The organism is Bacteroides sp., assembly GCA_036351255.1.
In the GTDB taxonomy this organism is placed as follows: Bacteria; Bacteroidota; Bacteroidia; order Bacteroidales; family UBA7960; genus UBA7960.
Genome location: JAZBOS010000094.1, coordinates 57,672 through 115,342, shown reverse-complemented (window position 1 = coordinate 115,342; position 57,671 = coordinate 57,672). Strand labels below are relative to the sequence as shown.

The 57,671-nt window shown below is 48.1% G+C and carries 36 protein-coding genes (2 of these 36 cut by a window edge); 13 read left to right on the top strand and 23 right to left on the bottom strand.

Features of this window, described 5'->3' with window-relative positions:
- Both V2I46_09565 and polA read left to right on the top strand, forming a co-directional pair.
- Positions 1–632: the end of a TonB-dependent receptor gene (locus tag V2I46_09565; protein ID MEE4177745.1), read on the top strand. 1,609 nt of this gene lie to the left of the window's left edge; the window shows 632 of its 2,241 coding nt (coding positions 1,610–2,241); its start codon lies beyond the left edge, outside the window; the stop codon is at positions 630–632.
- 165 nt (positions 633–797) lie between these two features.
- Positions 798–3,602 (top strand): DNA polymerase I, encoded by a 2,805-nt coding sequence (polA, locus tag V2I46_09560; GenBank protein MEE4177744.1) that lies wholly within the window; start codon positions 798–800, stop codon positions 3,600–3,602.
- Positions 3,603–4,085: 483 nt separating this feature from the next.
- Here polA and V2I46_09555 read toward each other — a convergent pair whose 3' ends face one another.
- On the bottom strand, positions 4,086–5,534 hold the full coding sequence (locus tag V2I46_09555) for a transporter substrate-binding domain-containing protein (protein MEE4177743.1): 1,449 nt from the start codon (positions 5,532–5,534) through the stop codon (positions 4,086–4,088).
- Between the two features lie 336 nt (positions 5,535–5,870).
- On the opposite strand from V2I46_09555, the gene V2I46_09550 reads away from it, so the two are divergent.
- Genes V2I46_09550 through V2I46_09535 form a run of 4 tightly spaced genes read left to right on the top strand, consistent with a single transcriptional unit; the run spans position 5,871 to position 11,064 of the window.
- Positions 5,871–7,037, top strand: coding sequence for a DNA polymerase III subunit delta (locus V2I46_09550; protein ID MEE4177742.1), 1,167 nt, complete (start codon positions 5,871–5,873; stop codon positions 7,035–7,037).
- Between the two features lie 41 nt (positions 7,038–7,078).
- Entirely contained in the window at positions 7,079–8,257 is a 1,179-nt protein-coding gene (gene ricT / locus V2I46_09545; GenBank protein ID MEE4177741.1) for a regulatory iron-sulfur-containing complex subunit RicT, read from the top strand.
- A 35-nt stretch (positions 8,258–8,292) separates the two neighbouring features.
- Complete coding sequence (locus V2I46_09540; GenBank protein ID MEE4177740.1) at positions 8,293–8,766, top strand: gliding motility lipoprotein GldH; 474 nt, start codon at positions 8,293–8,295, stop codon at positions 8,764–8,766.
- A 42-nt stretch (positions 8,767–8,808) separates the two neighbouring features.
- Entirely contained in the window at positions 8,809–11,064 is a 2,256-nt protein-coding gene (locus tag V2I46_09535) for a transglycosylase domain-containing protein (protein ID MEE4177739.1), read from the top strand.
- Between the two features lie 22 nt (positions 11,065–11,086).
- Here V2I46_09535 and cysN read toward each other — a convergent pair whose 3' ends face one another.
- From cysN to cysC, 3 genes are read right to left on the bottom strand one after another with little or no spacing between them, the layout of a single operon-like run.
- Entirely contained in the window at positions 11,087–12,361 is a 1,275-nt protein-coding gene (cysN, locus tag V2I46_09530; protein ID MEE4177738.1) for a sulfate adenylyltransferase subunit CysN, read from the bottom strand.
- Positions 12,362–12,372: 11 nt separating this feature from the next.
- Positions 12,373–13,278, bottom strand: coding sequence for a sulfate adenylyltransferase subunit CysD (gene cysD / locus V2I46_09525; protein ID MEE4177737.1), 906 nt, complete (start codon positions 13,276–13,278; stop codon positions 12,373–12,375).
- A 4-nt stretch (positions 13,279–13,282) separates the two neighbouring features.
- On the bottom strand, positions 13,283–13,885 hold the full coding sequence (gene cysC, locus V2I46_09520) for an adenylyl-sulfate kinase (GenBank protein MEE4177736.1): 603 nt from the start codon (positions 13,883–13,885) through the stop codon (positions 13,283–13,285).
- A gap of 281 nt (positions 13,886–14,166) precedes the next feature.
- Between cysC and V2I46_09515 the strand changes: the two genes are divergently transcribed.
- The 3 genes from V2I46_09515 to V2I46_09505 are packed head-to-tail and all read left to right on the top strand — an operon-like array spanning position 14,167 to position 19,101.
- A complete protein-coding gene (locus V2I46_09515) occupies positions 14,167–16,509 on the top strand; it encodes a two-component regulator propeller domain-containing protein (GenBank protein ID MEE4177735.1) in 2,343 nt (780 codons plus the stop codon).
- A gap of 37 nt (positions 16,510–16,546) precedes the next feature.
- On the top strand, positions 16,547–17,272 hold the full coding sequence (gene recO, locus V2I46_09510) for a DNA repair protein RecO (protein ID MEE4177734.1): 726 nt from the start codon (positions 16,547–16,549) through the stop codon (positions 17,270–17,272).
- 20 nt (positions 17,273–17,292) lie between these two features.
- Complete coding sequence (locus tag V2I46_09505; protein ID MEE4177733.1) at positions 17,293–19,101, top strand: hypothetical protein; 1,809 nt, start codon at positions 17,293–17,295, stop codon at positions 19,099–19,101.
- Here the strand turns inward: V2I46_09505 and V2I46_09500 are convergent.
- From V2I46_09500 to V2I46_09490, 3 genes are read right to left on the bottom strand one after another with little or no spacing between them, the layout of a single operon-like run.
- Positions 19,098–20,984 (bottom strand): hypothetical protein, encoded by a 1,887-nt coding sequence (locus V2I46_09500; protein ID MEE4177732.1) that lies wholly within the window; start codon positions 20,982–20,984, stop codon positions 19,098–19,100. The two genes, V2I46_09505 and V2I46_09500, sit on opposite strands and share 4 nt — an antisense overlap.
- 48 nt (positions 20,985–21,032) lie before the next feature.
- Complete coding sequence (locus V2I46_09495) at positions 21,033–22,490, bottom strand: glycosyltransferase family 87 protein (protein ID MEE4177731.1); 1,458 nt, start codon at positions 22,488–22,490, stop codon at positions 21,033–21,035.
- Between the two features lie 28 nt (positions 22,491–22,518).
- Positions 22,519–23,235, bottom strand: coding sequence for a glycosyltransferase family 2 protein (locus V2I46_09490; GenBank protein ID MEE4177730.1), 717 nt, complete (start codon positions 23,233–23,235; stop codon positions 22,519–22,521).
- Between the two features lie 122 nt (positions 23,236–23,357).
- On the opposite strand from V2I46_09490, the gene V2I46_09485 reads away from it, so the two are divergent.
- The 3 genes from V2I46_09485 to V2I46_09475 all read left to right on the top strand — a co-directional run bounded on the left by V2I46_09485 (position 23,358) and on the right by V2I46_09475 (position 32,037).
- The gene (locus V2I46_09485; protein MEE4177729.1) at positions 23,358–26,069 is read left to right on the top strand and encodes a CotH kinase family protein; all 2,712 of its coding nucleotides are present in this window, start codon (positions 23,358–23,360) and stop codon (positions 26,067–26,069) included.
- Between the two features lie 602 nt (positions 26,070–26,671).
- Complete coding sequence (locus V2I46_09480) at positions 26,672–30,964, top strand: two-component regulator propeller domain-containing protein (GenBank protein ID MEE4177728.1); 4,293 nt, start codon at positions 26,672–26,674, stop codon at positions 30,962–30,964.
- A 305-nt stretch (positions 30,965–31,269) separates the two neighbouring features.
- Entirely contained in the window at positions 31,270–32,037 is a 768-nt protein-coding gene (locus V2I46_09475; GenBank protein ID MEE4177727.1) for a redoxin domain-containing protein, read from the top strand.
- 2 nt (positions 32,038–32,039) lie between these two features.
- On the opposite strand, the gene V2I46_09470 is transcribed toward V2I46_09475, so the two are convergent.
- From V2I46_09470 to V2I46_09395, 16 genes are all read right to left on the bottom strand, one after another.
- Positions 32,040–33,902, bottom strand: a complete 1,863-nt coding sequence (locus V2I46_09470) for a glycoside hydrolase family 13 protein (GenBank protein ID MEE4177726.1) — start codon at positions 33,900–33,902, stop codon at positions 32,040–32,042.
- A 61-nt stretch (positions 33,903–33,963) separates the two neighbouring features.
- A complete protein-coding gene (locus V2I46_09465; protein ID MEE4177725.1) occupies positions 33,964–34,809 on the bottom strand; it encodes an ATP cone domain-containing protein in 846 nt (281 codons plus the stop codon).
- A 17-nt stretch (positions 34,810–34,826) separates the two neighbouring features.
- Positions 34,827–38,969, bottom strand: a complete 4,143-nt coding sequence (locus tag V2I46_09460) for a CotH kinase family protein (protein MEE4177724.1) — start codon at positions 38,967–38,969, stop codon at positions 34,827–34,829.
- Positions 38,970–39,042: 73 nt separating this feature from the next.
- The gene (gene corA / locus V2I46_09455) at positions 39,043–40,110 is read right to left on the bottom strand and encodes a magnesium/cobalt transporter CorA (protein MEE4177723.1); all 1,068 of its coding nucleotides are present in this window, start codon (positions 40,108–40,110) and stop codon (positions 39,043–39,045) included.
- 45 nt (positions 40,111–40,155) lie between these two features.
- Entirely contained in the window at positions 40,156–41,460 is a 1,305-nt protein-coding gene (locus V2I46_09450; GenBank protein ID MEE4177722.1) for an outer membrane beta-barrel protein, read from the bottom strand.
- Positions 41,447–42,013, bottom strand: a complete 567-nt coding sequence (locus V2I46_09445) for an RNA polymerase sigma factor (GenBank protein ID MEE4177721.1) — start codon at positions 42,011–42,013, stop codon at positions 41,447–41,449. The genes V2I46_09450 and V2I46_09445 overlap by 14 nt, the downstream gene beginning before the upstream one ends.
- A gap of 307 nt (positions 42,014–42,320) precedes the next feature.
- Positions 42,321–42,743: a hypothetical protein gene (locus V2I46_09440; GenBank protein MEE4177720.1), complete on the bottom strand. Its 423-nt coding sequence runs from the start codon at positions 42,741–42,743 to the stop codon at positions 42,321–42,323.
- A gap of 12 nt (positions 42,744–42,755) precedes the next feature.
- A complete protein-coding gene (locus tag V2I46_09435; protein ID MEE4177719.1) occupies positions 42,756–44,021 on the bottom strand; it encodes a hypothetical protein in 1,266 nt (421 codons plus the stop codon).
- Positions 44,022–44,690: 669 nt separating this feature from the next.
- Positions 44,691–46,160, bottom strand: a complete 1,470-nt coding sequence (locus V2I46_09430) for a hypothetical protein (GenBank protein MEE4177718.1) — start codon at positions 46,158–46,160, stop codon at positions 44,691–44,693.
- Between the two features lie 19 nt (positions 46,161–46,179).
- A complete protein-coding gene (locus V2I46_09425; GenBank protein ID MEE4177717.1) occupies positions 46,180–47,814 on the bottom strand; it encodes a DASS family sodium-coupled anion symporter in 1,635 nt (544 codons plus the stop codon).
- A 53-nt stretch (positions 47,815–47,867) separates the two neighbouring features.
- A complete protein-coding gene (locus V2I46_09420) occupies positions 47,868–48,335 on the bottom strand; it encodes a CYTH domain-containing protein (GenBank protein ID MEE4177716.1) in 468 nt (155 codons plus the stop codon).
- 177 nt (positions 48,336–48,512) lie between these two features.
- Positions 48,513–49,157, bottom strand: coding sequence for a hypothetical protein (locus V2I46_09415; GenBank protein MEE4177715.1), 645 nt, complete (start codon positions 49,155–49,157; stop codon positions 48,513–48,515).
- A 150-nt stretch (positions 49,158–49,307) separates the two neighbouring features.
- The gene (locus V2I46_09410; protein ID MEE4177714.1) at positions 49,308–51,053 is read right to left on the bottom strand and encodes a lamin tail domain-containing protein; all 1,746 of its coding nucleotides are present in this window, start codon (positions 51,051–51,053) and stop codon (positions 49,308–49,310) included.
- Between the two features lie 25 nt (positions 51,054–51,078).
- A complete protein-coding gene (locus V2I46_09405) occupies positions 51,079–52,668 on the bottom strand; it encodes a porin (GenBank protein MEE4177713.1) in 1,590 nt (529 codons plus the stop codon).
- 96 nt (positions 52,669–52,764) lie between these two features.
- Positions 52,765–54,510: an inorganic phosphate transporter gene (locus V2I46_09400; protein MEE4177712.1), complete on the bottom strand. Its 1,746-nt coding sequence runs from the start codon at positions 54,508–54,510 to the stop codon at positions 52,765–52,767.
- 13 nt (positions 54,511–54,523) lie between these two features.
- Positions 54,524–55,171 (bottom strand): DUF47 family protein, encoded by a 648-nt coding sequence (locus tag V2I46_09395; GenBank protein ID MEE4177711.1) that lies wholly within the window; start codon positions 55,169–55,171, stop codon positions 54,524–54,526.
- A 304-nt stretch (positions 55,172–55,475) separates the two neighbouring features.
- Here V2I46_09395 and V2I46_09390 point away from each other — a divergent pair, with 304 nt between their 5' ends.
- Positions 55,476–57,671, top strand: the 5' portion of a protein-coding gene (locus V2I46_09390) for a UvrD-helicase domain-containing protein (GenBank protein ID MEE4177710.1). It continues 1,026 nt past the right edge of the window; the window shows 2,196 of its 3,222 coding nt (coding positions 1–2,196); its start codon is at positions 55,476–55,478; the stop codon falls past the right edge of the window.

Here is a 57,671-nt window from a genome sequence, read left to right as displayed (position 1 = left end):
GTGCAGGCGTCTTCGAGATCGGAAACACCGCCCTGAAGGATGAGATCGGAAACGGAGGCGATTTCTTCATTCGCTATGCCGGAAACAAGCTGGAAATGGAGCTGGCCACCTTCGTCAACCATTTCTATAACTTCATTATTTTTCAGCCCACTGGTGAAACTGATCCCACGAGCAGCTTTCCGATCTTTGTTTACGAAGGGGATGAAGCCCGCCTGATGGGTGGCGAGCTCTCCCTGGGGTGGAATCCCCTGGAAACCCTGAGGATTGGTCTGGGCCTCGATTATGTGTCGGGGCGCCGCATTGGCAATGGAAAGGAGAACTTGCCTTTCATGCCTCCCCTGCGCTTCAGGGCCGACCTGGAGTATGACCTGGGCTGGGGATGGCTTGGCGGCAAGTTTCTGGCTACTTCGGCCCAAAACAAAATCGCAGCAGAAGAGTTGCCCACCGATGGCTATAGCTTTATTGGACTTTCTGCTGGTATTAGACTCTCGCAGGCTGGCCACCACGTCATCATCCTGCGTGCCGACAACCTCCTGAACACCAGCTATCGCGATCACCTTTCGCGCATGGAAGACCGCAATTATCTTATGCCGGGCAGAAATTTAAATCTGGCCTACCGCTGGTTTTTTTAAACTTTGGCACGGCATTTGATAAAATAAGAAGAGAAACCTTAATATCCCCCTATATATTTCTCTTCATGTTGTTTTGGTTTGTTTGCAAAGCCCGGTTCTACCGGGCTTTTGTATTTTTTGCCATGCCCTGATGATTGTTAATTATCTTTGTAAAAAACACAGCCGATGTCAACCCCCCAAAAGAAGCTTTTCCTGCTCGATGCCATGGCCCTTATCTATCGGGCATATTATGCTTTCAGCAAAAACCCCAGGATTAACTCCAAAGGATTGAACACCTCAGCCATCCTTGGTTTTGCCAACACCCTTACCGAGGTGCTAAAAAAGGAAAACCCTACCCATATCGCCGTGGCTTTTGACTCGAAAGCCCCTACGGTCAGACATACCGACTTTGCCGAATATAAGGCCCAACGTCTGGAGGTACCAGAAGACATCATTGCCTCCCTGCCATATATCCGACAATTGGTGGAAGGCTTCAATATCCCGGTGATTGCCATGGACGGCTATGAAGCTGACGACATCATCGGCACTTTGGCCAAGAAGGCCGAGCGAGAAGGCTTCCAGGTATTTATGATGACGCCTGACAAGGACTTCGGGCAATTGGTTTCAGAAAACATTTTCATGTATAAACCTGCCCGCATGGGCAATGGCGCCGAGATCTGGGGCGTAAAGCAAGTGTGTGAAAGATATGGCATTGAACGGCCTGAACAGGTCATTGACCTGCTGGGGCTCTGGGGCGATGCCTCTGATAACATCCCTGGCGTGCCCGGTATCGGCGAAAAGAAAGCCAAAAACCTGATCCAGGAATTTGATTCCATCGAAAACCTCCTGGAAAACGTCGACCAGGTAAAAGAAAAAAGAAGCCAGGAAAACCTGCGCGCCTATTCCGAACAAGCCATTCTCTCTAAAAAACTCGCCACCATTATTCTGGATGTGCCTGTGGCATTCGACGTGGAAGCCCTGCGCCTGAAAGACCCCAATCCCAAGGCCCTACTCCCCCTCTTCGAAGAACTTGAGTTCCGAACCTTTGCCAAAAGGCTTTTTACGGATACCGAAATGATTCCCGAGGAAAAAGCCCGCCAGGCCGTTGCCCAGACCGGGCAAATGGATCTCTTTGGCGGCACAGGGCTCTTTGATGACGAAGCTTCCGCCGAAGAAAAGCTGGAAAAACTACTTAAAGAAAAGGATTACAAGACCCTGGAGACGGGAAAGCCCCTTGAAGAACTGCTGGCACGAATCCGCAAGGAAAAACATTTCTGCTTTGACACCGAGACTACCGGCCTCGATGTTATCGAAGCCCAGTTAACGGGAATCGCCTTCTGTCTGAAGCCCGGGCAGGCATGGTATTTGCCTTTCCCTGAAGACCAAAAAGAATCGTTGTCACTGGCCAAAACCCTTCGCCCCGTTTTCGAAGACCCAGCCATCGAAAAAACCGGACAAAACCTCAAGTTCGACATTGCCGTACTGCGCAATTACAGCATCCTGACCGAAGGAAAGCTGTTCGACACCATGCTGGCGCATTACCTCCTACAACCCGACATGCGGCACAACATGGACGCGCTGGCGCAGAGTTACCTGGACTATTCCCCGGTAAGCATCGAAGCGCTTATCGGCCGTAAGGGCAAGGGGCAGCTAAGTATGCGTGAGGTCCCCATCGAAAAGGTTACAGCCTATGCCTGCGAAGACGCTGACATTACCCTGCAGCTGCGTGAGGTCTTTGAGCCCATGCTGAAAGAACAAAACCTCCTTGATCTTTTCCATACGGTTGAGACGCCGCTTATTCCCGTCCTGGCCGAGATGGAACGCCACGGAGTAAGCATCAACGAAAAAGCCCTCGACGATTATTCAAAATTGCTGGAAAAACAAATTTCAGACATTGAACAGGAGATATACGAGCTGGCAGGCGTCCGCTTCAATATCGGGTCCCCAAAACAATTGGGCGAGATTCTTTTTGTGAGGCTGAAAGTGTCGGAAAAGGCGAAAAAAACCAAGACCAAACAATACAGCACCTCTGAAGATGTGTTGTCGAAACTGGCCGACAAACACCCCATCATCAACAAGATACTCGATTACCGTTCGCTAACCAAGTTGAAATCGACTTACGTGGATTCCCTGCCCAAACTGGTCAATCCCAAAACCGGTCGCATCCACACCTCTTACAACCAGGCAGTAGCTGCCACGGGCAGGTTGTCATCGAACAACCCCAACCTGCAAAACATTCCCATTCGCACCGAGGAAGGCCGGCTAATCAGGAAAGCCTTTGTGCCGGTCAATAAGGAATTTACTTTACTGGCTGCGGACTACAGCCAAATCGAGCTGCGCATCATCGCTTCCCTCAGCAAGGATGAAGCCATGATGGAGGCGTTTCGACAAAACCTCGACATCCACACCGCCACTGCCGCCAAGGTTTACGAGCTAAGCCTTGATGAGGTGACCCGCGAGATGCGGCGCAATGCCAAGACCGTCAACTTCGGCATCGTATACGGGATTTCAGCTTTCGGGCTGGCCGACAGGCTCAACATCCCCAAGCAGGAAGCTGCCCAGATCATCGACCAGTATTTTGAGAAGTACCCGGGCATCAAACGTTATATGAACGAAACCATTGAATTTGCGCGTACCCACGAATATGTTTCAACCATCATGGGGCGCCGCCGTTACATCAAGGACATCAACAGCGGCAATGCCATGCAGCGGGGTTTTGCCGAACGCAACGCCATCAACGCCCCGGTGCAGGGCTCAGCAGCCGATATGATCAAACTAGCCATGATCGCCATCCACCGCGAAATGAAGGAGAAACAAATGAAGTCGCGCATGCTGATGCAGGTCCATGACGAACTGGTTTTTGAAGTGCAGCTCGACGAGGTGGATGAAATGAAAGCCCTGGTGGAAGACAAGATGAAAAATGCCATGCAACTAGATGTGCCCGTGCTGGTTGAAATGAGCACCGGCAATAATTGGCTCGAAGCCCATTGATCAGGCAGTTTCCTGAGAAGAAAGAATCGGTTCAGAATACACAATCGCCCCTTTAAATATCCAGGGGCGATTTTTTTTCATCTTCACCGGGCTTGGAAGGAAACCCGCATCAGCATTAAAAAAAACACCTCATGAAGGAGCCTTCCCCCTACCAAGGTCGTCCTTTGGTCGTGTCCAGACGAACTAGGCACGACCGTCACACGACCATGGTACGACCATGGTATCGCCATAGTGTATTTTTTAAAAACGAAATGAACTTTTTTTAAAACGAAATTTTTGTGTTTTATGCAGATCAGGTCGCAAAAACAACCTTGGATTCGAGGGACAAAGCTATAAATGTGACAGGTAAGTCGAAAAGCAACAGGTCGAGGAATCCCGCAAAAAAGCCTGAGGGGCACACCAGCATTGCAGAGCGCCCCTCAGGCTTTAAATATTTTTCAGATTCCGGGTTCTTCGTGGAACAGGATTAGCGGGTGGCCCGGTTTAACTTCCTACTGCATTTTTATAATGCTCGAAACGCTCCATGACCTCATAGACGTAATGATAGGTTTCATCGCCACGGGCAAAGCCGAAGCGAACCACATCGTCCTGGTAGTATTTGGGTTTGGATTTGTTGAGGATAAAATAATCCACATTGTCTTTCCAGATGTTGGGATCCTTACCATATTTTTCGGCCAGACGCCTGGCATCGAGCACATGGCCAATGCCTGCATTGTAGGAAGCCAGTACAAACTTCATGCGTTCGTCCTTGTCTTTCACGTGCTCCTTGAGAATGTTGTCGAGCCAGCGCAGATAACGGACTCCGGCCAGAATATGTTCGGGAACGCTGGAGGTGGAATCGACCTCCATGGTTGCGGCCGTGGTGGGCATCAGTTGCATGATGCCCATGGCCCCTGCCCATGAAACGGCATCGTGGTTAAAGCGCGACTCCTGATAAGCCAGGGAGGCGATCAGGCGCCAGTCCCAACCCACTATATCGGCATATTGCTTGAAATAAGGATCGAACACCGAGATGTTGCCCCCGCCCAGGGAGTTATAGTTACTTTTGGCGATGTAGACGCTGCGCGGGTTGTTGTAGTATTTGTTGTACATGCTGGCAAACTGTCCTGTGCCTTTAAAATTACGCATCCATTCATTGATGGCCTCACGAAGCTGGGGCATATCCTTGCGCACAGCCCAGGAGAGATTTTGGGGGAAACTCAGGGGGGTACGTGCATCGATGCCGGCATAATAATTCTGGTTGATGCGTCCAATTTGTTCGTCGCTGACGGTATAATCGATCTCACCAGTGGCAACCATCTCGATGAGGACCTCCTCTTCCTTGTCCACTTCAACAATATAAATGCTGTCGCCGATCTCCTCCATGAGGTTTCGCAGACGGTCGACAAAAGCGGAGTTGCGCTGCACGTGAATGGTTTTCCCGGCAAGGTCAAGCTGGTTGCGTATCATGCGATCTTCGATGGCTGAAGAAGACAGACCCAGCCAATTGGCTGGCTTACGCTGAATAAGCACCTGACGCGACTGACCGTGGGGTTCAGTAAAACTGACCAGCTCGCTTCGGGATTTGGTCACGGTCAGGTCGAGGGCTATCACATCGCATTCGCCTTCCGTAAGAAGGCAATTAAGATTTTCTTCGAGGTGGTTGGTGGCATAAACCTCGAGTTCGACACCTATATGGGCTGCAAAAAGTTGTAATAATTCAAGGTGAAAGCCCATAGGTTCGCCACGGTATACAAAGTAGTTGGTCGAGTTATAATTCGTGGTGGCCCGCAACACACCCCGTTCAAGGATTTGAGGCAGGTCTATGGTGTCCTCGGTTTCGATTGCCGACAACTGATCATTGGAACGTAGTCCCCGGATAACAAAGAATACCGAAATGATCAGGAGGGAAAGGGCAACGAATAAGAGGATCTGTTTTCGTTGTTTAAGCATTTAAAAAAATTTCGTTGCTACTAAAAAGCCGACAAAGGTACAAAAAAAACCAATACCAACAAGTTTAAATCTGTTATGCACAGATACAATAGATAAAGTTAGATTTAAATCCGTTTAAAAGTGTTTTTTTCATAACTGTTTTATTAACAACTTTGATTGATTTATTGTTCAATATCATCGAATGTCCATAAAAAACGGTCATTTTAGGACCTGGGACCTGTTAAAAAGTTTTTTCTTTCTTAAGTTGCAATGGATGTTAACAAATACCGGGCCATAATTTTTTGGGGCCGGGTTGGGGGTTTGAAAAAAATCGCGTAGGTTTGGGTTTGCTAAATTTTGAAAGGAAAAGGAATGTTTTTTAAGGATGTGGTTGGGCAGGAATCGATGAAGAAGCAGCTGATTGCCAATGTGAACAAAAACCGGATCAGCCATGCACAGTTATTTCTGGGTCCGGAAGGTTCGGGCAAGATGGCGCTTGCACTGGCCTATGCGCGTTATATCCAATGCCGGAACCGTGGCCCTGAGGACGCTTGTGGCACCTGCCCCTCGTGTCTGAAATTCAGCAAGCTGGAGCATCCTGATATTCATTTTTATTTTCCGACTGCCAAGGTCAAAGGCATGGAATCGGACGACAGCCCTGAAAAGAAACCCAGGAGCAAGTTGTTTTACAAACTGTGGCGCGAGATGCTGGTTGAAACGCCTTATGTGCGTTACTTCGACTGGCTGGAGAAACTGGGCATACAGAACCAGCAGGCAGTCATTTATGCCGATGACTGCAATGACATCATCAAGGACCTGTCCCTTAAGGCATACGAAAGCCCCTATAAGATCGTGCTTATCTGGATGATCGAGAAGTTGCAATACCAGGCGGCACCCAAGCTGCTCAAAACCCTGGAAGAGCCCCCGGATGGCACCTTGTTTTTGCTGATCGCGGAGGATAAGGATGACATTCTGAAGACGATCCTTTCACGGGCCCAGATGGTAAAGATTCCTCTGATACCCGATCCGTCCATCGAACAATATTTGGTAAAGCATTACGAATGCACGGTTGAGCGGGCAAGGCACATTGCCTTCCTGGCGGGGGGAAGCTTTGCCAGGGCCTTGCGGGTGCTGGAAAGTAACAATGAGCCCCAGGCCGATTTTGTGGTCTTTCGCGACTGGATGCGACTTTGTTTCAGGAGAGACGTCAACGGGATCCTGAAATGGGTGGACAAATTTTCGGGGGCAGGGCGCGAACGGCAAAAAGCTACCCTGCAATATGGGCTGACGGTATTCAGGCAGTGTTTGCTGGAGAATTATCATGCCGGAGACACCTTGCGTCTCGAGGGAGAGGAGCGTGAATTCATCAGTAAGTTCGCTCCCTTTGTGAATCACCGGAACGCCCTGGAGATCATAGAGGCCTTCAATGAGGCTATTTTTCACGTAGAACGCAACGCAAACCCCAAGATTCTGCTGACCGACCTTTCATTCAAACTGGCGCGCCTGTTCAAAATGGCCAAATAAGATTATTTGCTAACTTTGTGAGGTTCTAACCATAAATTGTTTTGGATACTTTTGACCAACAGGACTTTTTGTCACGTGGTTGCCGGTGCGCTCCGCAGCCGCACACCCGGCAGACACAAGTGGCCTCGCATGCCTGCACAAAACTGGATTCGCAGGATTGGCTGAAGGACATCAAGCCTCCCGATATTTTCCCCCGATTTGACATCGTGGAAGTCCGCTTCAAAAATGGGCGTAAGGACTTTTTCCGCTGTACGGCCGATATGGAGCTGGAGACCGGTGACATTGTTGCCGTAGAGGCCTCTCCGGGTCATGACATAGGCATTGTTTCGCTGAGCGGACAGGTAGTGAAGCTTCAGATGAGAAGTAAAAAGGTGAAGCCCGACAACCCTGACCTGCGCAAGGTATACAGGAAAGCCAAGGTGTCGGATGTAGAGAAATGGGTGGCTGCGGTTAAGCTTGAGGATGAGACCATGTTTCGTTCGCGTGAGATGGCTTCGCACCTGAAGCTTGAGATGAAGATCAGCGATGTGGAATACCAGGGCGACCGCACCAAGGCCATTTTTTATTATACTGCCGACGAGCGCGTGGATTTCCGCGAGCTCATAAAAGTGCTGGCAGAGGCTTTCGGGGTTCGCATCGAAATGCGTCAGATCGGGATGCGTCAGGAAGCCAGCCGTCTGGGCGGTATTGGTTCGTGCGGGCGCGAGTTGTGCTGCGCCACATGGCTAACGGGTTTTCAATCGGTTTCGACCAATGCTGCACGCACGCAACAGCTTTCGCTTAACCCGCAAAAATTGGCCGGGCAGTGCGGCAAGCTTAAATGCTGCATCAATTACGAAAACGACTGTTACCTGGACTACCAAAAAGCCCTTCCTGAAAATGCCCAGGAGCTGATGACCAAAAAAGGCAAGGCCTACCTGCAGAAAACTGACATCCTTCGGGGGCTTATGGGTTATGCTTATGCCGACTGTCCGGGCAATATCATCATGCTTACCGCCGACCGGGTTCGCGAGATCCGCGATGCCAACATCCGCAATATCCGGCCCGAAGATCTGTTGGATGATAACCAAGGAGGTGGAAAATTGAACGGGAGCCAGGAAAAGCCCCCCTATGAAATGAAAAACAATCTGGAAGACAGTCTGACGCGCTTCGACCAGCCCACGAAGAGCCGGAAGAAAAAGAAAAGAAAACGTCCGGGAAAAAACAACCCCCAGCCCTGAAAGTTACTGGAGGACAAGTGATATAACCCAAAGACATGCCAAGAACTGACAAATATCTGATTTTCTTGCTGCTGGCCATCGCCGGGCTGCTGACCTCGTGCGACCGATCGGTGGTTTTTGAAGGGCACAAGGCCCTGCCAGCTTCGGGATGGCCCTACACTGAAAAGGTACATTTTGAAGCCCTTATTGAAGACACGACCAGTCTCCACAACATGTATGTCGATGTAAGGAACACAACGGATTATGGTTACAGCAACCTTTACCTGTTTCTCGATATTGAATTTCCTGACGGCACGCTGCTACGCGACACCCTGGAGTGCACCCTTGCGGAGAAGAGTGGGGAGTGGACCGGCAAGGGCTTTGGCAAAATCCGCTCTAATCGTTTCCTGTTTCGTACGGATGTTTGGTTTCCCGGGGCCGGCAAGTATTTCTTCGGCGTGGAACAAGCTATGCGCACCGATAAACTGGAGGGCATTGCAGATATTGGCCTGCGCATTGAAAGAAAATAAGCATCCTTTTTGGCCGTTCAATCAATAAATATCTATGCGGAAATGAATAAAAAGCGCCTTTCGGGAAAGCAAAAATACCTGCGGAATTTCTGGCTGATTGTCCTTTCGCCATTTGCCTTGCTTTTGCTGCTCATCCTGACCATTTCGATCGGCTTGTGGGGTTTCATGCCCACCTTTGAAGAGCTGGAGAATCCGCGCAGCAACCTGGCCAGTGAGATCTATTCAGCAGACGGGGAACTGCTGGGGACTTTTTATATTCACAACCGTCAGAATGTAAAGTATGAGGAGATCACCCCCAACATGGTGCACGCCTTGCTGGCCACAGAAGACATACGGTTTCATCACCACTCAGGCGTGGATGTCAGGAGTATTTTTCGGGTCATTATCCGCAACATCCTGGGGGGGCAACGCAGTGCCGGGGGAGGCAGCACCCTGAGCCAGCAACTTGCCAAAAACCTTTTCCCCCGCGGAGAAAACCCCTCGATCTTTTCCTTGGGAATCACCAAATTAAAGGAATGGGTAACGGCCGCCAAGCTCGAGCGCAACTACACCAAGGAAGAGATCATTGCCATGTATCTCAACACGGTGGATTTTGGCAGTCACGCCTTTGGGATCAAGTCGGCAGCAAAGACTTATTTTAACACATCGCCCGATTCGCTGAAGGTGGAGGAGGCAGCCATGCTGGTGGGGATGCTGAAGGCGCCCTCGTGGTTTCATCCGGTGCGTAACCCCGACCGGGCAATTCAGCGGCGTCAGGTGGTGTTGAGTCAAATGGCACGTTACAGCTACCTTAGTCCTGCTGCCTATGACTCGATCCGCCAGATCCCGCTCGACATGTCGCAATACCAGGTTCAGGACCAGAACACTGGCCTGGCCACCTATTTCAGGGAATATTTACGCATGGAACTGAATGAATGGAGCACAACCCGCCTGAAGCCTGACGGGAGCCACTATAACATATACAAGGATGGCCTGAAGATTTACACAACCCTGGACTCGCGTATGCAACGCTATGCTGAGGAAGCAGTAGCCGAGCATATGGGCAAGGATATTCAGCCTGCATTTTTTAAACATTGGGAAGGATATAACAACGCGCCCTTTGGACGTGACCTGACCCAGTCGCAGATCAATACGAATATTGAAAACAGCATCCGGCGGAGCGACCGCTTCATCAACATGCGACGACAGGGCATCCCAGAAGATTCCATCCGGGCTTCATTCAATATACCCGTGCCCATGACGGTCTTTTCGTGGGACGGGGAGATCGACACGCTGATGACACCCCTGGATTCAATTTGGTATTACAAGCATTTCCTCAACACCGGCCTGATGGCCGTTGAACCTCAGACCGGTTATGTAAAGGCTTATGTAGGGGGTATCAATTTCCTGCATTTCAAGTACGACCATGTCACGGCCAGCCGCCGGCAGGTGGGATCAACCTTCAAGCCCTTCCTATATACCCTGGCCATGCAGGAGGGAGAATTCAGCCCCTGCACCAAGGTTCCTAACACCCCTGTTACCTTCGATACGCCTCAGGGTCCCTGGACCCCAAAGAACAGTTCTGATGACCGGGAAGGGGAAATGGTTACCCTGAAGTGGGCACTGGCTAATTCAGTAAACTATGTTTCGGCTTTCCTGATGAAGAAATATTCGCCGCTAGCGGTAATCAACCTGGTCAGACGGATGGGTATCACCGGCCCCATCGACCCGGTACCGGCTTTGGCCCTGGGTACGCCTGATATTTCTGTCAGTGAAATGGTTGGAGCTTTCAGCACTTTTGCCAACAAAGGTGTATTTATTGAGCCGACTTTCATTACTCATATTGAAGACAAGAATGGTAACTTGATTGAGGCTTTCATGCCCCGACAGGAAGAGGCCATGAGCGAAGAAACAGCCTACCTGATGCTGGAGTTGATGAAAGGGGTGGTAGAAAGCGGAACAGGGATGCGGTTACGATTCCGGTATGGCTTTGATAATCCCATTGCAGGGAAAACAGGGACTACGCAAAATCAGTCGGATGGCTGGTTTATGGGTGTTACGCCACAGTTAGCAACAGGGGTTTGGGTAGGTGCCGAAGATCGTGGCATTCGGTTCCGCAGCATTACGCTGGGGCAGGGTGCCAATACGTCGTTGCCCATTTGGGCTTTGTTTATGCAGCGTGTGTATGCCGACGAAACCATCGGATTAAGCAAGGAGGATTTCGAAAAGCCGAGCAGACCCCTTTCGGTAGAAACCGATTGCAACAAATACGAACAATCGGAGAATCCTCGCGATGTATTCCAGCGTGATATTTTCTGAGGGGAGAAACCCTGAAAACCTTCTAAATGATCATTCCGGCGCCAATGGTTTCATTGGTGCCCTCATCGATCAGGATCACGCTTCCAGTGAAGCGGTTAATCTGGTATTTATCAAAGAATAGGGGGACGGTAGTCCGCACGGAGATACGGGCAATGTCATTCATGCCCACCTCTTTATCATCCTGGATGCGGTGAAGTGTGTTCACGTCCACCTTATAAAGAATGTTTTTAATAATGCACCGGGCTTCGCGGGTGGTGTGCCTGATGGCGTATTTCCCAGTAGGGTTAAGCTTCACCGGGTTCATCCAGCAGATCATCATATCGATATCCTGGGAGACCTCCGGGACATTGTTAACCCTGACGAGCATATCGCCCCGGCTGATATCGAGCTCATCTTCGAGGCGGATGGTTACCGACATGGGGGTAAAAGCCTCCTGAACAGGACCTTCCGGTCCATCGATGGCTTTAATGCGGGAGGTAAATCCAGAAGGCAGCACCATGACCTGATCACCAGGCTTGAAGATTCCACCGGCGACCCGGCCGGCATAACCGCGATAATCATGGTATTCATCGCTTTGAGGGCGAATGACGTATTGAACGGGGAAGCGGCAATCGACCAGGTTAAGGTCGCTACCGATATGGATGGATTCGAGGAGATACATCAGGGTGGGGCCACCATACCAGGACATATTTTGTGATTTATCGACCACGTTGTCGCCTTTGAGCGCACTGATGGGAATGAACTGGATGTCCTGCACCTTCAGTTTGGAAGCAAAGGCCTGAAACTCCTTCTTAATGCTTTCAAACACTTGCCTGTCGTAATCCATAAGGTCCATTTTGTTGACACAGATCACCAGGTGGGGAATGCCCAGCAGGGAGGCAATAAAAGCATGGCGTTTGGTTTGCTCGACGACGCCTTTGCGAGCATCCACGAGAATGACAGCCAGGTTGGCTGTGGAGGCGCCCGTGACCATATTGCGGGTATACTGAATATGTCCAGGGGTATCGGCAATAATGAACTTTCGTTTTGGAGTGGCAAAATAGCGGTATGCCACGTCGATAGTGATGCCTTGTTCGCGTTCAGCTCGCAGGCCGTCGGTTAGCAACGCCAAGTTCACCCCTTCTTCGCCACGTCGCTCACTGCTAAGCTTAATGGCCTCATACTGGTCTTCGAAGATAGACTTACTGTCGTAAAGCAAACGCCCGATCAGGGTGCTCTTCCCGTCATCCACACTTCCTGCGGTGGTAAACCGCAGCAATTCCATATCAAGATATCCTTTACCTGAAACGTTTTCCATCACAGCAATTTTTAAAAATAACCTTCCTTCTTACGATCTTCCATGGCTGTTTCGCTGCGTTTATCATCAGCGCGTGAACCCCTTTCGGTTTGCCTGGCGGCTGCTACTTCCTGAATGATCTCTTCAAGGGTACTGGCAGGCGACACCGTTGCACCGGTGCAACTCATATCGCCGATGGTGCGGAAGCGAATACGCATCTTTTCCCATTTTTCGCCCTCCATCAATTGCACATATTCGCTGCGGGCCAACAGGGTGCCTTTGCGGTCGACACATTCTCTGTCGTGGGAGAAATAAAGGGATGGCATTTCAATATCCTCGAGCAGCACGTATTGCCATACGTCCATTTCGGTCCAGTTGCTCAGGGGAAAGACTCTGAAATGTTCACCCATTTTCTTACGGCTATTGAAGAGATTCCAAAGTTCAGGACGCTGGTTTTTGGGGTCCCATTGTCCAAAATCATCGCGATGGGAAAAGAAGCGTTCTTTGGCTCGGGCTTTTTCCTCATCGCGCCGTCCACCTCCCATCAGGGCGTCGAAGCCATGCTCTTCAATGGTGTCAAGCAAAGTGACAGTCTGCAAAATATTGCGGCTGGCCTGAGGCCCGGTTTCCTCCACTGCACGACCCTGGTCGATGGAATCCTGGACATAGCCCACCACGAGGCGGACGCCCAGTTTCTCGACCAGCTTATCCCGGTATTCGAGGGTTTCGGGGAAATTGTGCCCGGTATCGATGTGAAACAGGGGGAATGGTATCCTAGCAGGATGAAAGGCCTTAACGGCAATATGCAACATTACGATGGAATCCTTGCCACCAGAGAAAAGCAGGGCGGGTTTCTCAAACTGTGCGGCCACCTCGCGGATAATAAACATTGATTCGGCTTCCAGCTCGCGAAGGTGATTCAGGTTGTATGACTGCATTGCGCTATTCTTTTAAAACGATTTTGGGTAAAACGAAATCCAGCACCTGGTCGACCGCTTCAGCAACGCTGCAAAGGTCGGTACGAATCTCCAGGTCGGGATGGTCGGGGGGCTCATAAGGTGAATCAATTCCTGTGAAATCGCTGATCTCACCCCGGCGTGCCTTTTGATAAAGACCCTTGGGGTCGCGGTCTTCACAGACTTCGAAGGGGGCATTGACAAAGACTTCGCAATAGTCATTGGCGCCAATGATGGTTCGTGCCATCTGGCGGATGCGGCGAGTGGGGCTGATGAAACAGCTGATCACAACCAGGCCGGCTTCGACAAAGAGCCTGGAGATGGCCGCTATTCGGCGGATGTTTTCAATACGCCCATCCATGGTGAAATCGAGGTCGCGGTTGATGGTGGTACGTATGAAATCGGCATCGAACACCTGGGTCTTAAACCCCATCTCATGCAACCTGCGCTCCAGGTCGATGGCGATGGTGGTCTTGCCAGAGCCCGAGAGCCCGGTGAGCCAAATCACCAGTGCTTTCTGGCCCAGCAGCCGCTCTTTGTCGAGGCGTTGCAAAAAAGAACACATCATCGCGTGGGGCTTATTCTCCATGTTTACTGGTGGTTATCAGGTGAATTGAAATCACGGTGCGGACGTAATCCCTGGGGTCCCTGAACGGGAACTGCAAAATTATAAAAAACCCCCGAATAAAGGCCATCGTTTGGAAAAGCCTGGAAGAAACCCCTGAAAGTCACGGTGACAGTAGCAATTTTAAAAGCACTGGAGGCGTTCTTTATTAAGCTAATTTTTCACCCGGCTTGCGCAGGGTTTTTGGTTAAATTTGCAAAGGTTGCAGGGTTTATTACCCTAAGCAGATAAAAAAGAAAAAATGCATGACGAATCATAAAAGCCTGGCACTGATTTTGCTATTTTCAATTGTATGTCTCCTGACGCTGGCTCGTTCTCTTTCTGGTAAGGACATCCCTGTTGGGCACTGGCGGCATCATTTGCCCAACAACACCATTATCGCGCTTTCCGAGACCCCTGAAAAAATCATCGGTGCCACTTCCTATGGGTTGGTGGTTTTCAACAAGGCCGACAATAGTGTAGAAAAAATTGACAAGGTGCAGGGCCTGACCGATTTTGGTATCACCAGCCTGGCTTATTCCGAGAATCACGATCTGTTGCTGGTAGGCTATATGAACGGCAATATTGACTTGATCCAGGGCGGACAATTTTTCAATGTGCCTGACATCCGCCGGTCGTCTATCATGGGGAGCAAAAGCATCAACCACATCCTTATAGGTGACGAGCGGGCTTACCTGGCGTGTGGGTTTGGCATCGTTGAATTTGATCTGGCCACATTCCTGATTCGCGACACCTATTTCATTGGCCCGCAGGGCAGCCAGGTTGAGGTATATGATCTTGTTCACTCAGGTACTCATTTTTATGCAGCCACTAACGCAGGATTACTCAGTGCTCCAGCCCAGGGTGTTAACCTTGCGGATTTTCAGAACTGGCAAAAAATCAATGTCACCGGGCAAAGCAATGAATTAGTGAATATGGTAGCCTGGTATGAGGGCAATCTTTTTGCCAATATTGCCAATGCTGCAGATGATGCCCTCTACCGTTATGATGGCATCCAATGGCAGGCCTTCTTTCCAGGCAGTGAGCCTTATTCTGGGACCCGGCGCAAACTCAGGGTCAGCGGCGGCAAATTCCTGGTTTCGAACGATCAGCACGTGGATATTTTCAATGCTGAACTGGCGCTCGAAGAGCGTATCGATAACTATTATGAAGGGATGGTAAGGGCGCTGGATGTGCTATTTGACAATGACGGCACCTTATGGCTGGGGGATATTTACGACGGGCTGATTCAGCGGGTTAGTCCCACTGGCTTTTACCGCATCATCCTTCCCGGTCCAGCCACACCTAATGCCTTTGGACTGGCTGCAGGAGGTGACCGGCTTTGGGTTGCCCCGGGCGCCATTACATCAGGGGGGGGGAACACCTGGAATACCAATGGGGTGTTTATGTTTGCCGAAGGACAGTGGACTTGGTTTAACCTGATCAACTTCCCGGTGATGGATCAGGTGTGGGATATCATCCGGGTGGCTGTAGACCCGGGCAACCCCCAGAAGATCTATGCGGCCTCATGGACAGAAGGGTTGCTTGAATTCACCCCGGAGGGGCCCATCGCATTATGGGACGATACCAACAGCACCTTGCTGAGGCGTGACGGGATAGAAGACCATATCCGTCTGGGTGGGGCTGCGGTGGACAACAGCGGCAATGTTTGGTTAACCAATTCACACACCCTTAGACCCATCGCGGTAAAAAAAGAAAACAACGAATGGCTAAGCTTCAGCAGTCAGGGGCTTGTCAGCGCAACACAGATGGTTGGCCAGCTGATCATTGACCGCTCGGGACAGAAGTGGGCGGCACTACCCAATGGGGGCGGCATATACGTTTTTAATGAAAACAACCTGAACAGCGACAATGATTTTCAGGCCCGCCGCCTCACTACCACGGACGGCAATGGGGGCTTACCTACCAATAATGTGATCAGTTTGGTGGTCGATCACGACGGCTATGTTTGGGTTGGAACCGATAAGGGAGTAGCAGTATTTTATGCACCCCAGCGGGCTTTTTCAGGCGAACCCATCAACGCCCAGCAGATCATCGTAGAACAGGATGGTTTTGCGGGCATCCTTTTTGAAACGGAAACTATCAACAGCATTGCGGTTGATGGTTCGAACAAGAAATGGTTCGGCACGACGCGTTCAGGCGCATTCCTGCTCTCATCCGACGGACGCGAAACTGTCTTTCATTTCACTGCTGAGAACAGTCCCCTTCCCTCAAACAACGTGCTCGATATCGCCACCAACGGAAAAAACGGGGAGGTGTTCTTTGCAACCGACAAAGGCTTAGTATCCTTCAGGGGGCTGGCTACTGATGCCCCGGTTGTGCATACCGATGTTTATGCTTTTCCCAACCCCGTGCGTCCCGGCTATGCGGGTTATATCTCCATCAGGGGTCTGGTGAAAAATGCCGTGGTGAAGATTACCGACATCAATGGTAACCTGGTGTTTGAAACCATCGCTGAGGGGGGGCAGGCGATATGGAATGGGCAGGACCTTTTCGGGCATAGGCCCTCCACTGGGGTGTACCTGGTATTTTCGACCAATGACGATGGCAGTGAAACCATGGTGACCAAGATCCTCTTTGTCAATTAAATCTTGACAGCCGCGGCGGTCAAGTTTATTGTTGCGTATGATTGAAAAAACCAGCGGTATCGTATTGCACCACTTCCGGTATGGGGAGACAAGTGTGATTGCACGTGTGTTTACGCGGGAAGCCGGGCTGCAATCGTTTATCGTACCTGGAGTCAGGAAGGCCCGTGCGCGGATCAAACAAAACGTCTTTCAGCCGCTGACCGTGGTGGAGCTGGTGATCTACCGCAAGGAGCACGGGGGCTTGCAGCATATTCGCGAAATCACTTGCCCCGATCCCTGGCAAAGCATCCCCTATGACATCACTAAGACCAGCATTGCCATCTTCCTTGCAGAGATGATTTCAGGGGTACTGAAGGAATCTGACCCCAGCCCCGCTATGTTCGACTATGTGAGGAATTCCCTTGTTTTCCTGGATCAGAATCCGGGCCGTATTAACGACTTTCACCTGGTGTTCTTGTTACAGTTAAGCAGCCATCTGGGCTTTTTCCCCCGCAGCAACTACGATGCCCATCACCCCTATTTCAACCTGAGGGAAGGCTTGTATCAGAGCAGTTATTACGGGCCCGATCTTTGCCTCGACCAGGAGCTAAGCCGGCAGTTTTATGCCCTGGCTAACTGCCAGATTGAGGACATGGAAAACCTTCAGATGAAGGGCGAACAGCGCAAGGCATTGCTGCACCGCATCATTGACTATTACCGCATGCACCTGGAGGGCCTGAAGGAAATCAAATCGCACTTGGTGCTGGAAAGCGTATTGCACTAAAGTCCAGTAAAGAACCTTTCATGGGTTTTTCTATCTTTATGCCCAATACGGGCAGGCTATCAATGAAACTGAATAACCATATCAGGCATATTTTCAAAAAAAGGTCAATTCTGCAGGAGATGTTTATCCTGTTCCTGTTGATTTTGCTTTTAACGCAGTATTATGAACCCAGGAAAGTGGTGATCGTTGCCGATGGCAAGGGCTATTACGACTACCTGCCGGCGGCCTTCATTTACCACGATCTGAATTTTTCCTATACCGATACGCTGATCACCGAATTTTATGATCACCGTGCTTACAACCAGGGATTAAACCCAAGGGTGAATGGCCGAAGGATCAACAAGTACTTTATTGGCACGGCAGTGGCCCAGGTACCGTTCTTTCTAACCGCTCATGGCATTGCGGTAGCAGGCATAAAATATTCAGCCGATGGGTACAGCTTCATTTACCAGCAGTTTGTTAAGCTTGCAGCCTTGTTTTACCTCTTCCTGGGCTTGGTATTTTTGCGGAAACTGCTTCAGCAGAAAGGCATACCTGGCGGGTGGATTCTTTTGCTGCAGGGGCTGGTGGTCTTTGGCAGTTCGCTGATGCAGTATGCCTATGCTGACGCTTCCTTCAGCCATGTGTATTCCTTCTTTTTCATCACTTTTTTTGTTTACTGCATTAGCCGATATGCCAAAAAAGAAAACAATAATTTCCTGTACCTGGCCGCCCTTGCCTTTGGGATGATTGTGCTGATCAGGCCTGCCAACGGGCTGATCCTGGCCTTTGTGCCCTTTCTATTTGATGATGCGGGGCATTTCGCAGGAGCCGTACGGGGCCTTTTCACCATTAGGTTAAAGCCTGCCTTTATCGCCCTGGCACTGGCCTTACTGGTGATCGCCATACAGCCACTGGTATGGTACCTGCAAACCGGTTTGCTTTATATAAAGCCTTACCAGGATGAGACATTTATCCTCAGCCAGGCCCATATGTTGAAGTTCCTTTTCAGCTATCAGAAAGGATTCTTTGTATATGCCCCGGTCTTTTTCCTGATGCTGCTGGGCGGTACTTGGGTGTACCTGAAACAGCACCATTTCTGGAAAACAGGCAGCTTTTACCTGGCCCTGGCGGTGCTGGTCTACGTATTGTCGAGCTGGCATAACTGGTCGTACGGGGCAAGTTTTGGCTCAAGGGTCATGGTGGATTATTACAGTTTGTTTGTGCTGTTTGCAAGCTCGGTATTCCTTTCAAACCCCCCGGCTTTGCGCTGGCTGTTTTTGATTTTGTTCCTGCCGCTCAGTTATATTAGCATTATTCAGACCTTGCAGTACCAAACCTATTTCCTGGATGATGCGAGTATGAGCAGGGAAAAATATTGGACGGTCTTTTTGAAGACCCACCCGAAATACAGAGGCTTGTTTTATATGCACAAAGTGAAACTTCTTGAGGAGCAGATATTAATTAAGAAAAACATCTCCCAGAAAGTAAAACCTGAGACTTTTCAGATGGGATATAACCTGCTGGATTCCTTGGATGGAAGCCAATTGAAACCTTTATGGGGAGAAGCCGAAACCCTGGTGTTGCAAGTGTTGGCTGACGTATGCTACAAGAAAGGCATTGATGAAATTTTGGTCGCCATTGATGACTTACAGGGAAACAACCGCTACTGGAGTTCGATGCATTTATTTAAGGTGGCAGGAAAGGAAAGGTTTTGCGGAAGGGGCCGCCTTCAATTCAGGATGAACGCAAACCTCCTTGAGGATGCCACCATAAGGCTCTTTTATATCAAGCAAGAAAAGGATACAGAATTCAAAGAAATGACGGTACAATTGGCCGGAGTCGATTAAGGGCTTAATTTCTTCACCTTTTCAATTCGCAGGTCGTCAAAACAGGTATTCAATCTTCCGGTACTTCTCAGAATAACCTTTAATTTCGTGACCTCTTCCCCTGGTATTTCAACCTGAAGCGAAAGAGAGTCCCATCCTAGCCGGGCTGCAGGTAATCCAATCCTGATGTCCTTATAAAAGTCAGCGCCTCCATCGCCTGTCAACACAAGTGCCCCATTAAACCAGGGGGCGTTCCTTTTCACTGAAACCACCCATTGTTCTCCTGCCTGCACAGGGATAGAAAGGGAAATGTTTTGTTCAGTCAAGCGGCCTAACTTCAGGCTGTGTTCTCCATCATAAGCTTTTTCGTCAAAAAGAGCCATACCCACATTCAACTGGGGTTTTCCATTTTCGGAAAGAACAAACTGGCCGGAAGCATCGAAGGTTTCCATATCGAAAACGAAAGACTCCAGCACCTGATAGTTCGGTTTTTCGCGTTTAATCACACCATGTATTCCTTTTGTCGCCAAATCATAATCCGGGGGATCGATGGCCTCATAGAAACCTGGAAGTGGCTTGACGCGTCCAAAAGAGGCCCAATAAGTCGTTTTATTCATCGAATCCCAATGAATGGCTCCATAATGATACTGGGCCGTTTGAAAAATGCCGTGAACCATCAGCAAGAAGGTCAATGTCACCAAAAGTCTTTGGACGCCTTTTCTCCATTTCCCAGCAGCATATAAAAGCGTGGCAAAGGGTATTGCAAGCAGGGCATAGGATTCAATAAAGGCGCGCTGTCCAAAACCACCCCCATACCACCACGACCACCAGGAAAGAACAACATAAATATTAATCACGGTAAAAAGGAAGATAGGCCAAAAAAATGCACGCCTGTATTTCCACAGCAAGGCAATCCCCAAAAGGGCAAAACCCATGATGGGAGTATAAAGAAGCCAACCCTTGCGATAGCTGAACAGTCCGCGGATAATCTGGGGGTTGCCAAAGAAAAATCCTTCTTCCTCTTTGTAGCTGTAATAGAGCCAATGGCCTGAAACAGATTTCCAGTAAAGCATTTGTGGAAGCCAAACCAAAAAAGCGGCGACTGCCATAAACAGGACAAGGTTGTATTTCCGGCCAAGGAAAACTATCCTTAGTTTCAATTCATTGAAGGATTTCACATCATATAACACGAAAAAGACCAGGAGCACAATATTGGTAGGACGAACCAATACAATGAGTCCAGCAAGCAAACCAAGCATCAGGCTGTTTTTCACTCCAGGTTTTTCGTGCCATTGAATGGTAAGCAACATAAAAATAGCAAAAAGGGCAAAATTATATGCATGCGACATAGGACCTTCGTGAGCTGTATAGAAAAGAAGGTTAGTGGCAAAGAACATAGCCAGCAAGGTGATGGCTGTGATACCATCGCTGAAATACTTCAACAACACCTTTCTCAATGCAAACAAGCCAATGATGACATAAAACAGGGAGCTGAGCACCAGGAAGAAAGCATAGGGGGGTGAAAAACCATTCATTTCAGCTCCGGTAAACCAGGCAGCCAAATGCCCCATGAGAAAAAACGGCAGATAAAGGATAGCCAGCCCCATGCTGGTAACGATTACCAAACCACCGGAAGGGGTAGGAATGGGCCAAAACTTGTCACCGAAGAACTCCGGATCTTCCCTGGTAAACTCAAGGCCATGATCGCCATAAATAAATACGGCAGGCAGGTATGCATAATAGTTTTTAATGTCCCATTGTATCACTTTCATCGGCTGTCGCCAACGTTTCATGTTGCTGAATACTCCAACAACCACCATGGCAATCAAAAGAATGGCAACAAGCGACAAAAGATTTCTTTTGCCCTTTGATTGACCAGAAAATAAATTCCGGAATTCACCCATGACTGCTTATTTAAAAGATGACTCCGATGTTATAAATGGAACCTTTGTTTATTCCTGAATGTCCCCAACTTCCAGCCTTCTGAAAACCGCTACTTTATAATCCGTTTCAAAAATAGTAAAAGGATGCTCAGGTTCAAAAAGCCCCAGCTGTTCAAAGTAGGGACTATGTTCCAGATCCTCCAGTTTAACCCCTTCCAGTGCCATAAAGTGTCCCTCCCATATGATGATTTCCCCGGGTTTAACCTCGTGATGAGGCCTGGAGGAGTCGGGGAGCCTGAGGCGGGAGGTGGTTTCGTCATAAGGGTTCAGGTGAAGGAACATCTCCAGGGCAGGGTCGGAATAATAGATCTTGTTTTGATTGAACTTTTCCTTCAGGATAAAATCTGACGCTTCTTTCATTACCTTGTTCATCCCGTCAAGTTTCTGCGGGATGCGCCACATTTTAAAGGGGGTAATGACAAAAAGCGCCATCAGTGCAATTCCGAAGAAATAGCCAGCAAATCTTGCCTTGATAAGATGCTCCAGTCCCCTCAGGATAAGATTCATCCCCCGCAAGGCTATCAGGGCCCCCACCGGCACGATGGAAACCATATAGCGGTACATGCCCAGGGAGCGCCCTACCCCGGTGTACCACATTACCACGTGGGCCATGAAATACAATATAAAGGGCAAAAGGACCAGAATGGCCTCCTCCCAATGCCGGTTTGCCCTTTCCCGAACCAGATCAAATAGAATGGCTAGAATCCCCAGGGGAATCAATAGATAATTCACCACACCAAAAATTTTTGGCCATGCTTTGAAAAAATGCCAGAAGCTGCCCGTGCCATACATCTCAGCCTTTCCGCCATAGGGCATCTGGTTTATCAGCCAGAAGAAATCATTAAAATGGAAATAGCCGATAATGCTGTAAATCAAGGTTCCTGTCAGCAGCAATGGGATGGCACGGTACTGCCTTTTCACCAGAAAGTATAAGCCGATGGTGGGGATGATAAAGATGCCCTCGGTGCGGACCAGGTGGGAGAACGAAATGACCACGGCGGCCCAGAGGTATCTCTTGTCAAGGCACAACCAGATGGTGGCCATAATGAACAAGCCGAATAGCACCTCCACCTGACCGGAAATGACCAGCAGGGTATAAATGGGGGTGAAAAACACAAGGAAAGGCAACAGCAATCGATTGGAATACTCCAGCTTTTTTGCGGCCAACCAAACCAACCAGGCACTGGCTATGCCCCCAAGGAGATTAAAAATGGAAACCCCGGTATGTCCAAATTGTGCAAAGGGACTGGAGAGCAAAGTAAAGACAGGCTTGGCCCAGTGGTCAAGCAGAAAAGAGGGAAACTGCCACGAATACCTTGAGAAGCGGTAATGGGTCACGCTGTCGGCATCGCCGATGAAACCTTCAGAGCGGAACAGAATCCAAAGGAAAAACAGGAAAAGACCCGATAGGATCAAGCCCAGGGCCAGCTTTTCTTCCGGGAAAAATCTCTGAATCTTCTTGAACATGGGTCGTTTCTTATAGAAAAATCTTTTCCTAGCGCTTGCTCCAGATGTTGTATTTCAAAACACACCATATGGCCCTGAAGCCATCTTTCCAGTTGATTTTCTTTCCCTCTTCGTAAGTGCGGCCATAATAAGAGATCCCGACTTCATAAATCCTAACCCTTGGATAGCGCGAAACCTTGGCCGTGACTTCGGGCTCAAAACCAAAGCGCCTTTCCTTCAGGTTCAGACTTTTGATGATATCTGCCCTGAAAAGCTTATAGCAGGTTTCCATATCGGTTAGGTTCAGGTTGGTGAACATATTTGATACGAAGGTCAGAAATTTGTTGCCAATGGTGTGCCAGAAGAATAAAATACGGTGAGGATTTGAACCCGCAAAACGTGATCCATACACCACGTCGGCATTGCCTTCCAGGATGGGTTTCAGCAGGTCTTTGTATTCACGGGGATCGTATTCCAGATCGGCATCCTGGATAATGATATAGTCACCCAGGGATTCCTTTATCCCACGATGCAATGCCGCCCCTTTGCCCATATTGACTGGCTGATGATAAAAGTGTATGTCTGCTTCGGGGTGGGTTTTCATGAATTCTTCAACCACATCAGCGGTATTGTCGTTACTGCAATCATTAACGATCACAAGCTCTTTTTCAATGCCTTCGAGCTTAACGGCCAGCACGCGTTCAAGGATGGCGGTAATGGTGTTTCCCTCATTGTAAGCGGGGATGACAATGGAAAGCTTCTTCATTATGGGGTCTTTCAGAAATAATTGTAAAAGTAGAAATAAAATATTAAGTGAAACCCCCTGAAATAAGACGAAAAAAATCCCTTACTTTGAATGTTTAACCGGTAATAAAAAACCTAGCGGTCATGCTTTTTCAAAAATTGCTTTTCCGGACAAATCATCTGAGGCAACCCGCTTCATGGGGAAAGGTCCTGCTGTTAATTTTAATATACCAGGCCTTTACCCTGCCAAGCCTGGCCCAGAACGTGGTGATCAACGAGATCATGGCCTCAAACCAGACTACCATTGCCGACAATGATGGGGATTATAGCGACTGGATCGAATTGCATAATGCAGGAGAAACGCCCTTAATTCTTGAAGGATATGGTTTGTCGGATAACTACGACAACGCTTTTAAATGGGTTTTTCCGGCTGTCACCATAGGCCCGGGCCAGTACATGATCATCTGGGCGTCCAACAAGGATCGCAACAATCCTGAGGAGCCCCTGCACACCAGTTACGCCATCAGTGCAGATGGTGAAGAAGTGATCCTGACCCATCCCAATGGCACCCGCATTTCTGAGATACCCCCCACCCCTATGGGCAGTGACATATCATTCGGGCATTTCCCGGATGCCTCGGGTACGCTGGTATTCTTCGACATCCCCACACCCGGTGCTCCCAACAGCCAGCAGGGGTTTGAAGACATCCTGGAGGTGCCCCAGCTAAGCCTTTCCTCAGGATTTTATACTGAAGAACAAGGCCTGGTGATCAGTCATCCCGACCCGGAAGCCGCGATCTTTTATACCCTGGACGGGACCATCCCCACGCTTGAATCCATTCCCTATGAAGGCCCCATTACCCTGGTTCATCAAACAAGCAATAATCAGGGAATCAATATGATACGGACTAATCCACCCGAAACCGACCCGCTTGAGTTTGGGTGGAAGACTCCCTCTCTTTTGCCGGAGAAGGCCACTGTGGTCAGGGCTGCAGCTTTCCGCGAGGGATACTTCACCCCTCCCCCGGCCACCGGTACCTATTTTATTGATATGGAGCCACCTGCCCTTCCGGTAGCCAGCATTGCAATGGATACCTTTAATCTTTTCAACCACACCAATGGAATTTATATCCCTGGCATTGACTATGAAACTTATGGCTATGGCGAAAACTGGTACGGGATGCCTAATGCCAATTACTTCCGTACCGGTGAGCTTTGGGAGGTTCCTTCTTATTTCAGCTTTTTTGAAAGCGGAGAGGAAGTCATTTCCGAAAACGTTGGGGTACGCATTCACGGCGGGGGCACCAGGGCATTGCCTCAAAAGTCACTGCGCATTTATGCCCGGGGAGGATATGGCAGTGATTACCTGAACCATCCCTTTTTCCCAAATCAAGACCACAGCCAATACAAGCGCATCCTGTTGCGGAGTGCAGGGCAAGACTTTTTCGGCCCCGGCACACAGTTGCGTGATGGATTTATGGAAAAATTGGTGGAACCCATCGGGGTGCCTATACAGGATTACCGACCTGCCATCCTATACCTGAATGGGGAATACTGGGGCATTCAAAACCTGCGCGAACGTTACGACAAGTATTATTTCCTGCGTAAATATGGCATCCCTGAAGATAAACTCGACCTGCTGGAAAACAACATGGTGGTGGTAGAAGGAAGCTGGGCCCATTATGGCAATATGATGGACTTTATTGACGAAAACCCCCTCTCAGACCCGGAGGCCTATGCATACATCAACACCCAGATGAATGTGGAGAATTTCACCGATTACAACATTATCAACATTTTTGTGGGTAACATCGACTGGCCGGGGCATAACCTGAAATATTTCCGGCGGCAAACCACCTACAACCCGGATGCCCCCTTTGGCAATGATGGGCGCTGGCACTGGGCGCTCAATGATCTGGATTTCGGATTTGGATGGAGCGGAGCATACAATTACGATTTCGACATGATCTCCTATGTGACCGATCCGGTAGGAGGCGTATGGCCCCAAAACCTTCCCTGGTCCACCTTCCTGATCCGCAACCTACTCCAAAATGAGTCCTTCAAATACGGTTTCATCAACCGCTTTGGCGACCTGCTCAATACGGTCTTCCTTACCGAACATATGCTTGCATTCCTCGATGAAACCAGTGCAGCCATTGAACCTGAAATAGAAAAGCATATCGCCCGCTGGGGATATCCTGCCAATACCCTCAACGAGTGGCACGTTAACCTGAACCGGATGGCGAACTTTGCCACCCTTCGCCCAGGGTTCCTGCAATCACACCTTATCAATTACTTTGAACTTCCCGGCACCTTCTCCCTGACCTTGGATGTAAACGATGAAGCTCAGGGTAGCATCAAAATCAATCGCCTGCACCTCGATGCTTCTAATCCTCTTTTGCCAGGTTTTGAAGGCTACCCTTGGACAGGTAAGTATTTCAGCGGGGTGCCCATACCCCTGACAGCCATCCCGAAACAGGGTTACCGCTTGCAAAAATGGGTGAACCAGCAAGAAGAAGCGTTTTTTGAGAATCCCCTGTATGTCAGTGCCACGGAAGACCTGTCGCTTACAGCAGTTTTTGAAGTGGACGACACCTCCGCCCCGGCCCTGTCAGAAACCCAGCTGACCATCTTCCCGAATCCGGCCACCAACAGACTGTTTATCAGGCTTCCATATACTACCGGGAGTTTCCAGCTACAAGTCCTGAGCTCCTTCGGCATCGTTGTCCTCGCCAAGGAATTAAAACACCCCGGAAGCGAGATGGAACTTGACCTTTCCCATCTGAGCCCTGGAATCTATTATATCAGGCTCACCCACGCAAAAGAAATCCGCTCAGCAAGGTTGCTAAAGCTTTAATGAATCGTTAAACCTTTAATAAACCTATATTGGTTTAAAGCAGGTTTTTCCTGTTCCCCGGAAGGGGAACCCCGTTCCCAATAATTTAAAGTCCAAAACGCTGCAATTCTGATTGTTGTGCTCCCCGACTAGGTTCTACCAGGAAAATTGAGGGGAAATCACAGCAAGAAGATAGCTACCAGGTCGGTTCTTCCTGTAAATTCAGACGTAGTTAACACGTAGTTAACACGTAGTTAAGACGTAGTTTATTCGGTTTTGCACGTCTGAACTACGTGTTAACTACGTTTAAACTACGTGTCAGATAAAAATCAAATTCTTTCTTGAAAAACTTCCGGGTACTCTTTTTAATGGATTTTGAAGTTACAGGGGATCCTGGGGGTAAGGGCAGGATTAACCTGGCAGCTGTTTTAGGTACAAAACAACCGCCTGCCTTCAATCACGGCTGCTTAGAGTTATGCTTTCTTTTAAAACGCCTTAAACTTTTGTTTCATTTATTCTTTGGTTAACGGCAGATTATTCGTACATTTAATAAGGTATAAGTAAATTTTCTGAAGACAAACCGGCTTTTCTGCACACCGGAATATTCAAAACAACCAGTAAAAATGAGCATAGAGGCTTTGTTAGGGAAATTGCAGAGCAAAATATTTTACCCTGCATTTTTCTCCTTCTTATTTCTTCTTACCCTGCAAACACTTGGTGAGCAGGACAGCAGGTCCTACATCGACCATTATGCCAGCGCCCGATTCAGGCACCTGACCATCAATGAGGGGCTTTCGCAAAACCTGATCTCTGACATCACCCAGGATCAGAAGGGATTCGTATGGATTGGAACCAAAGACGGGCTAAACATGTATGATGGTTATAAATTCACCATATTCAAACACGACCCTTTTGACCCGAATTCGATTTCAGAAAACCATATAATATCCATATTCTGTGACAGTCAAGGTCGATTGTGGATTGGAACCTTCTCAAAAGGATTAAATCTTTATCATAGGTCAACAGGCAAGTTCATTCGTTTTACGCATGACCCTGAGAATAACAACTCAATTAGTTCCGATTATATCCTTTCAATAACGGATGATTCACAAGGGAATATATGGGTTGGAACTAGCCAGGGGGGCTTGAATAAAATTTCTTTCAAAACCAATGACATCTTTTCTTCCCCGGAAGAAATAATTATAACCCGTTTTGGGCAGAATTCAGCCAATGAAGGTTTGTCAGATCAAGCAGGCGTTACCAGCCTTTTGGTTGATAATGATGAAATGTTGTGGGTAGGCTCGGCAAATAGTATTTTTAAGTTAAACACTCAAACCAGTAATCCTGTTCCAAAAGAAATCCCTGTTAGGCTGATTAATTCATCCAGAAACAAATTCCACAGAGAACTACACAATAAGGAAGGGAGAATAATCATTTTTCAGGATGCAAAAAAGAAAATATGGATGCTGAGCAGATTAGGATTGTTTCAGTATGATGAATCCACAGAAGCATTCAGGCAAGTTTTATCAGATTACAGTATTAACATAGAAGAAGGTATTACCTACAACCCTTTGGCAGCCGAATATTTTCAAAACAAAGACCGGCAAGAGTTTTGGTTAAGTACGGAAAAGGCATTATTTATATACTACCCAGAAACAGGTTTGCATGAAAATCTATCGGCTGAAGGACATGAGGAATCCCGGTTACCTAAAGGTCAAATTATCAGCATTTTAGAAGACAAGGCAGGAACGCTTTGGCTGGGAAGCAATGGGTATGGAATTGCGCTATATGACCCCTTTAAACTTAAATTTTCCTACCCTGACAATACTGGCAATACAAAAGACGGTATAATTCTAAGCAGCCGTGATTTAAGTATACGATCCTTTTATGAAACAAATGATGGCATCCTTTGGATTGGAGCGAATGAAGGGTTTTATAGAGTAAATCGGGCAGAATCTGAACTTAGAGAAGTCCTGCTAAAATCAGAGTATAACCCACAAATGGTTGTATATTCAATCGATCAGGGTAAAGAGGACGTCCTTTGGTTGGCTTCCAGCGCTGGACTCATTCGCTTTAACCCCATCAATGAGTCCTATATTGTTTACCCAGCCTGGCATAGAGAAAATCCTTTTGTTTCAGAACCCAATGTGGAGAATGATGACCCCCGGGTGGCAAAGGTGTTGGTGAGGGCTGAGCAAATTTGGGTATTAACCCCGTACAGTCTGGCCTTATTTAACAAACAAACAGGAGAATTCGACCATCTTAGATATAATAACGATCCCTTAAGCGCCTACCGTGAACATTCTTTTCCTAACCTGCTTCAGCAAGAAAATGATTGTTTCTGGGTAGGTACGCATCATGGTTTTCATTTAATAGAATTTGAATCAAAAAAAATTACGACATATATTAATGACCCTTCAAATCCCGAAAGCCTTCCCTTCAATAATGTAAGAGCTATTCTTCGGGATCCTTTCTTGCCAGACAGTATCTTGTGGCTGGCAACCGGGGGTGGAGGAATAGCAAGATTTGATAAAAACAGAAAAGTCTTCACCAACTTTTCTGAAGAACAAGGATTGGCAAACAACATGGTTTATGGTATGCTGGCTGATGAAGGTGGCAATTTCTGGCTAAGCACCAACAAGGGTTTATCTAAATTCAATGTGGCAGAGCAAACATTTTTCAATTATACAGTCTCTGACGGTCTCCAAAGTAACGAATTCAACAGTGGGGCATTTTACAAAAACCAGTCGGGTGAATTTTTCTTTGGGGGCATAAACGGTTATAATTCTTTTTTTCCTGAGAGTATTAGGAAAAAATCATTCATGGCGTCAATAATGATAACCGGATTTAAATTACTGAATGCAGGGGATGAAACAAATAGGGAGAGATATCATAGCATTTTCGATGAGTCACCCGAGTTGGTTCTCAAGCATTATGAAAATCACTTTTCCATTGAATTTGCGAGTCTCGATTTTGCTGAATCCCAGAAAAATATTTATTCTTACAGTATAACAACGCTTTCTGAAAACTGGATACCAATCGGCCATTATAGAACCGTGACCTTTACAGATATGAAGCCCGGCACTTATTACTTTAGGGTCAGGGGAACCAACAATGACGGTATTTGGAGCAAACATGAAGCAGCCCTGAAAATTACCATATTGCCCCCTTGGTGGAAAAGGCAATGGGTTTTGGTCATTTACTTTTTGCTGGCTGTAGGGGCTCTGGCGGGCCTTAGAGAGTATGAAAAGACCCGTTTCCGCCTCAGGAACCGCATGCGCCTTATTGAGATGGAAAAAGAAAAGCTGAAAGAAATTGACCACATGAAGTCGGAGTTTTTTGCCAACATTTCCCATGAATTCCGCACACCGCTTACACTGATCATGGGCCCGGTCGAGCAAATGCTGGAGGAGGATCAGGACCCGAAAAAGCAAAAAACCTTTTCAGTAATGCATGCTAATGCGGGCAGGCTTCTCAACCTGGTGAACCAACTTTTAGATCTCTCTAAACTCGAAAGCGGCAATTATGAGGTAAAAGCTTCGCGCGGTGATCTGATTGGCTTTCTTAAAGGTTTATTAATATCATTCGCTTCCAAAGCAGAACAAAAAAATATTAAACTTCATTTCGATTTCGATCCGAAAATTGACAGGCAATCATTCAGAGAGAAGTTTTACTTTGATCGTGATATTCTGGAAAAAATAATCAACAACTTGATTTCCAACGCATTCAAATTCACCCCTGATGGCGGTGAAGTGAACCTGCGAGCCTGTATTAAAACGCTCAGAGGCAAGGATCACATGATCGAAATCCTCTTGAAGGATACAGGAATAGGAATTCATGAAGAGAAACTTCCTTTTATTTTTGATCGGTTTTACCAGGCCGATGCTTCACCCCAAAGAGTTTACGAAGGTTCCGGAATTGGCCTTGCCTTTGTAAAGGAACTCGTCAGAGTACACCATGGGCAAATTATTGCAAAAAGCAAGCCTGCCCAAGGAACCACTTTTGTTTTAAGATTCCCCATTGGCAAAGAGCATTTTCTAGAAAACCAAATTCTAAACGAAACATCCCAACCACTCAAATCTGAAAATAAAAGCACTACTCATCAGCAGCAACAGGTTATTCCGGAAGAACCTGAACTATCCGCCGTGAATGGTACAGACCAAACGCTGATCCTCGTTGTGGATGATCATGCTGAAGTACGGGATTATATCAGCCAAAATCTCAAAACAAACTATCTGGTTGAGGAAGCATCCAATGCCCTGGAGGGTCAAAAATTGGCAATGGATATGATTCCCGACCTGATTATTTGTGACATAATGATGCCAGGAATGGATGGGTTTGAATTTTGCAAGGAATTAAAAAACGACATCAAAACCAGTCATATACCGATCATACTCCTTACGGCGCTTTCAGGACAAGATGAAAAGATACAGGGCCTGGAAACCGGTGCAGATGATTACCTTACCAAGCCTTTCAACCCAAGGGAATTGCTGGCCAGGGTAAACAATCTGATTGAAAACAGGCAAATGCTCCGCCTTAAATTCAGCAGCAATGCCATAATAAAGCCACGAGAAATTTCAGTAACCCCACGCGACCAGGTCTTTATGGAAAACCTGATAAAAGTAGTTGAAGATAACATTGCCAATATAAAGTATTCCATTGAAGATCTTAGCCGGGATGTTGGAATGAGTCAATCACAACTGCACCGAAAACTAAAAGCCCTGGTCAATCAAACCACCAACCACTTTGTCCGTTCCATTAAGATGCATCGGGCAAAGGAGTTGCTGGAAAAAGATGCAGGCACCATTGCCGAAATTGCCTATATGGTCGGATATGATGATCCTGGTTATTTTTCTAAATCATATAAGGCCTTCTTCGGTAATCTGCCTTCTGAGGTGAGAAAAAAACCTGATTAACAAGAAAAACAGCACCCTTTGCAAGATTTTTATTATCCATTCCTAATTGGGCACTTTATTTTTGCGCATAAGAAACCTATACGAATGCAACTGGAGAAAGGTTAAACCACAACCTTGAGTTCCATCATATCTCCATTTTGAATCCTGTGCCATCATGCGCTGGATTTTTTTTGCATTTACTGGTAATTTTTCTTCAGAGGAAAATTTACCATAATAATCCCAAATTTTCCTACCCATCCCATGGCCTGAAATTGTAAGTTTGCCAATCAAAAGTCAATTTTGTTTTTCTTAAAACTATATACACCATGAAAAGGATCATTTTGTTTACGTTCATTTTGCTTTTTATTACTTTTAATACAGCCTTTGCCTCCAACCCATCCAGAAGTTCCATCCCCTTAATTGGGGATCCAGCACCTTCCTTTGTTGCCGAAACAACGCATGGGACCCTCCATTTTCCTGAAGATTATGGCCGCAATTGGAAAATTCTACTGGCACATCCGCGTGATTTTACCCCTGTCTGCTCTTCTGAAATATTAGAGCTGGCATATTTACAGAGAGATTTTGAGATGCTTGGCGCAAAGCTGGTTGTTGTATCGACCGATGCGCTGGAATCCCATTTTTTGTGGAAGGAAGCCCTTGAAGAAGTGCCGTTCAGAAACCGCCCACCCGTAAAGATCAATTTCCCCCTTGTGGAAGATGAGGCTTATGTAATTACTGATTTGTACGGAATGACCCACCCGGAAGCCAAACGGGGGAAAAACATCCGCGGCGTTTTCTTAATTGACCGGGATAATAAAGTCAGGGCGATGTATTTCTATCCTGCTGAAACAGGGAGAAACATGGATGAGATCAAACGAACCCTGATGGCCTTGCAGAAAACCGATGATGATTTCAATGTTATGACACCTGCAAACTGGGAACCTGGCGATCCTGTCATGATACCCTTTACCACCCCTGTGATGGAGGAATATTTACATGAAGAAAACTCCCTGTATTTCCAGTATAACTGGTTTATGACCTATTCCTTTGAACCAAAGGGGTATCCGTTAGAAGAACAAACAACCGTGGAATAATTTCAGAATAACTCGAAGATCTCGGCAGATTTTGCCGGGATGGTCCAATGTTCAAAGGATGTATACCGTTTTCCGGTAAGCACTTCCACTGCTTCAGCGGCGCCATCCCAACCTTCCCGGTATCTTTCAAGGCTTAAATCTACTGCTTCTTCATTGTTATTCATTACGATCATCACTCGGGCTTCATCATCATACCTGAAATAGACATAAACGTCGTTTTCCGGAACAAAATGCTTTAACCAACCAAAATGGAGAACCGGATTCTCCTTGCGAAACTCTAGCAAGGTTCGGATATGGTCTACCATCTCATTTTGCTGAGGTGTCCGGCCTTCGCGGGTAAAAGCAATCACCGGGTCACCAGGCCAACCGCCCGGGAAATCAGAGCGCATTGGGCCGTGGCCATCGTGTTCCAGGGCTGCTTTTAACAGCTCTGTCCCTGTATATATCTGAGGAATACCCCTTGTGGTCAATAGAAACGTAATGGCCATCTTTTGGTTGCGAAAATCTTCACCTACCCTTGAGAAAAAACGATCGGTATCGTGGTTGTCACCAAAGATAACCAGGTTGTATGGGTTGGCATACAAGAAGTCCATGGCAAGTGAGTTATACAGCCGCATCATTCCGCTGGCCCACCCCCTGCCTTCCTCAAAGGCAAGCCCTATCTCATCGTAAAGCGAAAAATCAAATACACTGGGGATGTTCGAGTCATAACCATCGTGATTCGTTTTTCCACCCTGGAAATAGCTAATCATAGCCGGGATGCCCATCCATGACTCCCCCACGATGTTAAAATAGGGATACTCATCCATCACATAACGAGCCCAGTCCGACATAAAAAACTTATCTGAGTAGGGCTGGGTATCTTTTCGGATGCCCTTTAGTCCGGCATATTCGATCCACCAAACGCTATTCTGGATCAGGTAAGTTGCCAGCAGGCGGTTGCGCTGATTCAGATCGGGCATATTGTGGTCAAACCAGCCGTCGGTCATACGCTTGTGATCACTCCAGGCAACATAAGGATCTACCAGCGTGGTCATCCGGTAAGAGGTACGTGTAAATGCTGGCCATTGGTTAAGCCAGTCGGATGAAGGCAGATCATTCATCCACCAATGGTAATGCCCGCAATGGTTAAAGATCATATCCTTAATGACCTTCAGTCCCCTTTCTTCCGCAAGCTGCACCAGCCGTCTATAGTCCTCATTGGTGCCAAACCTGGGATCAATCCTGTAATAATCGGTGGTAGCATAACCGTGGTAGGAATACCTAGGCTGGTTGTTCTCAAGCAAAGGATTGATCCAGAGCGAAGTGAACCCAAGGTCGCTGATATAGTCCAGGTGATTGATGATGCCCTGTATATCCCCTCCATGACGGGCATCGGGATCACGCCTGTCGGCCTTTTCCAGCATTCCGGGGACTTCATCATTGGAAGGGTCTCCGTTTGAGAACCGGTCGGGCATCAAAAGATAAATGACATCAGAGGCATTAAATCCCTCGCGATATCTGGAATCCTCCTCACGCTCACGCAACTCATAATTGTAGGTGTACTGCAATCCGTGATCATTGAAAAAGTCCATCCTGACCACACCCGGGCTGGCGCTGGAAAGATCAAGAAAAACAAACAGGTAATTTGAATTCTCAACGGCCACAACCTCCTTGAGGCTCACCTCTGAGCCACTGAGTTCAACCCGGGTCATGCCAATATCCGGGCCGTAAACCATCACCTGAAGTTCTGTATGATACATCCCGGCCCACCAGAAAGGGGGCTCAACGCGTTCGGGGGCGGCTTGAGCAATTGTCATCACCGGCATTAGGGCGGTGAAAAGCAACAGACAAGTAAAATACAAGTTAATTTTCTGGGTTTTCATTGATTTGTTAGGGTTTTTTAATTTTCTTTCAAGGAACGATCCAATAGTGTAACGAATGCTTTCAGAATTTTTTCTCAACAAGGTCCCGCGCTTCATCGAGCACCTTTTGCTGTTTTTTCAAATCCAGTCCCAGCTTTCCAAAAGCAACGGGTTTCTCAAGCAATTGCTGGCACAACACCACCTCGTTATCCAGCAATATATCTTTCTGTTTGCGTGTAAGGGTGGTCAAGACGGTGATGGGGAACAAACCAGATCCTTCAATTAAGTCCCTTAAACTTCTCTCTTGCGGGTAATCCCAACCTATCAAAGTCAATCCTGCACACTTTCCATAATCAATGGCGTCTTCGGTAAAGCGCGTATTGGTAACCACCCAGCCTGAAAATCGAAGTCCATTGTTTGAAGGGTTCTTTTCCCAGGTCTTTTTCACATCATTGAAACGGGAATGGATATACAATGGCACCTGCACATTGCAATGCTTACCCTGGCTGTTGTAAAACTTGCACTCTACCATAAAAAGCTCTTGCTTATTCCGTGCTACCACATCCAGTTCGTGCGAGACACATTGCCCTTGGACGATCTGGCTCACCAGGGTCTCATAACCAAGGGTGCCAATGACAGCTCCTACCAAACGCTCAAAGGGATAACCCGAGGGCCCCATTTCCATAATGGCCTTACGAAGACTATAACGGGCAGCTGTGCTACGCTTCAGTTTTCGCAGAATCTGAAAGGCTCTTTTATAGATCTGCGAGGTGGTTATCCCATCATACATCTGTCCCTTCAACTGCTCATAAACCCGTTCGATGACTTCTTGGCTGGCACCCGAACGTTTTAAGGAATGATTTAGTTTTTCTCGTGAAAAGAGTTCCTTCTCTCCTGAATGCTTCTTTACAATAATTTCTTCAGACATAAAAAAACAGTTAGTAGTTAACGATCCTGCATCTTGAGCATGATTTGCGAAATCGCATATTTCCCGGTAATGATCCTGTAAATATACACGCCTTCGGGCAAACCAAATGCATTAAATCGCAAATCGTGACGCCCCGGCTCCATGTGCTGATCCAGAAGGGTTGTTATCACCCTTCCATTGCTGTCGTAAACACGCACTATAACCTGCCCTGCCTCCTTAATCTCAAGGGGGATCACCGTCTGTTCCCGGAAGGGATTGGGATAGTTGCGGGGTGCAATCGGTAGCTGCCCTGTCTCATCAATACCTACCGATAACGAATGCCCTTCCAGGGTAATGTTGTCAAAACGGTTGTTGCCTTCAATGCCGGCAGCTGCCTCGTCGGTAAACAAAATCCGAAAACGCAGGGTTGGGTTATTATTGACTGCTGCAATACCGCTCAGATCAAAGGTTTTAATTTCATAATTGAGTTGAATATTGTATGCGTCACCCAAGGCAATCCAGTTGCTACCCCCATCGGCCGAATAATAAAGCTGCTCTTCCTGGGCACCATTATTGGTACGGTGTACGGCAAAAGTAAGCACCAGGTCGCGGTATCCCGTGGAAGGGGCAGCCAGGATAAGCTCCCGGGTATTGGATGGATTCCGCACCCGAAGGCCATATCCCGCAGGTTGGTTCAGGCGGCCATTCAGCAGGCTGCCGTCGGTCTGGTCCATATAGCCGTCACCTGTGCCCGGATAGGTAATCAAACCATTCCCAACCAAAGAGACATCAGCCGTCACCTGCGTAAAAACCTCGTCAGGCAGATTGTTGAAATGCCAGTAATGGATCAAGGCTTTGTCTTCCACCACCATTAAGTAGGAATGAGAATCACTGCTACCCTCCTGATCGGTAACCATCACTGTAAACTGGAAGTTCCCGCTTTCGGAAGGCATACCAGCTAGCACTCCATTCCCGGCAAGGCTCATCCCCTCGGGTAAGGAGCCCTCAGTTACCGAAAACGAGAAAGGAGGAACCCCACCCGAGACATTGAAGGTATGCCCGGGATAGTATTCATTTAGGACTGCAGCTGGTGGGTTGGTGATATCCAGTGTCAGGGCGGCCGCCACCCCAGTCAGGGCAATGTTGTCGAAACGGTTATTGCCTTCTATGCCGGCTGCCGCCTCGCCGGTAAAGAGGATCCGGAACTGTAATTGTGGATTATCGTTAACCTCCTCAATATTGCTAAGGTCAAAATGCTTCACTGTATAATCCAGAAAAATGTCATAGGCTGTTCCAACCTGGTTCCAGCTTTCTCCACCATCAGTTGAATAATAAAATTCCTCTTCCTGTGCGCCGTTATTGGTTCGGTGTACGGCAAAAGAAAACTGCAACTCACGGTAGCCCGTTGAGGGTGCAGCAATGATCAGTTCACGGGTATTTGAAGGGTTACGAACCCTTAATCCAAATCCTGCAGGAGCATTCATGTTCGCGTTGAGCAAGGTGCCGTCCGTTCGGTCCATATACCCATCACCCATACCGGGGTAGGTGATCAGGGCTCCATCGTTGAGCGAGAAATCAGAAGAAACGGAGGTAAAGGTTTCATCCGGCAGGTTATTAAAATGCCAGTAATGAATCAGGGAATTGGAAAACCAGGCCACAATGGAGGTATCCTGGGTCAGGTTAATGGTGGTCAGGGCAGGGGTCTCTGAAGGAAGACCATCCCAGTGGCTGAAGCGGAATCCAGGTTGAGCAACGGCTTCCACCTCAATGGGTACGTTTTTGAAATAGGAACCTGTCCAGGGATTGGTGATTTGATCAGGTTCCAGACGGTTCACCCGCACCCCGCCTTGCAACAAATTGGAAGAGCTCACCGTTACATTGGCCATCTCTCCCAGGCCAAACTGGGCCTTGAGGTGTTGTTTCAGGTAGCCCGGGCGCTGCTCACCAAAGGAGGCCATTCGGTTAATCTGGGCATTCCAGTGATCTACGTTATAAGGGGTCCGCCAGCGATGGATATGTTCCTCCATCTCGGGGAAGTAAAGCTGACGGTGCTCTTCCAGTTTATTCAGCACATAATCTTCCTGAAACACTGTGTTCATCATGTCGCAAAAGCGGTTAATCAAGGCAAACCTGAATTGCTGGTTTTCGGTAAGCCTTCGGAAGATCAGTGTTGACCAGGCCGGATTGGGCCAGCCCGGACCGTTGGGGGCCAGGGCAAAGGCCAGGGTGTTATGCGCAGGGCCTTCATACACCCCGGGAACATAATCGAAGTTTAACCAAAAACCAAAGTCCGTATCCTTGATCATCCATCGCCAGCGGCCATCATGCCCATAAGGAGCATCCGGCTGATACGAGGGAGTCATCTTCCGCCAGTACTGCAGGTTGTTACCGGGCCAGTCCGTATTCATAAAATAGATCTCTGCCACCTGGTGGTCGATAAAACTTTCAACATCCATTCGAGTCTGAAGGGAGGCATAATTAGATGCATTGCTCATGCTGTTGTTCTGGAGAAACTGAATCATCTCCTGGTAATGTGCCACCCCGTCGGGATTGCCGTTGTCAAGAATTGCATTATTTTCCAGCATGGCATAATCCATCTCACCCAATCCGTAATGCGATTCAATGAACCGGCTGTCAAAGCGATCGCGCACATTGTGTACGCCCCAGTATTCTCCGTTAAGAAAAACCACTACGGGCCTGGAATACTGCAGGTCAAGTTTGGTAACACCCTTCAACAGCGACTGCATAAAGGCATCGCGAAAAATAGCCTGATCCCAGTCGTTTCCGCTATTACGCAGCAGAAAACGTTTAAACTCGAAAACAGGCTTATCGGGGAAAAATTGATAATCAACCCAGGATTCCCCATATTCTGATCGCGCATAAAACCGCAAAGACTTCCTGGGCCTTTGACGGGTCGTACCCCCGTGGGTGCGCACCCCAAGGTTCTGGGCAAAGGCAAGGTTCCCGTCCTCTTCAAAAAACTCTACGTGCGACAACCGCTCCCATTCATCACCTTCCTGGAAATAGTTGCTGTAATTCCCATAAACATAAATCCCGGTATCAGGATCAAAGAAGGCACCATAATGGGCAGCAATGGACACCAGAGGCATGGAGAAACGGGCAGGGCCTTCGGGATCAACAATATAGGTCGCCGTGGTTGTCTCTCCCGGATCCATGCGCGGAGCAAAAGCCCGGGCACGGACGGTGTGAATCTTGAAAATTTCACCGGCAGGCGGAAACCATTGCTCACTGCCGCCACCCACATTATTTGTGGGAATCAGCGAAATAATGTTGGGATCACCGGCACGGCTATCAATCTGAAGGTTTTCCTCAAACAAGGGACTGTCTTCCGTGGGTATGCTGCCATCAGTGGTATACCGGATGGTGGCCCTTGGCATCAGATCCTCTATTACATATACTCCCGCTTCGTAAGTAATTCCATCAAAGGTAATGGTAGCGTCCTCCAGCGGTAGGCCTCCTGCATCCTGAACGAAAAATGTTACCGTAAACAAGGGAGTCTCTGGTTCAGGGGGATTGATGTCACCATACAAATCATTGATCAGCGTATCACCCACAATATTAACCACCCGGTTAGGGTCGCCGCTCCATTCACCATCAGCCCAACCTGCGTTTCGAAAATACTTATACTCATATTGCCCGGGTTCCAGTTCAAAGCTCAGCACATAATAAGCCGAACCCACCGCTTCCTCGTCCATCAGCAAGTCAGGGTTAGTTCCAGGCTCAGGCCACATGGGGTCTGCCATCGTACCGCTCATATATACGTCATCACCCGGAACCACATTTGATCCGGTGGTATTCACCCTGAAGGTTACGCTAAACAGTTCCCGCGAACCAGACTCATTTTCTTTTAAGTCAACAGATTTGCCTTCATTCAGATTGATGAGAATTTCAAGGTCTTCGTCAATGATCGTAACGGTCCCTGAAAGGCTTTCATAACCCGGAGCGCTGACCGTGTAAGCATACTCTCCCGTTTGGGCCGTTTGCATGCCAAGTTCAAACGCGGAGGAATAAAATCCTGCCGGCTGCGAAAAAACTGGCTTCCCAGTCAAATGAGTTACACGCAAATTGTTCTTTTGCTGGGCCCGGGATGAAAATACCCCAACTGCCAGCAAAAAGGAAAGAAATATCAGGAATTTATGGTAAGGAAAGAAAGGTCTCATGGTAAAGCAGATTATTAATGGTAAATTTTTTTCGGAATTTTTTGGAGGAATTTCCCGGGAAAAAAGGCAAACGCTACAGCCACTTTTTGCGGCGGAAATACCAAAGCATCCCCAGGGCTGCAAGGGCCATTACTCCCCATACGGCAGGATAAGCCCATTTCCAGGCCAGTTCAGGCATATGTTTGAAATTCATTCCATACACCCCGGCTAAGAAAGTAAGTGGAATAAAAATGGTGGCCACAATGGTCAATACTTTCATTACTTCGTTGGTACGGTTGCTCAGGCTGCTCAGGTAAAGGTCCATCAGGCCCGAAATAATTTCGCGTGACACCTCTACCCCATCAATGATCTGTATGGTATGGTCGTACACATCGCGAAGATAAATTCGGGTAGATTTCTCCAGCAGGGATGATTCGCTTTTCTCAAAGGTATTCACCAGTTCGCGCAGGGGCCATACCGAACGCCTGAGGACGAGTGCGCGCCGCTTCATGTTATGGATACGGGGCACCATCTGTTTGCTGGGGTTCCCCAGCACCAACTCTTCCAGGTCTTCCATCTCCTCTCCCAGACGCTCAAGGAGGTCAAAATAGCTGTCAACCAAAGCATCCAGCAAAGCATAAGCCAAATAATCGGCCTTCAGTGTACGAATGCGTCCCTTGCCCTGCCTGAGGCGTTCCCGCACCTGATCAAACACATCCCCGGGGCGTTCCTGGAAGGTGATCACCAGGCGTTCTCCAAGCAAAATGCTGATCTGCTCACTGGCCAAGTCGTCATTCTTTTCCCCCGGACTAAGCATCTTCAGGGAGAAAAACAGGTAACTGTCGTAAGCTTCGGCTTTGGGACGCTGTTCTGTGTTGACAATGTCTTCCAGGGTCAGGGGGTGAATACCAAATAACTCTCCGGCTTTCCCCATCAGGCCCATTTCGTGGATCCCGTCAATATTAACCCACGAAACCCCTTGATAGTCCTTGATTTGACTGGCACATTCCTCAAGGCTGGAAGCCTCACCCTCAGTAAAGGTTTGCCGGTCATACTGAATCAGGGTGATTCGCGGAAACTCAATCTTTTGTTCTCCGATATGGATCAGGGAACCGGGGGATAACCCGGTTTTACGCGACCTCTTTTTCCGGTTATTTGCCATAGGGAAAGGGATTCCTGCAAATATCGGAATTTTTACGGACTCTGTCTAATGGCCCGAAAAACGATACTTCAGCGAGATGCCACCCATCCCCAGGCTGATGTCACGACTGGTAAGGGTTCCTATGGGGAGTTTGACAAAGGGTTCAATAACCATGGCGCTGTTCTCGCGCAGGATCACATAACCCAGCGAAAAATTCAGCAATCGCCCGAAGTCAAAACGGCTCAGCGCTCCGTATTTTTCATCTACGCTGAAGGTAGAAGTGGTGTATTGCAATTCCATCTGCCCAGTGGCGTCATTGTAAAAGGACTGCTCCAAAAAAGCAGTGTTGGTACCCGAAAACCTTTGCTGCAGATATACCAGGGAAGACAGACCTGTACTGACATACATCCTGCGTTTGCTGGTTTCCATTACATTGAACTGGGCATTCAGGGGGATCTCAAGGGCCAGCATTTCATATTCATTGTTGCCGGTCAGGTTCACATCGGATGAGCTGTAATTGCCCGAAACATAATCGTACATAAAATCTGACTGGGAAAAATTTACCAACTCAAACTGATGATAGGTAAGCATTCCACCCGAAGCCAGTGTAACTGTAGGCGAAAGGCTGTATTCGGCGGTGACCCCTGCGGCATATCCTGGCCCATCCGACACGCGCTGTTCAGCAAAGGCCAGCATCGAACCTGCCGAGACTCCCCAGGCCAGGCGACCTTCCTTTTCCCTGCCATGCGAGGGGTCTGTAAGGGACAGTGCAGCATCCCGGGGATTAGCATTTTGTTCTCCGGTCCTTTCGTGTTGCGGTCGCAAAACCAGTGTCGGCACCTCAGCCGCTTCATTCTCTTCAGGGGTGGTTCCGGCAAGCGCCTCCCCTTCTGTCTCTGCAGCCTCCGCCAGGATCTCAGAAGGCAGGTCATCCGCTTCCTCAATGGCTGGCCCTGCGAGGTCAATCACCTTCACTTTAGCCTGACGAGGCCTGTATGCAGGCTTATTCCCTTCCGCCAGCAATGAACCTTCTGACGTCAGTGGCTCAGAAGCAAGACCAGGCTCAATGTCCAACGCCTCCCCGGCAGCTTCCGGAACCGAAGCCTTAGGAATTTCCTTCTGAATTTGTGCTGATTGTGCTATTTCCGCCCGCTCAGGCTGAAAGTCCACAAACCAGAATATTGACAAGCCCGTCAGCAAGGCAATGCCAGCCGCCTTGGTCAGGAAGGGCCACAAGGGCACCACACGGGCCTTGCCGCCCCGCTCCAGGCGTGCTTTCATCCCTGCCCAGGCTTCCGCCGGCATGTCTTCCTGCCAGTCATCGAAAGCCTTACGGACATTGTCGGAAAATTGATCATCAAACGGCTTCATGGCGCTGATCTATAATTCTTTCAACATACAATTTCCTGAGCATTTTTTTTGCTCGGCTCAGGTGCGAGCGTGAGGTGCCGGGCGAAACATCCAGCAAACCGGCAATTTCCTCGTGATTAAACCCTTCCACCTCATAGAGGTTGAAAATGACCCGGTACACCTCGGGCAAGCCTTTAAACAAATCCAGGATCTCCTCCGCCCTTAGTTCTTGTTCCAGGTCAGGCTCAATGCCCGGTTCCATTTCGGCAACCGCTTCGTCAAGGAAAATCCTGAATCTTTTGTTGCTCCGGTAATGGTCGAGGGCGGTGTTGATCAGGATACGCCTGAACCAGGTCTTAAAGGGGCGGTCCTGCTGGTATTTGTCAATATTGTCGAACACCTTGTAAAAACTATCATTCAGGATCTCCATGGCATCCTCACGTGAGAGGGCATAACGAAGGCATACCGACATGCCAAAGGCATAAAACTGCCGATAGAGCAATTCCTGAAACTTCCGCTTGCCCTTCCTGCAACCCGAAAGAATGTCCTGTTCGGTATAACCTCCTTGTGTCAAAAGCCCTATGGTTTTCTTTTTTCAAAATTAACTCCATTTTCAGAGAAAACGGGTCCGGCTTTTCTTTTTGATGTTATAAACAGGACAGGAGCCTTCAAAGGGTTCCTCAAAAAAATAAAGAACGTATTCTTTTTGTGCGTTTTCAACAAACCCCTTTCGGGGAAGGCCCGAAAACCGGCAGGGACAAAAGAAACGCACTGCCGGCGCGGGAACCTCAAGGAAGAAACCAAAACCGGTGAAAGAAAAAATTGCTGAACCGGGATCGTTTTCATGGTTAAAAAAATCATTTTAAACAACAAAAGTCCATCTACTGCAAAACCTCGATTCCAAGGGTTTCAGGTCCGTCTACCCCCCTGTATTTCAGGGTATATATGCCCGGATGGGGAAAAACCACCGAAAATTCAGCGCTTTCTTCTACCAGCACATCGGGGCAGGCATAGGCATGATCCCTTTTCAGCCACACCTCCACCTCCATCTCCCAGGCCCGCAAGTGGGTGTCGATGCCGGTGCGGGTGAAGCAGGGCTGGGGCTTGGCATAGGTGACCGTCAGCACGGCCGGTTGGCCGGCATGCAGGCTGTAGGGCACATGAAAGCTTACGATATAAGCCTCAAACTCATCACTTTCCGGGTCTTTCCCAAACCAGTCCCACTCCTTGCTGCACGAGGGCATGAACAACAGCACCCCGGACAGAAAAATCAGTATTCGCAGCTTGTCAATCCTTGTTTTCACGACAATATCTTATTAACGAATGGCAATATGACTGAGCAAAACAATGCTCTGCGGATTTGAGTAATCATACTGGAATATTCCGTCTTGCCCGATGAGGATCAGGATACCGTCGAGGGGAATGACATCGAAGGTGTCAATGTCCTGAAAATGGGCAATCATATTGGATGAAATGGCCAGGGGATTCGAGGCATCGTAAACCTTTAGCCCTGCAGCCCCGTCGCAGATAAACAGCAGCGTGTCATCAATGCCCAGCCCATGGGGGTTGAACATCGGGTAAGATTTAAGCAATTTGGGGTTTTCCAGGTCCGAGAGGTCGATCACATCCAACTGGTTGCTGAAGTTGGCGCAGGCATTGCCCGAGCGAAGCGTGACATAGGCAATGTCGTTGGCCACCACCACCGGGTCGCAAGAATTGATGTGGTTGATTTCGCTAACAAACTGCGGGTGAGCAGCTTCATCAAGGTTATAGATGATCATCCCGGATGTGGTGCCGATGAACAGGTGATTTTCCAGGCGAAACAGGGTTTCCATTTCACGCCAGGTCGAGATGCTGTCGACCGGCGTCATATTTGCGGCATCCGAAATGTCAAGGGTCTTCAATACCCAAGGCGTGGTGACGCTATACAGGTAATGGTCGTTGAGCATAAAGCGGGCCATGCTTCCGCCTACGCCAGCGCTGTTATCGCCGCCCGAACCTATACCGCCGTCCATCGCGTACTCGGCGCCCCACCAGCCGCCCCACCAGCCGCCCCAACCACCATATTCCTCGGTGACGGTTTCCACCTTCCAGCCTACCACCACACCTTTGGTGCGGTCGAGGTCATAAATGGGAAGACTCTGGTCGTATGGGGGCAAAACATCAGGGAAGGCATTCTCCAGGCGGCTGATCACCACCGGGTTCATCACGTCGCTAATGTCGAGTGAGACCAAATCAATATAGCTGTCGGCAAACAGGATGTCGCCCCTGATGGCCATATCCACATTGCCTTCCAGCTCGTAGAAAGCCAGCCGGATGGGGTTGGACGGATCGGCATTGTCAATGACGTGGATGCCCTTGTTCACCTCGTTCACGAAAAGGTAGTTATCCTTGAAATAAATCTTTCCTGCCTGCTGAATTTCCTTGGCAGGTCCCGACTGGAAGGAGTTGCGAAACTCATCAAAGCTTTTGTACACCGGCTTATATACCTCGTGGGTATATTCGTCGTTGACCTTGCAGCCTCCAACAGCAAAGAGAATCAGTAAAGCAAAGACCCCCTGGAATATCAAATTCTTTTTCATTGCAATGAAGTTTTGGTTTGGTTTAAGGCAGTATTCAATCGTTTACACAATCGCCCATACGAAAATCGGGGGGCAAATGCTGCAAGTGACCATAAAAATCATTAAAAAAATCAGGATTCACTTGGATTTTTCCCCAAGCATTCGCATGAAAGCCATTTTTTCCCGAGTATCTTCGCCCATTGATTCTATTGCTTCCCCCAACCTATCTTTTCATATGATACCCATACCATCCTCGGACTTAATACGGAGTTTATACGGTTTAAACCGTACAAACTCCGTATTAACTCCGTATTAACTCCAAGTTTGATTCGGTTTTACCCACTCGATAAGGCCTATGGGAGCAGTAAAATATACCTTTAAGGGATGGAACACCAATAAGCGGGGGCTTTGGATCAAAAACTACCGGGGCTTCAGAAATTGCAAGAAAGAGAAGCATTCTTTCACAGTCAATGTGCCAGGTATGGGCCCGTTGTGCCTGAAAAGGAATTTCCTGTTTTAAATCAGATAAGCTGGGGTTCATTCTCAACTGGAAAATTAACCAGGGCTTCCTGCTTTCGTGAAGGGCCAAAGTCAGGCCAAAGGATTTGAAAAACTTAAAAGGAAAACGATCCGGGGGTTAGTCGTTAAAGGTTTTCTTTTCCGGCCGGAATCTTTCGTTCCCGGTAAGGGTCAGGGATCAAAATTCTCAATGGTCTTGAGGCCATTTCTGTTGAATCCGATGCGGTAGCGCTTCAGTTCGGTTTGGTCCTCATAACGAAACTGAAGAATCATATTCAGGAAATAAAGCTTCTCGGCCTTGATCACCGAATAGCCCAGGGCATTGTCATCCGGGGCAAATAGGGGGACTTCGGGGTTGTCCATTTTTTGCGTCAGGTTGGAGAGGTTAAGTCTCAGGATCTCGACAAGACCATTGATCTGGTAAAGGCTGGACTCATCAAGCAGCTGCCTGTTGAGCCTGACATGCTTTCTGTAAAGGATGATTTGTTCGCCATTGATCCTGTTGTTGGCTTCCAGGATGGGAGAACGGTCCCTGCGTTTAATCACTTCAGGTGGCACTTTGGTTTCGGAAATGTAATCCATGGCTTCTCTGACCTGTCCGATCGCCTTGCGACCCAGTCCCACAATGGTTTTATGATCAAAGCTCCATTTTCCAAGCTTATGGGCAAAATAATACCGTGTCAACTCTTTGATGCGGTCCTTAAGCATATAGCTAATGACCAGGGCAACAAAAAAGGGCATGGTAAGGTTTCCGAAGCGGCTTTGAAAAGAGAATGCCATGGCTGTGGCAAAAACCATTGAAATGCCTGCCGCCAGGCTCAGGTAAACCTGCTCAACCCATATCCGGTCGCGTTTCTTGTTGGTCTTTACGAAAAGTTCGCTCTCGGCATATTTTTTCAGCAGCCCCATCCTGACGGTCAGTTCGCGGTTGTCTTCTTTTTGGTCCCGGCTGACCACCCTGAATCCTATTCTTCGCTTGTAGTCAATTTCATGATGAACAAGGTCAAGGATTTGTCTGCGATAACTTTCAGCCCCCGGAGGCTCCAATTTATCCAGTTTTGAAACAAGCAAAAAAGCATGATACTCAATGAGATTGCTCATAAATTCATCGCCAAAGAGAAAATAGTTGCGATGACTCTTCTGGATTGTGGGGACATTGATGATCCTTCTGAGTTCACGGTATTTAGCGGCAATGCTGGCAGCGTTACTTACGAAACCATCCACCAGGAATTCCTTGTCCTCGGAAAACTCGTTCTTGTCAATATTGGCGACCTCATCGCGGAGGGCACTTTTCAGGATAGAAAGGAACATCCTGATCTGGTATTCGTAAACTTCGGCTGCCGTTCTTGAGGGATGGGAGGCCAGTTGCTCAAAGGCTTCCTGCAGCCTATGGAGGGGGGAATGACCCTCGCCTGCAATGTCGCGCAGGAGGAATACCGGGGTAGAAAGCCGGATGTTGGCCTTCAGGTCGCGGTAGAATTCACCTTTTCCATAAGTAGCCGGATTGACATCAAGGCTATTGGGGATAAAGAACCAGGTATTGACGGAAAACTCACTGATCTTTCGTTTTTTCCTGGCATGGTAGCCCAGTTTCAACTCTACAGTTAAATTGTCGTGAAGTTTAACCAGACTTTCTATCATAGCCTTTTAATAAGGGGCATCAAAAGATTCCAAACACCCCATCAGGAGTGATGCCCAAATAACGGAACCAGGTTTCGCCGGCAATGATGTTGATCACCCAGGCAATGACCATCATCGTGAAGCCGAAGCGGAAGGCATCGGTGAGGGAGTATTGGTCGGTTTCATAAAGCAGGGCGGCGGGCTTGCTGTTAAAGGGCAAAACATAGACATGCTCAATCATAAAGGCCACTGGCAGGGCAAGGCTGAACACTGAAAAGCCAAAACGATTGGCCACCCCGATGGCAATGGGGATAAAGATCATGGTTCGCATGGTTTTCGACTGGAAAATGAGGGCACTGAAAACCATTACCCCGGTAAGCAGAACGTAAAGCAGCCAGAAATGGGTATTATCGCCAATGCCCAGATGGTCAAAGAATGCGTTCACGCTGAGGGATGGCAGGTCGGTGACGTCCAGTCCCGCTCCGAGGGTATAAGCGCCAGCCGAGAAGAGCATCAGGTGCCAGGGGATGTCGACCTCGTTCCACTTGATGATGCCTACCCTGGGCAGCAGGGCCACAATGGCGCCCACGAAGGCCACTGCTGTGGCGCTGATGCCGTGCAGTCGATCGGTGGCCCAGAAGGCCAGGATCAGCACAAAGATGATTACGGCTTTCAATTCCTGGACATCCATCTTCCCGAGCTTCTGATATTCCTCCTTCAGGCGGGCCATCCCCCCCTTGATCTGGGGAAGGCGTTCCCCGGGTTTTAGGGGAAAGAACACCTTCATGGCCAGGAGATATCCAACAAACATCAGGCCCACCATAATGGGAAACTGTGCCATCATCCAGTCGGAGAAATAAACAGGACTGCCGGTGGCGCCCAGGATAAGGGCGGCTGCCAGTAAGTTGGCGCCGGAGCCAGTGACAAAGGCTCCCGCGCCAATATTGATGTCCAGGAGGTTTTGTAGCACGATGCTGCGGCCAAAGTTGTTCTTGCCTTCGCCCGAGCGTGCTCCATATATGGCGGCAATTACCATAAATATAGGAAGCAGGATGGCGGCCTTGGCCGTGGTGGCCGAGATAAAGGCCGACAACACGATGTTGATGAAAATGAAGCTGATGAAAATGGTGCTGGCGTTTTTTCCAAACCGCAGGATAAACCAAAGGGCAAAACGCTTTGCAACCCCCGTGGCCACCAACATACTGGCCAGGACAAACGACATGATGTTGAGCCACATCACGGGGTGGCCCAGTTGGGCATAGGCTTCTTTTTCTGTAAGAACGCCGGTCAGCACCAGGCTAATGATAAGGATGAGCGAAGTGAGATAATTGGGCAAGGCTTCGGTGATCCAGAGGATCAGGGCCGCAAGGAAAATGGCAAGCATATAGGCATTGTGCTGGCTGAAAGCTTCCGCACCGATACGTTCAAACTCCTTCAGGGCCGACTTGGAGACCAGGTCAAGGGCTTCAATATCCTGCAGGAAAGGAACCTTCAGAATGAATCCAAACAGGACAAAGGCCAGTATGGCCATGGGAATCCCGGCGATGGCCAGCCATTTCTCAAAAGGGGTTTTGGATCGCTTTGGCAGCTTCTCAATGCGGTAATGATGCATATCCAGCGGATCAAAGCCATTGTTGTTCTGTTCGCTTTCGGGCAAAATATCAGCCTCTTTCATCCTGTTTCAATTAAGTAAGATAAAAAAAGTTGTAATCGTTTAATTTACAATATCTACCACTTCCTGTAGGGGTTCTTCATCAACATGGAGTTGTAGTAGCGGGTATAGCCGGTTACCTCTTCCCCCAGCCAGTCTGGTTTTTCGAACACTTCGTCCTCAGACGATAATTCTACTTCGGCCATGATCAGTCCCTGGTTCTCACCATAAAACTCATCCACTTCAAAGGTATGCTTTCCTGCCTTTACCAGGTAGCGGGTTTTGTCAATCACCCCCGGTTCGCAGATATTCAGCAACTCCTGGGCTTCCTCAACGGGAATTTCCTTTTCCCATTCATAACGGCTTGCGCCAGATTGGCTTCCGATACCCTTTACGGTAAGAAAACCTTTGTCTCCTTTGACACGCACCCTGACGGTACGTTCAGGAACAGAGGACAAATACCCTTGTACGATGCGGGTTTTTTTGGTCACAAAGGGCTTAAAGTCGCCCTTTACTAAAAACTTGCGTTCTATTTCTTGTGGCATGGCTTTTTTGGTTTATTAGTTATCATCGTTGTCATTGTTGTCGTGGTTGTCATTGTTGTCGTGTTCATTCCCGCAATTTGGGGATTGTCATTGCGGTCAGGTCAAAAGGAAAAGCTGTTTTATTTGAGCACCAACCTGGCCACCAGAAAACCCTGACAACGCGAAGCAGACAAGCTTTTACTCATTTGCCACAGGCTTATCGATCCAGCCTATAACCCGCTTGATAGCCTGCAGGTAGTTGATGTTTTCCACTCCATCGAGACCCACATCCCGAATGGTTTTTTTGATATCTTCCACCTCGGTAGATTCGGAATTTATGGTCACCAACTGGGCTCCGTTTATAAGCACGTATCCAAACTCGCATATGGTATTGTTTACCATGTACCCGTAACGTTCCTTATGCACCCTGACAGCCTGCAAATCCGGATGGTTTTTGATGATGGCCATAAACTCATCAAAGGTGTATACTTCCTGGTCGAGCGAGGGAATATCCACCTGGAAGGCAGGGAAGACCTCATTTTTAAGGATTTCGGGTTTAATGGGGAATTCTCCCTTCATTAGGGGATTCCATTGTTCAAGTCCATCCACGGTTTGCACATAGGTTTTAATGTCCATTTTTCCATCGCGGATCTTGGTGTTGTTGATGTCGTTGGTACGCGATAGGATATAGACCTCATCCGAGTGCCTTTCCCATACCTTTTCGGGTACGGGCACCGAAAGACGCGACATCCTGAAATGAGCTTCATCGAAATCCTGCCCAAAGGATCGGAATTCAAAGCGCGGCTTGGAGATTTCTCCGATTTTTAATTCTTCCTTTTTCATATGTTTGAGTCATTTTCGGGGATATTGGAGAAGCAAGCGGGAAGGGGTGAGTATAGGATTGTGCACACCACACCCCTTCCCTTGCCTCACAAAAGCTGTTTTTAATAACTAGACTTTGACAAAGTTTTTTTTCAATGAGTCCAGAATGTTCTATTGACTATTTGCAGAACCATTGGTAACCGTATTGAGGATTTCCCAGTTATGGGCCCCGTCTTCAAACCGGCCAAATGACTGGGTTGTTTCGAGGGCAGGGATTATCACGAAATCAATGACGTTACCACCAGTATCTTCGAGCCAAACGGCGTCACCACCGCTGCCCAAGCCGAAGCCGCTATCGTCTTCATCATCAACCACGATTACCAGAAAGCCGTTGGCGGGAACCAAAGAGCCGGCAGGGAATTCTTTCTTGGGCTTGGTTCCTTCGAAACCGCCGCTGTCGTATATCTTGTATCCACTGATGTCAATATCGCCGGAGGAAGTATTGTAGATTTCAATCCAATCAGGATTAACATCATCGCCTCTGGAATAAGTTTCGTTCATTACAATGGCAGGAGCATTGGCAGCATCGCTATTAGCTGTTCCACGGGTTACGAAATTCAGCACCTGCCAGTTATGTGCACCATCGGCAAAACGGCCGAAAGACTGGGACTCCTCGAGTGCAGGAATGGCCACAAAGTCCATGACATTTCCATCGGTATCCTCAAGCCAAACAGCATCGCCCCCGCTGCTAAGACCAAAGCCACTTTCATCCTCATCGTCGACAACGATGACCAGGAAACCATTGGCAGGCACAACAGAGCCTTCCGGGAAAAGCTTCTTGGGCTTGGTACCTGCGAAACCACCGCTGTCGTAGATCTTGTAACCGGTGATATCAACATCTTCGGCGGAGGCATTATACACCTCAATCCAGTCTGGGTTGCCATCGATACCCCTTGAGAAAGCCTCATTCAGTTTAACAACAGGCGCTGGACCATCGTTATTGGCCGTTCCGCGGGTAACGAATTCAAGGATCTGCCAGTTGTCGCTTCCATCGGGGAAAGCACCGTAGGAATTGGTTTCTACGGGTACAGCAGGAACTTCCAGGGTGTGGATAACCTCACCGGAAGCATCTTCCAGCCAAAGGGTTTCACCCCCGCTGGAAATACCAAACCCGCTATCTTCCTCGTCATCGACAATAATGACCATGAAACCCTTAGCTGGGATCAGTGAACCTGCAGGGATCTCCTTCTTGGGCTTGGAACCCGACTGTCCGCCACTGTCATAGATTTTGAATCCACTGATATCGATTTCACCGTCAGAAGTATTGTAAATTTCAACCCAGTCAAGGTTTCCTTCAATCCCTCTTGAGTAAACTTCATTCATCAGGATATCAGAGATTTCCGGAGCTGGTGAATCATCGTTGGCGGTGCCACGTGTAACGGTTTCCAGGATCTGCCAGTTGTCGCTTCCGTCGGGCATTCTTCCATAGGATGTGGTCTCAATAGGCATTGCAGGGATTTCCACGTTGTCAATCTGTTCGCCCGCCGCATTTTCAAGCCAAATAATGTCGCCACCGCTTGACAAACCAAAACCAGCCTCATCTTCAGAGTCGACAACGATTACAAAAAAGCCCTTGGGAGGAATAATGGTTCCTGCAGGAAATTCCATTTTGGGTTTTGCACCCGACTGTCCACCTCCATCATAGATCTTGTATCCACTAAGGTCGACGTTTTCATTGGAGGTGTTATAAACTTCAACCCAGTCGGGGTTTTCAGGAACGCCCCTGGAAAAAACTTCATTCATCACAATGGGGGACTCGGCTGTGACGGAATCGTCAATATACACCTCATCCTTCACGCAGCTTGACAGGCCAAAGGCCAGAAGTGCTATGGCTAGTATTATTCTGTTTGTTCTCATCCTTTTAAGAATTATGATTTTTCAATTAAAACGCAACTTCAAATCGCACGGCGATCATATGGAAATCCTCACCGGCAGTGCCTTCAGGATCAACCACAGACATACCGTTAGTAGTTAGTTCACCTGCCTCGTTATAGCCAACAAATAACTTGTTCTTACCTGTTGCATAACGGTCGTGGTTGAGGTAGGCGTAGTTAAGTGAGATTTTAACGTTATGGTTGGCATAATAGTTAAGGCCAAAAGTATAACCTTCGCCAGCACCTCCCATAATGTTTCCTTCACCACGGCTGTTCAGACTCAGGTAATCGTAGCGGAAGGCAATATCGATATCACCCCATTCTTTACCTCTTACAGACTGGGTAAATTCGCCTTCCCCGGTGTTGTAAACATAGTTGCCACCAAAAAGCATTACAGCTCCCTGCATGAAGAAACCGTTAAATTGTTCTGTGGGCAAATCGTCCAGGCGATTAACGTCGGCCATCATAAATTCGGACTGGAAGCGGAAATTCTTGTAATATCCGGCGATTTCCACGTTGCCTAGGAGGGTAAAGTCTACGGATGTAATATCATCGGTATCAATATATTTCTTGCGGTTAATGGAGGATAATGACCTGGTATCGAAGCGGGTCGATCCAATGACCTCAGCAGAGGTTTTGGGGGTACGATAAGAGCCGGCCAAAGCAAAGTGCAGTCCTTTAGTCAGATCATCATACCAGGGCATGGCTACAAACTTACCCGTTAATGAGTAGCCTTCATCCACCCCAAAGTCTTTATTGGCATCCTTTGAGAAAAGCCTTTCTTCCAAGTCATCCACCTTCTGGAAATGAAGGCCAGTATAACCAAGGAACCAGTTCCTGTTATAGGATAGGCCAATCCCAATGGTTCTGGAAGGTGAAATGGCATTGGTCACATTGGGTCTTTCAATGAACTGGGTATACCGTGAAGAGGTGGCCCTTTCCATAGAAAATACTTCCTTGTAGTGACCCACTTTAAACTCCAGGCCTTTAAGGTTGTTGTACTCAAGGTAGGCATCCTTCATTTCGAGTTCAGAGTTGGAAACGTCAATATCAAACTCCCCGTACCAATTTTTACTAAACTGTGATTTGACGGCAAAGCGGGCCCTTCTGAGGGAAGTACCGTTCCCAATTTCATTGTAGGTATCGCCAAAGAATGCAGCCCCATCTGCGTTGATCCTGGCGTCGAACCAAATGCGGTAATCCTGATCCTTGTTTTCAAGGACAAGAATACCGTTGCGTTCTTCGGGAAAGAGCGGGTCACGTTTTACCCTGGCACCGTATTGGTTGTAGCGGATGCTGGAGGCGAGAGCAAGTTCAACTTGTGTCCTGCCCCCAAGAATAACCATCTCCTCTTCATAATCAGGGTGATTGAACAGAAGAACCAGGGATGAATTTTCCGGTACCCCAATGGTAAAACGCCCTGCCGCATTTGTTTTTGCAGTAATGTCAGAGTCATTCACAGTAACTTGCACATCTGCAACGGGGCTACCATCCACTTCGGAAGTCACCACGCCAGTTACATTGCGCACTTGTCCGTAGGCAACAGCGCTAAAGCTGAGCAACAAACAGACAATCAGTAGTTTGCTTAGTTTGTTCATTTCGGTTTAATTGGTTAATGAATAGTTTAACAAAGTTTATTTTTCAATTTTGGGTAAAGATTCTAAACTCAAGTTTGCCAGAAAGCCATGAACTGTTTAAAGGTTTATTAGAAACTGGGGTAAATTCTCCCCGGGTTTTAATTCCAGTTTTTTTCGGAGGCGATACCGTGCAATCTCCACGCTTTTGGCTGAAATATTCAAAAAGGTGGCGATTTCCTTGGTAGAAAAATTCAAGCGGACCAACGTAGCCAGGCGCTTTTCATTTTCAGTTAAATCGGGGAACCGGTTAGAAAGCTTGATCTGAAAGTCTTTGTGAATTTTCTCTATCTGCCCGTAGTATTCATCCAGTTCCTTAGTGAACGACATTTTCTGTTTGAGCAGCACCGATAACTCTTTTAGGCGGGCATCCCGCATGGGGATATCCTCTTGTCCGATCAGTTCATTGATTTGATTGGAAATATTTTCAAGGAAAGCCCTTTGCTCGCTGATATTCATCAATAGGTTATTAAGTTCCTGCCTTTTGAGTTCCAGTTTATTGCTCAGCATGGTGTTTTCCATCTGGATTGTGTTAATCTCCAGTTCACTAAGGGCTTTTTGGGAGTTGTAGGACTGGTTTTGATGAACCAGGAGTTCGTTTTCGGTTTTCAGTCTTAATTCCCTTTGGCGAAAGAACAGGAACAATAGCAGGGCAATGGCCAGAGCTGCCAGGACCAGCAAACCGGGCAGGATCAGATTAAAATTTTGAATACCCCTGTTGACAGCTTCGGTTTGCACTACAGCAGTTTCAATGGTTGCAGTCTCTTTGACGACCACCAGGCCAAATACGTTTTGAACAAAGAAAAGCCCAAGGTAGGTAAAGATGCCTGCGACAAGGGGGGTAGCCACCCAACCAATGGCAATGGATCCAAGAATTTTGCCTTTGATCTCATTGACACCCTTCACCAAACCGATACCTAGGACTGCTCCGATCACCACCTGGGTGCTGGATACAGGTACCAGAGGAAGGGAAGGTAATCCGAGTCCTTGCAGAAAACCAGAGAAAGAGGACGAAGAAAAAAGGAAGAGCACCAATGCCTGAGCCAGCACCACGACCAGTGCGGCCTCAGAGGTCAAAGCAAGGATCCCGCGTCCAACCGTTTCAATCACCTTATGACTGTATGTAAAAATACCCACCGAGATGGCAATGCTACCGATCAGGAAGAGGATCTGGACCCCATCGAGGGTAAACAAGCCAAAGTCAAGCATTACATCAGGTGCCGAGGCCACAAAGACTCCCATGACATTGGCAATGTTGTTGGCGCCAAGGCTGTAGGCACCGAAAGCCCCTGCAAGGATCAATCCTATACGAATGATATAATCGAGTTTAATGACGTGAATCTGCATTCGCAGCAGGCTTCTTCGGAGTAGGAGGTAGAGCAGGGCTGCAAAAACCATCCCCAGCAACGGACCGGTAACCCAGGTGCTTACAATCTTGGTAAGCACCCCATAATCGGTCGTTCGGCCGGCGAAGGCACTCCACCCCACAATGGCTCCCACAACGGCTTGACTGGTTGAGACCGGCAGACCACTTCGTGTCATAAGGAAGACCGTAATGGCAGCGCATAAAGAAACGGTAAAAGCCCCGGCCAAGGCATCTACCGAACCAAGGCTTGACAAGGTTTCAGTGGCTCCCCTCCCTTGAAAAACTGCTCCGATAACCACAAAGATGCTTGCTATCCAGGCAGCCTTTTTAAAGGAGATCATTCGCGAACCCACTGCCGTACCAAAGATATTGGCTGCATCGTTCGAGCCCAGTGACCACCCGAGAAATAATCCGCTTGTAAGAAAAATAAGGGAAAGCATACCTTTCTCCTTTTTAAATTGTGCGTTTTATGGCCATGATGGAAAGCATATCGGCCGCATCCTGGGCTGCATCAGAAAGGGTTTCGATATGCAGGGTGAAATACCGCAAATGAAATTTCTCACTCAGCTTCAATTCGTTCATTTCATGAAAAACTTTTCGCTTGATGGCGTCTGCGAGCTTGTCAGCTTCCTTCTCATACAAATAAACGCGATGAATCTTTTCCTTGACTTTTTCTGGGCTACGGAAATAATCACGGGCCGCAGGTATCACTGAGTCAATGGCTGCAGCCGATACTTCCGTTAGTTTCATCAGATCCTGGTTAAGTTCGGCAGGGATATGGGGCACTTCCACATCAAACTGAAAAAGGTTTTTCTTCGCCATATCAATGATGTTATCCAACACCTCGAGCAAGCGTAAAATATCACCCCGAAGTTGTGGCATCAGCGACTGCGTATAAAGAATATTCTCTAACTTGCGCCGGGTAATGTCGGCTTCTGTTTCAAGGGTAGAGAGTGTCTTTAGGTTATCCACAAAACTCTCCCGATTTCCGAAAAGGTAGTTTTTTACCCCTTCCTTAAATATGAGCGCACCCTCATCAATGCTGTTGAGGAAGGTATCAATGAGCTCAATCGACTTGTTTGCTTGTTTAAAAGAGAACATAGCGACCGTTGGATTTAATGGATACTTACAAATGTATTGAATTATGAAGCAGAACTTCCGTTTCGTAAAGTGCAGGAAAAAACAGGATAGAATTAGTTGTAGAGTTTTTGTAAAATTATAAATTTCTCACTGCAAGTTACTTGAGCAATTTCTTGTTGTGTATTGATTTCAAAAAAAATCAATGAATCGTTCTTAATGTAGAGCTTATGTTTGGGTTTTTTTCTGGTTTTTTTAACCTTTTGATTAAAAAATTAAGCTGAATTCTGAATAAAAAAATCATTAGTTTCGTTTACAAATTCAAATTATGAATACCGGAAATTTCCATGTTTATAAGTCTTCGGCTGGCAGCGGCAAGACCTATACCCTGGTAAAGGAATACCTGAAGATTGTGTTGCCCCAACCCGACAAGATGCGCCAGATCCTGGCCATCACCTTTACCAATGCAGCCGCAGCCGAGATGAAGAGTCGCATTATCGAAGAACTTGGAAGCCTGGCTGCTTTGCCCCAAAACCCTGTAGACACGAAAACAAGGGAATTGCTCAACCAGATCCTGAAGGAATACAGGGATGAGGGCTTTACGCAACCCGCTGAGGATCGGCTTATTGAAAACGCAGGACATATCCTTACCGACATTCTTCACAACTATTCAGATTTCTCGGTAAGCACCATTGACAGTTTTGTACACCGGATTGTCCGAACCTTTGCCTTTGACTTGCGCATACCGGTCAACTTTGAGATTGAGCTGGACAACGAGAGCCTCCTGAACAAGGCGGTCGATATGCTGGTCAGCCGGGCAGGCAGCGATGAAAAACTCACCGAGCTGCTCATACGCTTTATCCTCAATCAGGTGGATGAAGAAAAGGATCTGCGCATCGAGAAGGCCATTGGCAATCTGGCCAAGACACTGATGGACGAAGACAGCACCCCCTTCATTGAAAAGCTAAAAGACCTGTCGCTCGACGATTTTCTGTCCATTCAGCAGTATATCATCTCAAAGATCAGGGCGTTTGAACAAAATGCAAAGAGCAAGGCAACAAAGGTCATGCAATTGATTGAATTGCACAATCTCAAGGCAGAACATTTTTACCGCGGGAAACAGGGAATCTACAGCTATTTTGAAAACCTGTCGCAAGGGCTGATTGCTGAAAAAATCAGGCCGAACTCCTATGTGCTGACCACCCTGGAAGAGGATAAATGGTACGGCGGGAAAGCCGGCGAGGGAGAAAAGGCAGCAATCGATTCCATCAAATACGACCTCCAGCAGTATTACCTGGAAATCCACGGGCTGACAGGTAATTATCTTGACACCTACCAATTGTTAAAAGCCGTAAGTCTGAACCTGTTTCCCCTGGGGGTACTCAACGAGGTTCAGCGTGTGCTGGAGGAGATCAAAACGGAAAATGTCCTGCTGCACATCTCCGATTTCAATCGCAAGATCTCAGCCATCGTAACCGGACAACCTGTTCCTTTCATTTACGAGCGCATCGGCGAGCGCTACCAGCACTATATGATCGATGAGTTTCAGGATACCTCGGTATTGCAATGGCAAAACCTGCTGCCTTTGGTGGAAAACGGTTTGGCTAGCGGGAACCTGAGCCTGGTGGTGGGTGACGGCAAGCAGGCCATTTATCGCTGGCGTAATGGCGATGTGGAGCAATTTGTTAAACTTCCACAGCTTCCTGACGGAATTCAGGGTATCAACAAAGAGCCATGGCAACAATCCCTGATCCGCAATTACGAAGGGAAAAACCTCGGCACCAACTACCGTTCAAGGAAGGTCATTGTGGATTTTAACAACCACTTTTTCGAGCAGGCCAAAACCCACCTCTCGGAACCAATGCAAGCCATTTATGCACAGGTTCAACAGGAACCACGAAAGGGCGCTACCGGGGGTTATGTGCAGGTCAGCTTTCTGGAGAACAGCAAGGGGCAGGAATACATTGATGAGACCCTCCTGAAGGTTAAGGAAACCATTGAACAGCTCCTTGAAGCCGGGCATGCTTACCGCGACATCACCATCCTGTGCCGATCAAACAACAAAGGCAGCCAGGTAGCCCGTTTCCTCCTCCGCAACCAGGTGCCGGTCATTTCCTCCGAGTCTCTTTTGCTTAACCAATCGGAAGAGGTGATTTTTTTCATCGCCAACCTCAAGCTCCTGGTAAACCGTCACGATGCCGTGGCTGCTGTCGAATGGCTTGGATACCTGTTATCGAATCACTGGCTGGAAACCCATGGCACCCTCCATCAGGCACTGAAAGCTGCAGGGTTATTTCCCGTACCTACAGGAAACCGGACCATCAACTGGCAGGAAGTGGCTGAAACCCTGCTGCTGAAAAACAACATCACTTTCCGGTTCTCCGAGCTGAATTACCTGAATCTTTATGACATCTGTGAAAACATAACGCGTACATTTTTTACCCGGGGAGAACCCAACCCTTTTGTATCATTTTTCCTGAGTGCCGTATTCGAATATTCCGAAAAAAACAGCCTCTCCATTGCC

Coding starts and splice junctions, on each gene's coding strand:
- polA (MEE4177744.1), top strand. CDS start 798: ATGTCAACCCCCCAAAAGAAGCTTTTCCTGCTCGATGCCATGGCCCTT.
- V2I46_09555 (MEE4177743.1), bottom strand. CDS start 5,534: ATGCTTAAACAACGAAAACAGATCCTCTTATTCGTTGCCCTTTCCCTC.
- V2I46_09540 (MEE4177740.1), top strand. CDS start 8,293: ATGCCAAGAACTGACAAATATCTGATTTTCTTGCTGCTGGCCATCGCC.
- V2I46_09535 (MEE4177739.1), top strand. CDS start 8,809: ATGAATAAAAAGCGCCTTTCGGGAAAGCAAAAATACCTGCGGAATTTC.
- cysN (MEE4177738.1), bottom strand. CDS start 12,361: ATGGAAAACGTTTCAGGTAAAGGATATCTTGATATGGAATTGCTGCGG.
- cysD (MEE4177737.1), bottom strand. CDS start 13,278: ATGCAGTCATACAACCTGAATCACCTTCGCGAGCTGGAAGCCGAATCA.
- cysC (MEE4177736.1), bottom strand. CDS start 13,885: ATGGAGAATAAGCCCCACGCGATGATGTGTTCTTTTTTGCAACGCCTC.
- V2I46_09515 (MEE4177735.1), top strand. CDS start 14,167: ATGACGAATCATAAAAGCCTGGCACTGATTTTGCTATTTTCAATTGTA.
- recO (MEE4177734.1), top strand. CDS start 16,547: ATGATTGAAAAAACCAGCGGTATCGTATTGCACCACTTCCGGTATGGG.
- V2I46_09505 (MEE4177733.1), top strand. CDS start 17,293: ATGGGTTTTTCTATCTTTATGCCCAATACGGGCAGGCTATCAATGAAA.
- V2I46_09500 (MEE4177732.1), bottom strand. CDS start 20,984: ATGGGTGAATTCCGGAATTTATTTTCTGGTCAATCAAAGGGCAAAAGA.
- V2I46_09495 (MEE4177731.1), bottom strand. CDS start 22,490: ATGTTCAAGAAGATTCAGAGATTTTTCCCGGAAGAAAAGCTGGCCCTG.
- V2I46_09490 (MEE4177730.1), bottom strand. CDS start 23,235: ATGAAGAAGCTTTCCATTGTCATCCCCGCTTACAATGAGGGAAACACC.
- V2I46_09485 (MEE4177729.1), top strand. CDS start 23,358: ATGCTTTTTCAAAAATTGCTTTTCCGGACAAATCATCTGAGGCAACCC.
- V2I46_09480 (MEE4177728.1), top strand. CDS start 26,672: ATGAGCATAGAGGCTTTGTTAGGGAAATTGCAGAGCAAAATATTTTAC.
- V2I46_09475 (MEE4177727.1), top strand. CDS start 31,270: ATGAAAAGGATCATTTTGTTTACGTTCATTTTGCTTTTTATTACTTTT.
- V2I46_09470 (MEE4177726.1), bottom strand. CDS start 33,902: ATGAAAACCCAGAAAATTAACTTGTATTTTACTTGTCTGTTGCTTTTC.
- V2I46_09465 (MEE4177725.1), bottom strand. CDS start 34,809: ATGTCTGAAGAAATTATTGTAAAGAAGCATTCAGGAGAGAAGGAACTC.
- V2I46_09460 (MEE4177724.1), bottom strand. CDS start 38,969: ATGAGACCTTTCTTTCCTTACCATAAATTCCTGATATTTCTTTCCTTT.
- corA (MEE4177723.1), bottom strand. CDS start 40,110: ATGGCAAATAACCGGAAAAAGAGGTCGCGTAAAACCGGGTTATCCCCC.
- V2I46_09450 (MEE4177722.1), bottom strand. CDS start 41,460: ATGAAGCCGTTTGATGATCAATTTTCCGACAATGTCCGTAAGGCTTTC.
- V2I46_09435 (MEE4177719.1), bottom strand. CDS start 44,021: ATGAAAAAGAATTTGATATTCCAGGGGGTCTTTGCTTTACTGATTCTC.
- V2I46_09430 (MEE4177718.1), bottom strand. CDS start 46,160: ATGATAGAAAGTCTGGTTAAACTTCACGACAATTTAACTGTAGAGTTG.
- V2I46_09425 (MEE4177717.1), bottom strand. CDS start 47,814: ATGAAAGAGGCTGATATTTTGCCCGAAAGCGAACAGAACAACAATGGC.
- V2I46_09420 (MEE4177716.1), bottom strand. CDS start 48,335: ATGCCACAAGAAATAGAACGCAAGTTTTTAGTAAAGGGCGACTTTAAG.
- V2I46_09415 (MEE4177715.1), bottom strand. CDS start 49,157: ATGAAAAAGGAAGAATTAAAAATCGGAGAAATCTCCAAGCCGCGCTTT.
- V2I46_09410 (MEE4177714.1), bottom strand. CDS start 51,053: ATGAGAACAAACAGAATAATACTAGCCATAGCACTTCTGGCCTTTGGC.
- V2I46_09405 (MEE4177713.1), bottom strand. CDS start 52,668: ATGAACAAACTAAGCAAACTACTGATTGTCTGTTTGTTGCTCAGCTTT.
- V2I46_09400 (MEE4177712.1), bottom strand. CDS start 54,510: ATGCTTTCCCTTATTTTTCTTACAAGCGGATTATTTCTCGGGTGGTCA.
- V2I46_09395 (MEE4177711.1), bottom strand. CDS start 55,171: ATGTTCTCTTTTAAACAAGCAAACAAGTCGATTGAGCTCATTGATACC.